The 57,671-nt window shown below is 34.6% G+C and carries 54 protein-coding genes and 1 pseudogene (1 of these 55 running past the window's edge); 15 read left to right on the forward strand and 40 right to left on the reverse strand.

Translation table 11 applies throughout. From position 1 onward, the window contains the following. Window positions 1–250: 250 nt before the first annotated feature. Window positions 251–766 carry a hypothetical protein gene (locus B0A67_RS13420; RefSeq protein WP_072964104.1) on the forward strand — a complete coding sequence of 172 codons (516 nt, stop codon included), beginning with the start codon at window positions 251–253 and terminating at the stop codon, window positions 764–766. 169 nt (window positions 767–935) lie between these two features. Here the strand turns inward: B0A67_RS13420 and B0A67_RS13425 are convergent, their stop codons facing one another. The 4 genes from B0A67_RS13425 to B0A67_RS13440 all read right to left on the reverse strand — a co-directional run bounded on the left by B0A67_RS13425 (window position 936) and on the right by B0A67_RS13440 (window position 3,395). Continuing rightward, complete coding sequence (locus tag B0A67_RS13425) at window positions 936–1,583, reverse strand: DUF5661 family protein (protein ID WP_072964102.1); 648 nt, start codon at window positions 1,581–1,583, stop codon at window positions 936–938. An 88-nt stretch (window positions 1,584–1,671) separates the two neighbouring features. Then, on the reverse strand, window positions 1,672–1,833 hold the full coding sequence (locus tag B0A67_RS13430) for a DUF1328 domain-containing protein (RefSeq protein WP_072964100.1): 162 nt from the start codon (window positions 1,831–1,833) through the stop codon (window positions 1,672–1,674). A gap of 109 nt (window positions 1,834–1,942) precedes the next feature. Then, complete coding sequence (locus B0A67_RS13435) at window positions 1,943–3,028, reverse strand: DNA topoisomerase IB (protein WP_072964098.1); 1,086 nt, start codon at window positions 3,026–3,028, stop codon at window positions 1,943–1,945. A 127-nt stretch (window positions 3,029–3,155) separates the two neighbouring features. Next, on the reverse strand, window positions 3,156–3,395 hold the full coding sequence (locus B0A67_RS13440; RefSeq protein ID WP_072964096.1) for a DUF7218 family protein: 240 nt from the start codon (window positions 3,393–3,395) through the stop codon (window positions 3,156–3,158). A 419-nt stretch (window positions 3,396–3,814) separates the two neighbouring features. Between B0A67_RS13440 and B0A67_RS13445 the strand changes: the two genes are divergently transcribed. Next, a complete protein-coding gene (locus tag B0A67_RS13445) occupies window positions 3,815–4,048 on the forward strand; it encodes a hypothetical protein (RefSeq protein WP_072964094.1) in 234 nt (77 codons plus the stop codon). 352 nt (window positions 4,049–4,400) lie between these two features. On the opposite strand, the gene B0A67_RS13450 is transcribed toward B0A67_RS13445, so the two are convergent. The 3 genes from B0A67_RS13450 to B0A67_RS13460 form a co-directional block, all read right to left on the reverse strand. Beyond that, window positions 4,401–4,718 carry a hypothetical protein gene (locus tag B0A67_RS13450; RefSeq protein WP_072964090.1) on the reverse strand — a complete coding sequence of 106 codons (318 nt, stop codon included), beginning with the start codon at window positions 4,716–4,718 and terminating at the stop codon, window positions 4,401–4,403. Between the two features lie 409 nt (window positions 4,719–5,127). Then, window positions 5,128–5,610 (reverse strand): hypothetical protein, encoded by a 483-nt coding sequence (locus tag B0A67_RS13455; RefSeq protein ID WP_072964088.1) that lies wholly within the window; start codon window positions 5,608–5,610, stop codon window positions 5,128–5,130. A gap of 343 nt (window positions 5,611–5,953) precedes the next feature. Beyond that, window positions 5,954–6,658: a hypothetical protein gene (locus tag B0A67_RS13460; protein ID WP_123887404.1), complete on the reverse strand. Its 705-nt coding sequence runs from the start codon at window positions 6,656–6,658 to the stop codon at window positions 5,954–5,956. 182 nt (window positions 6,659–6,840) lie between these two features. Between B0A67_RS13460 and B0A67_RS13465 the strand changes: the two genes are divergently transcribed. Beyond that, window positions 6,841–7,431, forward strand: a complete 591-nt coding sequence (locus tag B0A67_RS13465) for a DUF4142 domain-containing protein (RefSeq protein WP_072964084.1) — start codon at window positions 6,841–6,843, stop codon at window positions 7,429–7,431. Between the two features lie 268 nt (window positions 7,432–7,699). Here the strand turns inward: B0A67_RS13465 and B0A67_RS13470 are convergent, their stop codons facing one another. The 6 genes from B0A67_RS13470 to B0A67_RS13495 form a co-directional block, all read right to left on the reverse strand. Continuing rightward, on the reverse strand, window positions 7,700–9,058 hold the full coding sequence (locus B0A67_RS13470) for an amidohydrolase (RefSeq protein ID WP_072964083.1): 1,359 nt from the start codon (window positions 9,056–9,058) through the stop codon (window positions 7,700–7,702). Between the two features lie 138 nt (window positions 9,059–9,196). Then, on the reverse strand, window positions 9,197–10,045 hold the full coding sequence (locus B0A67_RS13475; protein WP_072964081.1) for an AraC family transcriptional regulator: 849 nt from the start codon (window positions 10,043–10,045) through the stop codon (window positions 9,197–9,199). A 196-nt stretch (window positions 10,046–10,241) separates the two neighbouring features. After that, the gene (locus B0A67_RS13480; protein ID WP_072964079.1) at window positions 10,242–11,294 is read right to left on the reverse strand and encodes an NAD(P)-dependent alcohol dehydrogenase; all 1,053 of its coding nucleotides are present in this window, start codon (window positions 11,292–11,294) and stop codon (window positions 10,242–10,244) included. A gap of 223 nt (window positions 11,295–11,517) precedes the next feature. Then, entirely contained in the window at window positions 11,518–11,922 is a 405-nt protein-coding gene (locus B0A67_RS13485; RefSeq protein WP_072964077.1) for a cupin domain-containing protein, read from the reverse strand. Between the two features lie 95 nt (window positions 11,923–12,017). Then, window positions 12,018–12,434 carry a (R)-mandelonitrile lyase gene (locus B0A67_RS13490; RefSeq protein ID WP_072964075.1) on the reverse strand — a complete coding sequence of 139 codons (417 nt, stop codon included), beginning with the start codon at window positions 12,432–12,434 and terminating at the stop codon, window positions 12,018–12,020. Between the two features lie 188 nt (window positions 12,435–12,622). After that, on the reverse strand, window positions 12,623–13,492 hold the full coding sequence (locus B0A67_RS13495) for a helix-turn-helix domain-containing protein (protein ID WP_072964073.1): 870 nt from the start codon (window positions 13,490–13,492) through the stop codon (window positions 12,623–12,625). Between the two features lie 373 nt (window positions 13,493–13,865). On the opposite strand from B0A67_RS13495, the gene B0A67_RS13505 reads away from it, so the two are divergent. The 3 genes from B0A67_RS13505 to B0A67_RS13515 all read left to right on the forward strand — a co-directional run bounded on the left by B0A67_RS13505 (window position 13,866) and on the right by B0A67_RS13515 (window position 16,676). Then, on the forward strand, window positions 13,866–14,456 hold the full coding sequence (locus tag B0A67_RS13505) for a TetR/AcrR family transcriptional regulator (protein ID WP_072964069.1): 591 nt from the start codon (window positions 13,866–13,868) through the stop codon (window positions 14,454–14,456). Window positions 14,457–14,528: 72 nt separating this feature from the next. Next, window positions 14,529–14,978: a PaaI family thioesterase gene (locus tag B0A67_RS13510; RefSeq protein WP_072964067.1), complete on the forward strand. Its 450-nt coding sequence runs from the start codon at window positions 14,529–14,531 to the stop codon at window positions 14,976–14,978. A 147-nt stretch (window positions 14,979–15,125) separates the two neighbouring features. Then, window positions 15,126–16,676, forward strand: a complete 1,551-nt coding sequence (locus B0A67_RS13515; protein WP_072964065.1) for a DHA2 family efflux MFS transporter permease subunit — start codon at window positions 15,126–15,128, stop codon at window positions 16,674–16,676. A 160-nt stretch (window positions 16,677–16,836) separates the two neighbouring features. On the opposite strand, the gene galA is transcribed toward B0A67_RS13515, so the two are convergent. After that, entirely contained in the window at window positions 16,837–19,671 is a 2,835-nt protein-coding gene (gene galA / locus B0A67_RS13520) for a beta-galactosidase GalA (protein WP_072964063.1), read from the reverse strand. A 222-nt stretch (window positions 19,672–19,893) separates the two neighbouring features. On the opposite strand from galA, the gene B0A67_RS13525 reads away from it, so the two are divergent. After that, a complete protein-coding gene (locus B0A67_RS13525) occupies window positions 19,894–20,283 on the forward strand; it encodes a hypothetical protein (RefSeq protein ID WP_072964061.1) in 390 nt (129 codons plus the stop codon). A gap of 94 nt (window positions 20,284–20,377) precedes the next feature. Here B0A67_RS13525 and B0A67_RS13530 read toward each other — a convergent pair whose 3' ends face one another. The 3 genes from B0A67_RS13530 to B0A67_RS13540 all read right to left on the reverse strand — a co-directional run bounded on the left by B0A67_RS13530 (window position 20,378) and on the right by B0A67_RS13540 (window position 21,861). After that, entirely contained in the window at window positions 20,378–20,857 is a 480-nt protein-coding gene (locus B0A67_RS13530; RefSeq protein WP_072964059.1) for a hypothetical protein, read from the reverse strand. A 26-nt stretch (window positions 20,858–20,883) separates the two neighbouring features. After that, complete coding sequence (locus tag B0A67_RS13535) at window positions 20,884–21,288, reverse strand: lysozyme inhibitor LprI family protein (RefSeq protein WP_123887406.1); 405 nt, start codon at window positions 21,286–21,288, stop codon at window positions 20,884–20,886. Window positions 21,289–21,366: 78 nt separating this feature from the next. Then, window positions 21,367–21,861: a TlpA family protein disulfide reductase gene (locus B0A67_RS13540; protein WP_072964055.1), complete on the reverse strand. Its 495-nt coding sequence runs from the start codon at window positions 21,859–21,861 to the stop codon at window positions 21,367–21,369. A gap of 169 nt (window positions 21,862–22,030) precedes the next feature. Here B0A67_RS13540 and B0A67_RS13545 point away from each other — a divergent pair, with 169 nt between their 5' ends. Further along, the gene (locus tag B0A67_RS13545; RefSeq protein ID WP_072964053.1) at window positions 22,031–22,333 is read left to right on the forward strand and encodes an ArsR/SmtB family transcription factor; all 303 of its coding nucleotides are present in this window, start codon (window positions 22,031–22,033) and stop codon (window positions 22,331–22,333) included. Window positions 22,334–22,339: 6 nt separating this feature from the next. Beyond that, window positions 22,340–23,446 carry an NADH:flavin oxidoreductase gene (locus B0A67_RS13550; RefSeq protein ID WP_072964051.1) on the forward strand — a complete coding sequence of 369 codons (1,107 nt, stop codon included), beginning with the start codon at window positions 22,340–22,342 and terminating at the stop codon, window positions 23,444–23,446. Window positions 23,447–23,634: 188 nt separating this feature from the next. Here the strand turns inward: B0A67_RS13550 and B0A67_RS13555 are convergent, their stop codons facing one another. From B0A67_RS13555 to B0A67_RS13570, 4 genes are all read right to left on the reverse strand, one after another. Continuing rightward, on the reverse strand, window positions 23,635–24,780 hold the full coding sequence (locus B0A67_RS13555) for an acyltransferase family protein (RefSeq protein ID WP_072964115.1): 1,146 nt from the start codon (window positions 24,778–24,780) through the stop codon (window positions 23,635–23,637). Window positions 24,781–24,943: 163 nt separating this feature from the next. Continuing rightward, complete coding sequence (locus tag B0A67_RS13560; protein ID WP_072964049.1) at window positions 24,944–25,591, reverse strand: DUF1349 domain-containing protein; 648 nt, start codon at window positions 25,589–25,591, stop codon at window positions 24,944–24,946. 251 nt (window positions 25,592–25,842) lie between these two features. Further along, window positions 25,843–28,059 carry a glycoside hydrolase family 3 C-terminal domain-containing protein gene (locus B0A67_RS13565; RefSeq protein ID WP_072964047.1) on the reverse strand — a complete coding sequence of 739 codons (2,217 nt, stop codon included), beginning with the start codon at window positions 28,057–28,059 and terminating at the stop codon, window positions 25,843–25,845. Window positions 28,060–28,268: 209 nt separating this feature from the next. Then, window positions 28,269–29,897, reverse strand: a complete 1,629-nt coding sequence (locus tag B0A67_RS13570) for a DUF6377 domain-containing protein (protein WP_242670962.1) — start codon at window positions 29,895–29,897, stop codon at window positions 28,269–28,271. A 212-nt stretch (window positions 29,898–30,109) separates the two neighbouring features. Between B0A67_RS13570 and B0A67_RS13575 the strand changes: the two genes are divergently transcribed. Continuing rightward, on the forward strand, window positions 30,110–30,454 hold the full coding sequence (locus tag B0A67_RS13575) for a 5-carboxymethyl-2-hydroxymuconate Delta-isomerase (RefSeq protein WP_072964043.1): 345 nt from the start codon (window positions 30,110–30,112) through the stop codon (window positions 30,452–30,454). Between the two features lie 327 nt (window positions 30,455–30,781). Here B0A67_RS13575 and B0A67_RS13580 read toward each other — a convergent pair whose 3' ends face one another. Beyond that, a complete protein-coding gene (locus B0A67_RS13580) occupies window positions 30,782–33,043 on the reverse strand; it encodes an acyl-CoA dehydrogenase family protein (protein WP_072964042.1) in 2,262 nt (753 codons plus the stop codon). Between the two features lie 565 nt (window positions 33,044–33,608). Next, window positions 33,609–34,526, reverse strand: a complete 918-nt coding sequence (locus tag B0A67_RS13585) for an EamA family transporter (protein ID WP_072964040.1) — start codon at window positions 34,524–34,526, stop codon at window positions 33,609–33,611. Window positions 34,527–34,722: 196 nt separating this feature from the next. Between B0A67_RS13585 and B0A67_RS13590 the strand changes: the two genes are divergently transcribed. Continuing rightward, window positions 34,723–36,141 carry an aminotransferase-like domain-containing protein gene (locus B0A67_RS13590; protein ID WP_072964038.1) on the forward strand — a complete coding sequence of 473 codons (1,419 nt, stop codon included), beginning with the start codon at window positions 34,723–34,725 and terminating at the stop codon, window positions 36,139–36,141. A gap of 84 nt (window positions 36,142–36,225) precedes the next feature. Here the strand turns inward: B0A67_RS13590 and B0A67_RS13595 are convergent, their stop codons facing one another. From B0A67_RS13595 to aspA, 8 genes are all read right to left on the reverse strand, one after another. Further along, window positions 36,226–37,173, reverse strand: a complete 948-nt coding sequence (locus B0A67_RS13595; protein ID WP_072964036.1) for a bestrophin family protein — start codon at window positions 37,171–37,173, stop codon at window positions 36,226–36,228. Window positions 37,174–37,223: 50 nt separating this feature from the next. Further along, window positions 37,224–37,946 carry a hypothetical protein gene (locus B0A67_RS13600; RefSeq protein ID WP_072964034.1) on the reverse strand — a complete coding sequence of 241 codons (723 nt, stop codon included), beginning with the start codon at window positions 37,944–37,946 and terminating at the stop codon, window positions 37,224–37,226. Between the two features lie 77 nt (window positions 37,947–38,023). Next, on the reverse strand, window positions 38,024–39,427 hold the full coding sequence (locus tag B0A67_RS13605) for a sensor histidine kinase (protein ID WP_072964032.1): 1,404 nt from the start codon (window positions 39,425–39,427) through the stop codon (window positions 38,024–38,026). A 1-nt stretch (window position 39,428) separates the two neighbouring features. After that, entirely contained in the window at window positions 39,429–40,103 is a 675-nt protein-coding gene (locus B0A67_RS13610; protein ID WP_072964030.1) for a response regulator transcription factor, read from the reverse strand. Between the two features lie 172 nt (window positions 40,104–40,275). Further along, the gene (locus tag B0A67_RS25200) at window positions 40,276–40,593 is read right to left on the reverse strand and encodes a hypothetical protein (protein ID WP_072964028.1); all 318 of its coding nucleotides are present in this window, start codon (window positions 40,591–40,593) and stop codon (window positions 40,276–40,278) included. Window positions 40,594–40,685: 92 nt separating this feature from the next. Continuing rightward, the gene (locus B0A67_RS25205) at window positions 40,686–40,874 is read right to left on the reverse strand and encodes a hypothetical protein (RefSeq protein WP_072964026.1); all 189 of its coding nucleotides are present in this window, start codon (window positions 40,872–40,874) and stop codon (window positions 40,686–40,688) included. Window positions 40,875–41,019: 145 nt separating this feature from the next. After that, window positions 41,020–42,285 carry a BamA/TamA family outer membrane protein gene (locus B0A67_RS13620; RefSeq protein ID WP_072964025.1) on the reverse strand — a complete coding sequence of 422 codons (1,266 nt, stop codon included), beginning with the start codon at window positions 42,283–42,285 and terminating at the stop codon, window positions 41,020–41,022. Between the two features lie 149 nt (window positions 42,286–42,434). Continuing rightward, window positions 42,435–43,844: an aspartate ammonia-lyase gene (gene aspA, locus B0A67_RS13625; RefSeq protein ID WP_072964023.1), complete on the reverse strand. Its 1,410-nt coding sequence runs from the start codon at window positions 43,842–43,844 to the stop codon at window positions 42,435–42,437. Window positions 43,845–44,174: 330 nt separating this feature from the next. On the opposite strand from aspA, the gene B0A67_RS13630 reads away from it, so the two are divergent. Beyond that, window positions 44,175–44,753: a pentapeptide repeat-containing protein gene (locus B0A67_RS13630; protein ID WP_072964021.1), complete on the forward strand. Its 579-nt coding sequence runs from the start codon at window positions 44,175–44,177 to the stop codon at window positions 44,751–44,753. 56 nt (window positions 44,754–44,809) lie between these two features. On the opposite strand, the gene B0A67_RS13635 is transcribed toward B0A67_RS13630, so the two are convergent. The 4 genes from B0A67_RS13635 to glyA form a co-directional block, all read right to left on the reverse strand. After that, window positions 44,810–45,307, reverse strand: coding sequence for a GNAT family N-acetyltransferase (locus B0A67_RS13635; protein WP_084074619.1), 498 nt, complete (start codon window positions 45,305–45,307; stop codon window positions 44,810–44,812). A 22-nt stretch (window positions 45,308–45,329) separates the two neighbouring features. Continuing rightward, on the reverse strand, window positions 45,330–46,370 hold the full coding sequence (locus tag B0A67_RS13640) for a GMP reductase (RefSeq protein WP_072964019.1): 1,041 nt from the start codon (window positions 46,368–46,370) through the stop codon (window positions 45,330–45,332). A 305-nt stretch (window positions 46,371–46,675) separates the two neighbouring features. Next, window positions 46,676–47,269: a tRNA-(ms[2]io[6]A)-hydroxylase gene (miaE, locus tag B0A67_RS13645; RefSeq protein WP_055097892.1), complete on the reverse strand. Its 594-nt coding sequence runs from the start codon at window positions 47,267–47,269 to the stop codon at window positions 46,676–46,678. A gap of 131 nt (window positions 47,270–47,400) precedes the next feature. After that, window positions 47,401–48,675, reverse strand: coding sequence for a serine hydroxymethyltransferase (glyA, locus tag B0A67_RS13650; RefSeq protein ID WP_072964016.1), 1,275 nt, complete (start codon window positions 48,673–48,675; stop codon window positions 47,401–47,403). 108 nt (window positions 48,676–48,783) lie between these two features. On the opposite strand from glyA, the gene fahA reads away from it, so the two are divergent. After that, the gene (gene fahA / locus B0A67_RS13655) at window positions 48,784–50,067 is read left to right on the forward strand and encodes a fumarylacetoacetase (protein WP_072964014.1); all 1,284 of its coding nucleotides are present in this window, start codon (window positions 48,784–48,786) and stop codon (window positions 50,065–50,067) included. Between the two features lie 361 nt (window positions 50,068–50,428). Here the strand turns inward: fahA and B0A67_RS13660 are convergent, their stop codons facing one another. Then, the gene (locus B0A67_RS13660; RefSeq protein WP_072964012.1) at window positions 50,429–51,469 is read right to left on the reverse strand and encodes an agmatine deiminase family protein; all 1,041 of its coding nucleotides are present in this window, start codon (window positions 51,467–51,469) and stop codon (window positions 50,429–50,431) included. 228 nt (window positions 51,470–51,697) lie between these two features. Between B0A67_RS13660 and B0A67_RS25420 the strand changes: the two are divergent. Both B0A67_RS25420 and B0A67_RS13670 read left to right on the forward strand, forming a co-directional pair. After that, a pseudogene (locus B0A67_RS25420) lies at window positions 51,698–53,179 on the forward strand (choice-of-anchor I family protein). Between the two features lie 222 nt (window positions 53,180–53,401). Further along, entirely contained in the window at window positions 53,402–54,670 is a 1,269-nt protein-coding gene (locus tag B0A67_RS13670; RefSeq protein ID WP_072964010.1) for an OmpA family protein, read from the forward strand. A 123-nt stretch (window positions 54,671–54,793) separates the two neighbouring features. On the opposite strand, the gene B0A67_RS13675 is transcribed toward B0A67_RS13670, so the two are convergent. The 4 genes from B0A67_RS13675 to B0A67_RS13690 all read right to left on the reverse strand — a co-directional run. Beyond that, window positions 54,794–55,681 (reverse strand): carbon-nitrogen hydrolase, encoded by an 888-nt coding sequence (locus tag B0A67_RS13675; protein WP_056251458.1) that lies wholly within the window; start codon window positions 55,679–55,681, stop codon window positions 54,794–54,796. A 79-nt stretch (window positions 55,682–55,760) separates the two neighbouring features. Beyond that, window positions 55,761–56,234: a DUF6169 family protein gene (locus B0A67_RS13680; RefSeq protein WP_072964008.1), complete on the reverse strand. Its 474-nt coding sequence runs from the start codon at window positions 56,232–56,234 to the stop codon at window positions 55,761–55,763. A 310-nt stretch (window positions 56,235–56,544) separates the two neighbouring features. Next, complete coding sequence (locus B0A67_RS13685; protein WP_072964006.1) at window positions 56,545–56,961, reverse strand: hypothetical protein; 417 nt, start codon at window positions 56,959–56,961, stop codon at window positions 56,545–56,547. A 337-nt stretch (window positions 56,962–57,298) separates the two neighbouring features. Continuing rightward, a protein-coding gene (locus B0A67_RS13690; protein WP_072964005.1) for a DUF808 domain-containing protein crosses the window boundary here: on the reverse strand, window positions 57,299–57,671 show its final stretch. The gene runs 500 nt beyond the window's last position; the window shows 373 of its 873 coding nt (coding positions 501–873); its start codon lies off the right edge, out of view; it ends in the stop codon at window positions 57,299–57,301.

Genomic DNA, 57,671 nt, shown 5'->3' on the forward strand with positions numbered 1-57,671 from the left:
ACTTAAGAAAGAAAATTGCAGCATAAGGGCAATTTTTTCCTTCCCTTAAAATCAAAACATTAAAAGCCAAAATGGGCAACAAATAAAAAGCCGTCTCAATTTTTGTTTTGAGACGGCTCCTTTTTTTTTGAGCTAACACCCAAACACCTAATTATCTGTTAATTATACAATTACAACTTATAATTCTATAATACAATCCGTTGGTTTCGTTATTAGATTTGTAATACACAAATACTAAAATTTAGAAATCATGAATACTACAGATCAAAAAAACAGCATGATTAGAGGGAATAGAAATCCTGGGAATCAGAATCCAAATACGACCGACAGAAATACGCTTATGAACGAAGAATTGTATGATATCGATGATATGAAAGAAAGCGATGATAACAACAGAGAAATCGCTGAGCGTGGTTATACCGTAAGAAACGGACACAATCCGGACAAGCCAAATCCTGACGAACTTACTGATGATGAAGAGGATCTGAGCGATGACTTTCATGACGACGACGATCTAAAACACGACAGTAACGATTTATACGAAGAAGAATTAGATCAAAATGGCAAAAATGTCGATGACGTAAACGACGAACTCGACAATCCGTCTGATGCATCTCTGGAAAGAGAAGACGAAGATTTTAATGAAACCGAAGACGATCTCGATGATCTCGATGACGAAGAAGAAGAGGAAGAAGAATATATCGAAGACGATGTTCAGGAAGAAGAAGATCTGGAATATCCGGACAATGATCCGAGGAAATTTTAATTTTTGACAAAATTAAAATTAGGGACAAAGGTTCAGAGTGGCAAAGGTTCAAAGTTTAATTACTTTGTCGTTTACTTTCTTTGAACCTTTGTCATTTTATATCTATAAACCTAAAAGAAACCTCTGTACCTTTGAACCTTTGAACCTTTGTCCCTCAAAAAAAAAAAAATCAATCCCCAATAATTTCCAGAACCGGAATATCATCCATTTTTTCCAGACGTTCTGCTAATCCTGCTCTTGCTTCTTTTAGTTCTTCTTCGGCTTTTATGAGTTCTTCCAGTAATTCTTCTTTTCCTGTGGTAACTTTATCAATTTTCCGCATGATTTCGTAAATCTCCCCTTCCGCTTCCATCACTTTCAGTCTTTTGTAATACGTCAGACTTTCTGTCATGTGAGCCAAAGCAATCATTGCCGTTAGAAACGGGTGATTATTGGTCACATTTACATCTTTTATTTTTCCGTGTTCGAGTTCTACCTTCAAAGCAAAAGCAAATTCCTCCATATTAAAAGCTTCGTATTTGCTTTTTGGATTTAAATACGCCTTAATCGACTCAACATTGTTCATGGTAGACAAATCAACGTCAGTTTCTTTTTTGTCGTTTAAATCCTTAAAAACGACGTTTCCTATTGCTCTTGCTTCGGCAATTGTTGGATCGTTATCAGGATTTTCGAAATCACGTGTCGACCAGTCCCAATTTTTCGGATGTACAGGTTTGATATATTTTTCACAGAAATCTGTTACATCGTTTTTTAAGCTCACCATTTCATTATCTCTTTTGATGTAGACATCCTGATAAGCACCGCTTTTAGTTCCCATAATGGTTTATTTTAATTTTAAAAAATGCAAACGACACATTTACCGGGATATATGTGTCGTTCTTAATTGTTATTTTATTTACTGTGTATTAAATTCTTTTTCTTCCGGTAATTAGGGATATAATAAATAACACTAAAAATATGAAGAATAAAACTTTAGCGATACTTGCTGCTCCTGCGGCAATTCCGGTAAAACCAAATATTCCGGCGATGATCGCTAGAATAATAAAAATGACTGTATAACGTAACATAAGCTTGTGATTTTAGTTGATAATGATTTTGTTTGTTACTCAAATTTCATACTTTTTAAAGAGATGTATTAACTCTAAACATTATTTTCTTAGCACGATCAAACCTGATTTACAACAAATTGATCTGATAGTTTTGTATTAATTCTGAAAAGGCAATTTCGCTATGCGAAAAATGCTCCTTATTGCTTCGGCATTTTTTGGCCCTGTCGAAATACTGTTCGATTGATCCGTCTTCGTAAGTCGAAACCAATAAGGGATGAACGTAATAATTCCGGCATACATTCCTGGTATTTCCCAAAGCTTCAGCCGTGGTATCAAAGGCAGACAGAATATTCTTTTTGATTTCTTTTTCGTCCGTTGTCGTTCCTATTTCCATCAGCGTTTCAAAAAACACAATCGATGCCGCCCAGGTCCTAAAATCTTTGGCACTAAAATATTCTCCTGAAATTTCATGCAAATATTCGTTGACCATATGGCTGTCGAGCACTTTTCTTTCGCCGTTTTTATCATAATACTTAAAAACTTCCCAACCCGGAATCTCCTCACAACGGCTCACCAATTTTACCAATTGTTTATTTCTTGTGGTAATCGTATGCTGTTTTCCTTTTTTTCCGATGAATTCAAACCGGAGTGTATTTTTATTGATGTTGATATGGCGTTTTCGCAAAGTCGAAAGTCCATAGGATTTATTGTCTTTGGCATATTTCTCATTCCCGATTCTGATATGCGTTTCTTCCATAAGCCGAATCACCAATGCGACCACTTTTTCTTTCGACCATTCTTTCTTTTCGAGATCTTCATCGACTTGTTTTCTGATCAAAGGCAATTTGGTTCCAAACTCTGCTATTTTATAAAATTTAGTCTGATTTCGAATCAAATTCCATTTAGGATGATATCTGTATTGTTTTCGGTTTTTATCGTCTAAACCCACCGCTTGCAAATGTCCGTTTGGCAAATCCGAAATCTGAACATTTACCCACGCCGGCGGAAGCACCAGACTGCTAAAGCGTTTGAGTTCGCTTTTTTGCTTAATGCAGCGTCCGTTTTTTTTATATACAAAACCATCCTCTCCTTCGCATCTTTCTATAGGCAACTTTTGATTGTTTACATAAACTAAATCTAATTTGTCAATCACCAAATGTGGTGTTTTGATCAATTGATTCATTAGTTTTTCGGTTTTTGCTGCTGCATTCATGGTCGTTTGGTTTGTTATAATGCCACTCCCGATAGTGATCTGGATGAAGATTGAAGAAGATTTTATTTTCCGATATATTCTATTCTTCTTGTTGTCTATGGCATTTAAATATTTATTAAGTTCACTTTTAGTTATTTCTTAGAGAATGAATCAGATTTTTTTTGCTCATATATGAGCGTCCTGCGATTCCAACCTTTCGGGCTTGTTCATACAATTCTGCTTTTGTCCATTCATCGTATGGTTTTGCTCTTCCGCCCTTTTCACCTGAATCAGGCGTATTGGCAATTCGGGCTGCTTTTTCTTTACTGTACCCAATTTCTAAAAGTGCTTGATATTGCTTTTCGTTTTTAATTCTTGCATCTGGCATGACTGAAAAATTTTGAGGTTAATAACATTAGAAATTTGTTATATCAAAATTCCTCAAAAAGCAGAAATGAGTCGTTATACAATTCTGCGATATATTTTCATAATTAACTCTATGTTAGAGCGTTTCTTCAGAATGGTAATGAGTACATTTTCTTGAAGCTGTTTCTTGCTGTCCTTCCAAATCTTTTGTGCCTCCCGATAGCTATCGCGAGGGGCACAAAAGGATTTTCCCTCCCATCAGGGCTAGGTAATTATTCTTACAATAAAATTACTGTAAATTAAAGATTTTTACTACATTTGCGTATTCTTAAACTACGACACGAGAATTAAACAAAATTTGCCTTTGTGGTATGGTAATGGTATTGGAAACAATAACAACACCTTATCCCATGGCTTTACATTCACTAAAATGTCCAGTTTATGAGTACAAAAAATCTTTCGAAAGAAGCCGAAACAAGGCTCTTGAATTTCTTCAACAACACAATTGCCCCAAAAGGTATGGCTAAAGCGCTAAGACAAGTAAATTACGTCATGGCTTTAGGAATTATCAGAGAAGATGAAACTCTTCAGCAGGAAGTCACCAGATTAGAAAACAGTTTTTATTGGCTGAATGAATTAGCTGAAATTTTGAATCCTTATCTCGACGTAGAATAAGTTTCTATAAACGATAAACCCAAAAAAGCCCTGATCTTAAAAAATCAAGGCTTTTTTTATTCATTATTATCTCCTGCTGAGATCTAATATTTAGATGCTCGCCCGTGCGCAAAAAGGCTGAAAACAATCTGAATCGTAAATCTATTTTAGGACAAGACATTATTAAGTTAAGCTCTTTTGGGTTAATTCTTTTTCGCGCAAAGACGCAAAAGCGCAAAGGTTTTACGCCTAAACTTGGCGGCTTGGCGGCTTTTCGTGAGATTTATTCGGTACAGTATTGCGGCTGTTTTTCTTAACTTAATAACATTGCGCTCGCGCCAGCAAAAGATTGAAAACCTAGCAGTAAAAAACATTACATCGATTTTTTAATTTTTGCAATCAATTGCCCTTTAATCAAATCAAATTCAGCATCTCTTTCTGATGTATATAAATATAATATCAATCTGGCATTACTGTCTACAGAACGAGTAATATCCGGAAAACTAGTATTAATAAATTGTGTACTTTGAGAACTATAGCCATTATAGGATCTGTCGATAAATAATTCCTTAGATTTTAATGTCCAGTCATCAATATTTATCAGGTTTATTTCATTTTGATAATCAGCCAAAGCTTTATTTATAATTTCATCAATTTTGCCCTTCTCTTTTTTAAAATCTATATTGATCATTCCTCGTTATTTTGGTTATTGCTTTTAGTTGCGATAAATATATAATTTTGAACAAAACTTTTTATATACCCTTTATAAATATCTTTTTACTGAAAACCGTTAGACAGCTGTTTTGGATTATTTAGATTCCCAACAACTTTATGTTCACTGGAGGCAACAGAAGTGCTAGAAGGCTTAAAAAAACAGCCAAAAGCCTAAAAAGCATTTCGCGTAATGCAATGCATTACGAACTAAATTAAGCGAGGTGATTGGCCTGAAAGGCAAAAACAAAAAATAATATAAATTTTAAGGAAAAATGACTTTGTCAGAAAATATTAATATTATTTAATGAAGGTTTTCTTCGCGATTAGGCCTTTGACCTTACGGGGTTAAAACAATAATCATTTTGCGTTCATAGTGCTTCGCACTATCAACTAAACGAATCAGGATCATTGCCCTGAAAGAGCAAAAGTTTACTTTTGATGACTACCATAATATCATTGTAGTTTTCGAAAATATCAGGTGAAATAACTAAAGTCTTATTATTTTCTAATTCCAGGATACTTATAGTATAACCGTTTGTTATTTGTCCCGCTTTGCCTTGCATTGTGATTTTTTGTTTCTTAAGACTAGTTATACTTGTAAAAGGAATACATTGTTTTCGACCAGAAATTAGTACGACTTTTTCAATTCCCTGATCTGTAACGATTAATTTGAAAATCTTAAAAAAGTCCCACGCTGCACAAAGAAATAATAACAAAAACACAGCCGAGACAATAAATACCGGATTTTTACGAAGTTCTGAATATTGCGAAATACTGTTTAAGCATACATAAAGTGTAACAATGAAAGCCAGACAGCCAATTCCTGCTCTTGCCCAAAATAGTTTTCTGAATTTGGATTTAACCTCCATGATTATAAATTTTAAAAAATTTTGATTAAGTTAAGCTCTTTTGATCTAATTAATGGTTAATTCTTTTTCGCGCAAAAGCGCAAAGGTTTTAGGCGTAAACTTGGCGGCTTGGCGACTTTGCGTGAGATTTATTCGGTACAGTATTTCAGCTGTTTTTTCTTAACTTAATGACATGCGTTCGCGCCAGCAGGAGAAAAAAAACTATTACTACGTATTAGATACCACAAATCTTTATTCGTCGATGCATTTATATAGTTTATCACTGTTTTTAACAAAGTTCCATATGTCATAATGAATAATAACCCTCCAATAAAAATCAAACCTATAATTTTTTTTAGCAAAATCATGAAACCGAAATGTTATCAATTTTATCAATCATCCATTTATCATTTACTTTTTTGATATAAATCCTCACGCCAATTCCGCAATGTCTTCCACAAGAAAAACCACCGTCTAAGACTCCAAATTTTCTCTCTTTGTCAAATTGAATTCCTGTAAAATAAACTGCACCCGAAAAAATAAAATCATACTTTTTTCTCCAAAACTCACGTCGGTCTTTTGGAAATTCGGAAATGTTTTTAAGTTGAAATCTCCCTTTAAGTGGGATATTTTTAAAATCTATAGTATATGCAGAATCTCCTTTTATTTTTGGACAAAAAACTTCCTTAACTTTAAAGTGCTGCTTCAAATATTCTTTTAAATCTTTACTATTTCTCTTTATTTTAGGATTGAATGCTACAATTAATCTTGAAGTATCTTTTTCAATTACTTCTTGATTATGCTTCCACTTAGCCATTCTTTGTTTTTGCTCTTCAATACTCATTGTTGAGTCAACGCTTATACGATTACCCTTTTCATCATATGTAAGTAAACCATAAATAGGAGGCGGATTAAGTACCACTCTGTAATCAATACAAATTGAATCAATTAAATCTGGAAAAATCTCCGTCATTACTTTTTTTTCGAATTCTAAATCGTTAATCTTCTTTTGGCAATTCACAAAGAGAAGTGTTATTAAAAGAAAAGAGAAGAGTAATGGTTTTATCATAATGATTAAGTAGCAACTAGATTAAAAGCAATTTTCCTACGCTAATATAAAACAAATCCTACTACAAAATAATTTATCAAAAACCACAATATCCAAATCCTGTAACATTATTCAAAAATACTGTAAGACATTCTTCACACAATCTGAATAATTTTACATTATAACATTTAAACTATTAAATCATGAAAAAAATACTATTAGCCGGAAAAGTAATTTTAGGAGCAGGATTACTACTTGTATCTCTGAATTCTTGTAAAAACGAAAACAAACAAGAGGATCCAAAAGAAGTTGCTGAAGATAGTAACGAAGCCAAATTTGACTCTATTGCAGATAAAAAAGATGATTCTGAATTTTTAGTGGATATCGCAGAAGTGAATCTTGCTGAAATCGAAATCGGAAAACTGGCTCAAACAAAAAGTACCAATCCTGAAGTAAAGAAATTTGGAAAAATGCTCGTTGATGAGCATACCAAATCGGCTTCTGAAGTAAGTGCTTTGGCTAAAGCTAAAAACTTCACCTTACCAACTTCGCTTACCGAAGAGGGTCAGGAGGAATATAAAAAACTGAATGAAAAATCAGGTCTTGACTTTGATAAAAAGTTCGCTGATATGATGATCGACGGACACGAAAAAGCAATTGATAAGTTGCAAAAAGCAACTAAAGATGCAAAAGATGAAGATGTTAAGCTTTGGGCATCAAATAATATAGCACCGCTTACTGCTCATTTGGAGCATGCGAAATTGCTAAAACAAGACTTAGACAAAAAGAAATAAATTTAATTGGTTATTATTTATTTTCAAAAAACCCCTCAAGAGTTGAATTGCTTGAGGGGTTTTCTTTTTTTTAAGTTGCAAAGGTTCAGAGGTGCAAAGGGACAAAGTTTTTTGTAGGACGCACTTGCTGTGCGTCTTTTTAGGTTTTAATAACCCATAGGATGGATTAAAATCCATCCCTACAATATGTTTCGTTCCTCCGGAACTGCTTGATAAGTTTTAATACGACGCATTCAACCTTTGTACCTTTGAACCTTTGTACCTCTTCTTAACCTATTAGGCCAGCTATCTTTCTTCCTTTATAAAAAACTCCTTCTCTTTTTGGCAAACGTGCTACGGCTTCGGCAGAACAGCTTGCTTTTACTAAGATAAAATTAGCTTCGTTATCGACTGCCGGCCAAACGCGTGTTCCTGAATCATTAAGCGGCAGGATTTCGTCTTTTGTTGCGATGTGCAAAGCTCTGCTTAAATTATACTCGTCTGTCCAGCCGTAAAGCTGAGCGCATAATTTTGCTTTCTCTAGCATATCGCAAGTTCCGAAAGGCTGCCAGTGATCGACAATACTATCGGTTCCTGTCATAAGTTTTACACCGTACTTTTTCAATGTTGGAATTGGCATTATGGTTTTCCCAATCGGAATTCCTGACACTACTCCTATTCCCAGATTCCCCATTTGTTCTGCTATTTTTTCAAGATCTTTTGGATCCATTTTGGCAAGCGCAAAACCATGGCTTATATAGGTCTTTCCTTGTAGTTGTTTGTTTTCTTCGGTTTTTTTAATCATGTATTCAATCGCTGCTTTACCAGATGGTATCGATTCATGCAAGTGTATGTCTACTCCTTTATTGTTATCAAGTGCAATTTGAAACATGACATCCAGGGATTTCTCCATATTGCCATCGACATTTGTTGGGTCAAGTCCACCTATGAAATCAATTCCCATGCTCGCCGCTTCTCTTAATAAAGGTTCAGATTTTGAATATAAAATTCCGTGCTGCGGAAACGCTACAATTTCAGATCCAAAATTCTCTTTGTTTTTTTCTAAAGCCGCTTGTAAATGTTCTAAACTTTTTAGTCCGCTAACAGGGTCGATATTACATTGGCAGCGCGCAAAATAACTTCCCTGACTTTGCATGAGTTTAATCGCTTCTTCGGCTTTATGCTGAGAATCGGGTAATAATTGCGGAATTAACTTTTGCTCGAGCGTAATCATGTCTTTTACCGTATAACCTTTTCTTGGCGCTGCATTCCAGGTTCCGCTGCCGTAGTACGTTTTATCAATATGAATGTGCATATCGCGTAATCCCGGAAGCATCAAAAGTCCTTTAGCATCAACTGTTTTCAATTTCAAAGCCGACTTTCCTGTCGTAATGCTTTTTATTTTACCATTGGCAATATGAATCGTGTAAAGTGCTGTTTTGGTAGCAATTACTTCATTCTTGTCATTATATTCAAAACCATCTTCTAATCGTACATTAATTAAAAGATATTCGTTCAGATTTGTTTTATTCTCTTCCGGTAATACTTGTGCAACAGCATTTGCTCCAATTCCTGAAAACAATGCAGCTCCGGTTGCAGCGGCTCCTAATCCTAAGAATTTTTTTCGGCTTATTTTATGATCTTCCATAAATTATATTTTATCTTCTCTCGGTTTGTTATACAATTTTACAATAACACTCTAATACTCAATAGTATTTATTGCATTGCAAAAATCGTTATAAACTCAAAATGATAACGGTAATATTACGGAGAAAGATGGTAAAAATTATAATTTTTTAAAATCTCCCGGAGTTTTTCCGGCATATTTTTTAAATACTTTGGTAAAATAAGTATTATCATTAAAACCAAGTTGGTAACCAATTTCTTTTATAGACAAATCAGTACTCGTTAGTAAACGTTTGGCTTCAAGAATGGTCCTTTGTTTTATTACATCACTTGCCGGCACTTTTAAATATTTCTGCGAAAGTATATTAAGATAATTAGGTGTAATATTTAATTTATCGGCATAAAAATTCACAGAAGGTTCTTTGCTAAAATGATCGTCAATTAAACCAGTAAACCCTTTTATTATTTTCTCGGGCTTCGTCGATGAATCGTGTTCGGGAAATTGATTCAAATATTGTTTTTGCAATAATTTTAGCAATAAATGCAAACGCAGCAAAACTATTTCTTTAGTAAGTGTATCATTATCAGATAATAGTAATTCTATTTCATGCAAATGAGTTTTAAAATCCTCAAATTCTTTTTTGTTTAAAGAAAGACAAGACGGAACACTTTGCTCAAAAAAAGGAAATTTCCCCAAATTCGAAAAAATGCTAATTACATCGGCCGAAAGCATCAGCTGAAACCCTGAAGTATCTACATCAAGCGACCAATTGTGTACCTGACCCGAACGGATAAAATAAACCTGATAATCATTTACTGTATATTGCGTAAAATCGACATTGTGAACGCCTGAACCTTTCTCTACAAAAAACAGCATGTAAAAATCATGTTTGTGAGGCTGTTCGAATTCATTTCTTCCCTTTACGCTATGGCGAAATAAGGTGATACCCAAAGTTTCTTCTCCAAGTATATTGCCAACAGATAAAATAGGAATCGAATGTTTTTGCAAAAGAAAGAGAGATTTAGTTGTTCAGTTTCAAAATTAAATAATTAAATGATAAGTTTTTAAAAGAATAAAAAAAGGTCTGACTTTATAAAGTCAGACCTTTTTAAAATTTATATAACTTTTTAGTTTGAAAGCACAAAGTTTAAAAACCTCTGAACCTTTGCCACTTTGAACCTTTGTTCCTTTGTTCCTTTGAAAGTTACTTCAAAGAAGCCATATCAATTACAAAACGGTATTTAATATCTCCTTTTAGTAATCTTTCGTATGCATTGTTTACTTCATCGACACCAATTAATTCGATATCTGCGGTAATATTGTGTTCTGCGCAGAAGTCAAGCATTTCCTGAGTTTCGGCAATTCCGCCAATAGCAGAACCCGCAAAACTTCTTCTTCCTAATATAAGACTGAATGACGTTACCGGAAGTGGTTCCATTGGAGCGCCCACCAAAGTCAGGGTTCCGTCTACTTTTAGTAAATTCAGATACGCATCTATGTTGTGCTCCGCTGATACACAGTCTAAGATAAAGTTTAATGATTTAGCATGTTTTGCCATTTGCTCCGGATCTGTAGACAATACTACTTCATCTGCTCCCAAACGTTTTGCATCTTCGGTTTTAGACAATGAAGTGGTAAAAACTACTACATGAGCGCCCATTGCTTTCGCTAACTTGATTCCCATATGTCCTAAACCTCCAATACCAACGATTCCCACTTTTTGTCCCGGACCAACATTCCAGTGTTTTAGCGGAGAATAAGTTGTGATTCCTGCACATAATAAAGGTGCAACTCCGGCAAGATCAAGTTTGTCTGAAATATGCAGTACATAATTTTCATCGACTACAATACTTTGAGAATATCCTCCAAAAGTTTGTCCGCCCAAATGAGCATCAGGAGAATTGAATGTCAGAATGCTTCCCTGATCACAAAATTGCTCTAAATCATTTTTGCAATGCTCACATTCTCTACAAGAATCGACCATACAGCCTACTCCTGCCAAATCTCCTACTTTGAAATGTTTTACGTGATCGCCCACTTTTGTTACGCGTCCCACAATTTCGTGCCCCGGAACTATTGGGTAAATGGTTCCGTGCCATTCGTTTCTCGCCGAGTGTAAATCGGAATGACAGATTCCGCAATATAAAATCTCGATCTCAACGTCATGCGCTAATACCGCTCTACGCTGAATGTCTAGTGTTTGTAAGGGTGCTTCGGCAGCTTCTGTACCAAAGGCTTTTATGTTTTTTGTTTGCATTAAAATATTTTGTTTAAAGTTTCAGGTTTTCTTTGTTTTAAAAATGCCACGAAGGCACTAAGGCACAAAGTTTTTTGCCTTATATTGGTATAGTTTCACGCAGATTTAAATGGATTTAAAATAACATCAGCTTAAATCTGCTTGAAAAAAAATCACATATAAAAAAATAAGTTTTGAAGTTTTCAATTATCTAATTATCTAATTGACAAATTATCTCATTAGCTTACTTTCCAAAACTAAAATACTCTTCATCGGTTACACTTTCTAACCAGATTCCTTTTCCTTTGTCGATTTCTGTGATGATGCTAATGTGCGAAAATTTACTAAAAGGTGTTGCGCCATACCAATGTTCTACACCCGGTAAAACGGTAACTACCTCATCTTTATGAAGTAAACGAATGGCAGTGCCTTTTTCCTGAAAGTAGCCAATTCCGTCTGTGGCGATGAATAATTGTAAGCTTGCATTAATATGCCATTTGCATCTCGAACCGGGTTCAAAAGAGATTTCTTTAATTATTGTGTTGTCCGGATGAATATTGCTGGTTTGTTTTTTATAAGAAACATTACCAGTCATGAAAGTATTCGGGACTTTTCCCTCTTCAATAGCGGAAGTATAAAGTGTTGACATAAAATAGATTTTTTGAGATTGATTTTATTTAAATAAGATCTAACAAAAACCGTTAATTAATCGTTAGATCCCGCCAAACAACACTTTTACTTAAATTATTTAAAGCTATTGTATTGTTCGTCGGTTACTGGTTCAAGCCAGTCTACAATACCTTTTTCGGTATTGGTACTAATTGCGATGTGGGTAAATTCGCTATCCGGAGAAGCTCCGTGCCAATGTTTTAATTCGGGTTGAATGTTTACAACATCGCCTGCCTGAAGTAACTGAATTGGTTTTCCTTCTTCCTGATAATATCCTGTTCCTTGTGTTACAATTAGAATTTGTCCGCCGGGATGTGTATGCCAATTGTTTCTCGCACCTGCTTCGAAAACTACATTACCAACGGCAGTATTTAATACCGGATCATTTGGAACCAGCATTTTCACCCATGCTTTTCCTGTAAAATAATCCGCTGAAGCCAGATCTCCTTTTGGAAAAATAGTTTCATTTAATTGATTTTCTGGTTCTTTCATAATTATTTTGTTTTTGTATATCAGTGCTGGAAACTAAATTAGAAAGCTAGAATGCGCTTTATAGGAGTTATATTTAGTCAGCGAAAAACCGATAGAGGTTAATACTAATTATTTCAGGGCAAAAGTACTTTAGCAACGACAATCAGAAATAACAATATTCAAACAAAAAATTAAGAATATGAAACAATTTACGATCGCAGCGATTTTGGGATCGTTCCCGTAAGTCTTTTAAAGTAATTATTAAAATAACTCGGATATTCAAATCCCAGTGAATATCCAATGTCTGAAATACTCCAATCTGTGTGTTGCAGCAATGCTTTGGCTTCACCAATGATTCTTTCGGTAATATGCGCTGTAGTTGGTTTTCCCGTAACTTCTTTAACAGAACGATTCAAATGATTGACATGTACGGCTAAACTTTGTGCATAATCCTGAGGTGTTTTTAATGCCAGCGGTTCATTTTTTGTTTCTATAGGAAATTGTCTTTCTAGTAATTCTAAAAATAATGAGGTAATTCTCGATGATGCATTTTTATGTTTAAAGAAATTTTCTGTAGGCTGCATTTTCATCGATTCATGAATAATCAGGTTGACATAGCTGCGCATCAAATCGTCCTTAAAAACATAATCGGTTTCATATTCTTTAATCATTTTCTCAAACAATGAATCTATAAACAACTTTTGTTCAGCATTTAAAGAAAAAATGGGCGTTCCTCCTATTTTAAACAAAGGAGATTCGTGAAGCGTTTCTGAACGGTCCTTTACCTTTAAAAATTCTTCTGTAAAAACGCAGGCATATCCTTCGTATCCTTCAGAAATAGTTTCCCAGGAATATGGAATAATCGGATTACCGAAAAACAGAATTGTTCCGTCGGTTTCTATTCCGCGGTCAGCATATTGTATAATACTTTTGCTGGTATTAATACAAATTTTATAAAAATCCCTGCGGCTGTAAACTGGTATTTTACTTTGATCTCCATTTATCTGATAAACTTTAAAACCTTTCAGCTTTAATTCTGAAGTGAAATCGCAATTCTGAGTTTCTGTCTGATTATTCATTTTGCAAAGTTATGAAAATCAAACAAAAAAATAGTTTCAGATTTTATTTTGTTTCAGGTTTCAGGTTTGAAATGAGAATAAAAAAAAATAACCACAGAGTTGCACAAAGTTTTTTCACAAAGTTTCGCAAAGTTTTTTTTAGCCACAGATTAAATAGATTAGCACAGATTTTCGAAATCTTTTTTAATCTGTGGCTATTCTTTCTATTTTATTCTCTGTGAATCTCTGCGAAAAAACTTTGTGCAACTCTGTGGTAAAAATAATCTGCTTTAATTTTCAATGCATTAGAGATAAAACCTGAAACAAAATAAACAACTAAAAAATTGCTTAATTATACCAATCGGTATATATTTGCATTTAAATTTACCATATTATGAGTAAAGCTGAAAAAACAAAGCAATTTATTATCGAGAAAACTGCTCCTCTTTTTAATATGAAAGGATACAGCGGGACTTCTATGAGCGATATTACTACAGCTACGGGACTTACCAAAGGCAGTATTTACGGTAATTTCGAAAATAAAGATGAAGTTGCCATTGCCGCTTTTAAGTTTAATGTAAAAAAACTTCAGGATACTTTTGCAAGAGAAATTGAGAAACAGACCACTTTTAAAGATAAACTTCTGGTTTATCCCCGACTCTACTCTGATTACTATCATTTGAGGATAACGCAAGGAGGCTGTCCTATTATTAATACCGCCACAGAAGCTGATGATACGCATCCTGTTTTAAGAAAAAAAGTTGAAAACACCATTCTGGGCTGGAAAGATAAATTAGTCTGCTTTATTGAACAGGGAATTAGTGCAGGAGAATTTAAAGCGAAAGATATTGACCCTGAAAAAACAGCATTGACTATCATTGCCATTATAGAAGGCGCTATTATGATTTCTAAAATAACAGGCAATTTATCTCATTTATCTACGATCATGCTTTCGCTAAACAAAATTATAGAAGACTTAGAATAAAGTAATTCCTAAAATTACTTTTTTTTTGAATAAAAATATACCGATCAGTATTAAAACATAAAAACAAAACCTATGGAAAAATTAACGCGATTACAAGTACTACAAAATCATATTGACAGAGAATTTACAGCGTCGCCATCTCCTTTTATGCTCTGGATGAAACCAATAGTTGTTGCTGCCGAGCAAGGCTCAGTTACCTTTAAATACACGATTCGTGAAGAAATGTCGAATCCGGTGAAGAGTTTACACGGAGGCGTAACCGCTGCCATTGCCGATGATTGCATTGGTGCAACGATGTTTTCTCTTGATGAAGAAACTTTTTATACGACGATAAATCTTGTTGTAGACTACTTTGCTCCTGCTTTTGTTGGAGATACAATTCTGGCAAAAACAGCCATTATTAGAAAAGGAAAACAAATTGTAAACGCACAATGCGAAATATGGAACAGGGATCAAACGAGATTGATTGCGAGAGCCACTTCTAATCTCCTTAAAACGAATATTGTTAAAAAAGAATTGTAAATGTTTTTTAAAACAGATTCTGTTGATACCCAAATTAAATCTCTGCGTGAATATTTTTTCACGCAGATTAAGCAGATTTTGGATGAGATTATAGAGATCAAACGTTTTTTTTAATTATAAATATACCAATCGGTATAAAAATATATTATGACACCATTACACCGAAAACTGCTCATATTTACAGTCATTCTGGCTGCAATTATGGAACTGATTGACATATCGATCGTAAACGTAGCGCTTTCTCATATGAGCGGCAATCTTGGTGCAACACTAGAAGATACTTCATGGGTTATTACTGCCTACGCCATTGCCAATGTGATTATTATACCTATTACAAGCTTTTTGAGCGCAAACTTAGGCCGACGCAATTATTATATTGGTTCTGTTATTTTATTTACGTTTTGTTCGTTTATGTGCGGACATTCTTCTAACATTTGGATGCTGGTCTTTTTCAGGTTCTTTCAGGGAATTGGCGGGGGTGCATTATTATCTATTTCGCAAGTAGTGGTTTTTGAACTTTTCCCCAAAGACAAACAATCTACTGCGGGAGCTTTGTTTGGGGCAGGAATTTTTATTGGACCAACTATTGGACCAACGCTTGGTGGTTATATTACCGAAAACTACGATTGGCCATGGATTTTTTTAATTAATGTTCCAATCGGGATTTTGGTTATGATTTCTTGTTATTTCCTTTTACGAGAACCTTCTGTTAAACCCGAAATCACAAAAGTCGACTGGACAGGAATTGCTTTATTAGCCATTGGCGTTGGCGCTTTGCAAACCGTTCTGGAAAGAGGCGAAGTCGAAGATTGGTTCGAAACCCGATACATCATTATTCTTACTTTTATAGCCGTCAGTACTCTATTGTTTTTTATCTATTGGGAATTAGCTATAGACAAACCCGTGGTAAATCTTCGCGTACTTAAAAGCAAATCTTTGAGTATTGCCGCCATCCTGACTTTTGTTACGGGATTCGGAATGTTTATTTCTATTTATATTACGCCGGTTGTGGCGCAACGTCTTTTGAGTTTTTCTCCTTATCAAACCGGATTACTTCTGCTTCCCGGAGCATTATTTGCTTTACTTGCTCTAAAAACCTGCGGAACATTATTGCAAAAAGGAGTTTCTCCCGTAATAATTATTGCGGCGGGTTTTTTATTGTTTATTTATTTTAATTGGAGAATGTCCGAAATGACTCTTAACACAAGCGCTGCCGAAGTTGCAACTTCTCTTATTTTCCGCGCCTTAGGAATGGCTTTACTCACCGTTCCGCTTACAATGCTGGCTGTTTCTTCTCTGGATGATAAAGATGTTGGTCAGGGAGCTGCGCTCAATAATATGATGCGGCAATTAGGCGGTTCTTTTGGTGTTTCGATCATCAATACCTATGTTGCACACCGATTTTCAGCACATCGAAATGAATTGGTATCAAATGTCAATCAATACAATATTCAGGCGATGGATCGATTAAATGCTTACACAAAATATTTTCAGAGCAAAGGTTTTGCTTATAATGAAGCAAAATTGAAAGCCCTTAAACTGATGGAAAATATTGTATTGAAACAATCTTCTCTATTAAGTTATCGGGATGCTTTTTTTCTTGTTGGATTGTTTTTTGTGGTGACATTACCACTCCTTTTATTTGTAATGAACAAATCCAAGAAACCAAAAACGAATATGATTATTTCTGATCATTGAAATTTTTATTTAAACACATAGCAACATAGATTTTATAGTTTAAAAAAAGAGACTGAAAAAGAAACTCGTTTCTTTCACATAGCTATGTGAATTAAGACAAAGTGAAACGCCTATTTTAAGTTTACAAAAGCTATGTTGCTATGTGTTTAAAATTATAAATTTATTTTTTCTTCTGATTAACATTCAAAACACCCGCCTTTAGTCCTTTAGCGGTAGCCGATAAAACAACTTCATTTCCACTTTCGTCTTTCTGAATAATAATTTGCGCATAACCATTAAACAATTTTCGTTTCCACGGTTCTGATGGCGTTATGACCTGAATAATTCCTGGGTCTGTATTCATAACATCCCAGTCTTTTATTTTCTGAAGCGGTTTTGCCATTATATAAATAGTATTTTTCCCTTCCTTCAATATGGAAGAAGTGAAACTGTATTTTTGAGAATCCTCAGCGCTTGGCACAACTTTATTGCCATTAACAAAAATTACAGACTCTGCTCCTATTTTCTTGTAAAAGAAACTTACCATATTCGTTTTTGAAATATTTTTCAAATCAAATTGGCCACGGTAAACATAAGATTTTGCCTGATTTTTATAATCCCGGTCTTTAAAAGCTGCTGTCCAGTCACTTTCTGAAAAAGTTGGAAGTTCCTGAAGCAACTCAGCTGAAGTGAGTTTTTGTTCTTCTAAATTTGTAATCGGAACCAAAGTAATATCATCAATAAATTGATCTTTTTCTAACGAAGTTGGATCGCCATTTCCTACGCCTAATATTTTTCCGCCTTTGACAGCAAATGTAATTTCATCATTTGCGGTTGCAATATGCAACCCTTTTTTATCTGTAACTTCAACCGTTATTACCGAAACATTTGCATTTAAAGCGTTTTCAGCATCTACAGAAAGTTTAATGTTTTCAGCATTTCCGGTTGTTTTTTGAATATCGGTCACAATTTTTTTGCCGTTTTTATATCCAATGGCTTCCAGCGTTCCGGGTGTATAGTTTACTTTCCATTCTAAATGCCCGTATTGTTCCATTTTCTTTTTACCTAAACTCTTTTTGTTCAGTAAAAGTTCGACTTCATCACAATTAGAATGTACCCAGACGTCGATTTCTCTGCCTTCCAGTCCAGTCCAGTTCCAATGTGGCATAAGGTGTAAAACTGGCGCACTTCCCCACCAAGATTTTAGATAAAATACATTGTCTTTCGGGAAACCGCAAACATCCATCATCCCAAAATAAGAAGTAACCGATGGCCAGCCGTAAGGTGTTGGTTCTCCGCGATAATCAAAACCTGTCCAGATAAACATTCCTGCCAGATAAGACCTTGAGGCATAAAACTTCCAGCCTTCTTCGATGCTGAAAAAGGTCGGTCGCGGCTTTTTGTCGTAAGCACTTTTATAATGTTTGGTATCATCGGTAAAATAAATCCCTCGGGTTGCAAAAGTCGATCCTTCCTCTGTTCCCATTCCGGGCTGGTTTTTAAAATCATTTCTATGGGCATCGATATCGCCGTTGCCCATATAATTATAGCCCATAATTTCGACTACAGAGGAAATTCCGCTTCTAAAACCACTGCTTATTCCAACGGTAACAGGTCTTGTAGCGTCTAAACTTTTTGCAAATTCCTGCATCACATTTGTAATACGTTCGCCCACGATTCCGCCTTCAATATTCCATTCTTCATTACCAACAGACCAACAGATTATACTGGGATGATTGCGATCGCGTTCGATCAGACGTTTCAAATCGTTCAAATGATAATCGTTAATTCCCATTAAACGGGTTTCATCAATCACCAGCATTCCTAGCTTATCACACGCATCAAGCAGTTCCGGGGTTGGCGGATTGTGGGAACATCGATATGCATTTGATCCCATTTCTTTGAGTTTCTTTATTCTGTAGTATTGTAATTCGTCTGGCAAAGCGGTTCCAATTCCGGCATGATCCTGATGATTATTTGTTCCTTTCAGTTTTACCGGTTTTCCGTTAAGAAAAAAACCTTTTTCAGGATCAAACTTGATCGTTCTGATTCCAAAATTAGTTTCATAGTCATCGACAATTTTGCCTTCTTGCTTAATTTGAGTTATTATACGGTATAAACTTGGCGCATCAAGATCCCACAATAACGGACTTTGTATTTTTATTTTTGAAGTAAAATTGGCAGTTTTATAAAACTCAGGCGCCAATCTGTTTTCAGCAGTACTGGTAACTTCTTTTCCCGAAGCATTAATAATTGTTTGTATGACCTCAATTGCTCCTTTATAATTTCCTTTGTTTTCAATCGTAACCTCGGCAGTAACCTCGGCCGTATCATTCTGAATTGCTGAAGTAACATAAGTTCCATTCGTGATGACATGTAACGGATTCGTTTTTTGCAGGTACACATGTCTGTAAATCCCTGCGCCTTCGTAAAACCAGCCTTCTTCCATCGACGCATCTGCCCGAACAACAATGGTATTTTCGTTACCATAATTTACATAAGCCGTGATATCATATTCAAATCCGTTGTAACCGCTTTCTTCTGTTCCGAGGAAATGACCATTGAAAAATACTTTCGAATTTCTAAAAACGCCATCGAATTTCAGCGTTATAATTTTTCCCTCGTCGCTTTGCGGAATCATGATTTTCTTTCTGTACCAGCCAATACTTTTTTCAGGAAAACCTTTTCCGGACGATTTAAATCCGTGGCTATAACTCGCTTTTTCACTAAAATCCTGTTCTACGGCCCAATCGTGCGGAAGATCTAGTTTTCTCCAGGCACGATCATCAAATCCCGGTGCGGCAGGACCATCTGCAAAACCGGTTTTTGCTAAATACGAAAAGTAACCTTCGGCATGCCCAAAATCCTTTTGAGCATCATACAAATGACCCAACGAAAAACGCCAGTCTTTATCTATTAAAATTAATTCCCGATCTGATTTGTTTTGAGCGAATGATGTAACAGATACCCAAAAGATAAAATACAACAGTATTTCTTTGTGAACAATAATTTTCATAATGCGGTTAATGTAAGCGGTTAGCAAGTATGCATAAAAATATTGCTTTCAGGTTGATTAAAATAATAGTATTTTATCAAAACCTGATGGTATATCCTTTCGTAAGTACAACTGAAAATTAGACTATAAAAAATTTAGAATCATTCTACGGGCTATACTGTGTTAAATTATTCTCTTTTTAATGTAATTTTATCTTGAATTTCAACTACAAAAAGTATTATTATGAGTGTTATTAAAGACGAAAATACGCTTCTTAACACTATTAAGCGCATTGATCAAAAAATTGACAAACTAAACGATCAAAAAATTATTGCTTTTTTTGACTCACTTGGTTTAGATGGAAGAGAAGATATTCCGCCAGCAGCAGATTTCCTGAAATGGGAAACGATCCTTGTTGTTGTACCGAATAGACATATATCGCACGAATTAAAATATTATAAATATTCAATTGCCAGGCTTTCGTTTGTGACCAACCCAAATGCCAAAGAAATTCATATTTTTGATTTTAAAGAATGGGATAATATTACCCGAAACAAGACACAGTTTCAGGTCAGAGAATTATTAAAGAATAGTTTTGGCGGTGTGAGAAATCATGAAGACAGATTGAACTGATTTTATTAATTTGTTTCAGGTTTTCTTTGTTTCAGATATCATGTTGATGAATCTTTGTCAAAGTTTTAAACTTTGACAAAGATGATCACTATAATTAGTAACCTATTTTGATTTCAAAAATCCTGATGAATTTCTGTTCTAATTTCTTCCACTTTCTTTCCTCTTTCCATCTCGAATAGAAAATCAGAATCAGCAGAAACAAACTTACAATTGTAGATGCTTTCCTGAGTCCTCTTCCAAAAAAAAGAAAAAACACATTAATTGCGATTAAACATACTATCGGAAAAAATCTTACCCACAGCAACTGAAACTTACTGTTGGGTTCGATAATGTAGCTTATTTTAACCACATTATCAACATTCTTATATTTTCCTCTTAATACAAAATAGGTTGGTGATGTTGGCGAATTCAAAGTCAAACGAAAGCTTTTATCATCAAAAAGTCCATAGAAAGGCTTTATTCCTCCAAATCGGGGAAATATTCTAAAGAGATTTAATTGTGCGTTCAAAGAACCAATTTCTGTGTTATTTGTTAATCTCGCTCTAAATTCAGATAAACTGAGTTTTGATTCCATTGATCAATTTTGTTTTGAAAGCAATGTTACAGTTTTTTAATGAGTTCTTTTACTCTTGCAAAAATATAATTTGCTTTTTCGTCAAAAACGACCAGATCAAAATCGCTGCTTCCCTCAACAAAATGTCCTTCTTTTTTAGTATCAGAATACACCTTTTCGAAATACAGATCACGTTTTTTTATCCAGTCTAATTGTTCTTTTTTCAATTTTGATTGCTCTTTAGAACTTAATTTTAGTTTCAAATTCCTGTAGGCAACATTCATTAAACTATCAGATTCATTGTAATACTCGATGGCGCAATTTTTCATTCCGCTTCCGCTGTCAACACATTTTTGGTAAGAAGTTTTCAATTTACTGACTGTTTCCATCGTTTGTGCATTACAATTGAATGCAAACAGAATAAAGAATAATAGTATTGATTTTTGGATCATGGTTTCCTTTAAAATTTTATTATTGGTTTGCTTATTTCGAAACAGCAATATACTTAAAGTTTTGATTAGTGTCAATATTTATTGTACAGTCAGTAAACTTTTAATTTTTTCATTCAATGCATTTCCATGAATGTTTTTGGCCAGGATAATTCCGTTTTTGTCAATCAGAAAGTTTAGTGGTACTGATTGAAGTTTATAATCGCCAACAACGGGAGAATTCCAATATTTTAAATCACTTACTTGTGTCCACGGTAATTTTTGCTTTGCAATTGCGGCCAGCCATAGTGTTTTTTTAGTATCCATTGAAACACTGTAAATAGAGAACTTACCTGTGTAAGTATTATTCAGTTTTATTAATTCCGGTTGTTCTTTTATACAAGGTCCGCACCATGATGCCCAGAAATCAATTAATACCAACTCTCCTCTCAAAGAAGAAAGGGCAATATTATTTCCTTTTGTATCCGGCAGATCAATTTCCGGAGCAATGTCTCCAACATCAGTTCCTACGACCTGGGCATTTGAGCTCGTTATAAAACAAAATAAGAATCCTAAAATGAGTACAGTTTTTTTCATAGTTTGATTGTGTTTATTTAGCTGGGGCTTTTTCAATTTACGAGCAAATATAAATTTCTTTATTAAATCTTTCTCTATTTTGTAGAAGTTCCCTCTTCTTCCTCTTAATTTTTTGCTAAATAATCATCTTCTAAATTGGCATATCGGGAAAAGTCGATATATTTGCACTATGGAAAATATAGAAATCTTTAAGGCACTTTCTAACAAGTCCAGATTGCAAATGCTGGAATGGCTCAAGGAACCTGAAATAAACTTTCCGGATCAATTGCAACACGCCGGATTTGAACACGGAGTTTGTGTGGGACAGATACAAGCCAAAGCCGGCTTAACGCAATCTACAGTTTCTGAATACTTATCTATTCTACAACGTGCCGGATTTATTGAATCTAAACGCGTTGGACAATGGACTTACTATAAACGCAACGAAGGTGCCTTTGAAGCACTTAGTAAATTAATTAAATCTAATTTGTAAATTACTATGAGTACAAACAACCTGTTTTCGCCATTTAACTTAAAAACGTTAAATCTTAAAAATAGAATCGTAATGGCGCCTATGACGCGCTCCTTTTCTCCAAATGGAGTTCCAACTGAAGATGTAGCTTCTTACTACCAAAAAAGAGCTGAAGGTGAAGTTGGTTTAATATTATCTGAAGGAACTGTTATTGACAGGGCTTCATCATCCAACGATGCTAATGTGCCGCATTTTTATGGCGATGCTGCCTTAAACGGATGGAAAAAAGTGATTGATGAAGTTCACGCTGCCGGAGGTCAAATGGGACCACAAATCTGGCATATGGGAATCATGGACAATCACCACTCAGGATGGGTTCCGCCGGTTCCTTTTGAAGGGCCGTCAGGATTAAACCGACCTGATTTCAGAAATGGAGTTGCCATGTCTGAAAAAGATATCGAAGACACGATTATTGCTTTCGGAAAAGCGGCTGCTGATGCTAAAAGACTGGGATTTGATACGATCGAAATTCACGGTGCTCACGGATATCTGATTGACCAGTTCTTTAGAGCTGAAACCAATTTGCGTGATGATATTTACGGTGGAAAAACGTTACCTGAACGTAACCGTTTTGCTATTGAAGTAGTTAAAGAAATCAGAAAGCAGGTAGGTAATGATTTTGCTGTTATCATGCGTTTCTCTCAATTTAAACCTTCTGATTATAATTATAAACTGGCTCATAATCCGCAGGAATTAGAAGCGTGGCTTACGCCTCTTGTTGATGCCGGAGTAGATATTTTGCACTGTTCGCAACGCAGATTCTGGGAACCTGAATTCGAAGAGTCTGATTTGAACTTCGCCGGATGGGCCAAAAAAGTAACAGGAGCGCCAACAATTACCGTAGGTTCTGTTGGACTTTCAGGTGATTTCTTTGGTGCATTTGCAGGAGAAAGTTCTCAACCAACCTCTTTAGAAGAATTAAACAGACGTTTCGACAGGGGTGATTTTGATTTAGTCGCTGTTGGAAGACCTCTTCTTTCTGATCCTAATTGGGTGGCTAAAATTAAAGCAGGTAAAACAGACGAACTAAAAGGTTTCAGTAAAGAAGCTTTAGGAGCATTAATTTTAGAATAAGTTTTTATAAAAAGGGACAAAGGTTCAGAGTTACAAAGAGACAAAGTTTTCTTAATTGGACTCAATACAAAAGGGATGAAACTTTATGGTTTCATCCCTTTTTTTCAATATCAAAAATTAACAAAATTTAGAAATTCATTTTTTCAGGTTCAAAGCTGCAAAAGGGCAAAGTTTGTCTGCAATTTTTTTTACCTCTGTGCCTCTGTGCCTCTGTTCCTTTGAACCTTTTTCTGAAGCCAGTTGCGTACTGGTTCATCATAGAATTTCAAACATAAATATGCTATTGTAATACTGGCTAATAAAACTCCGATTCCTAAGACGTAACCGTCTTTTAATGGAACTTTATTATCAATTACCCACGCCATATACCAATAAATCAAAGGATAGTGTATGATATAAATTGGGTACGAAATATCTCCTAATGCTTTACATATCTTAAGAGAAACCGGATTTTTTATTTCTCCTCCTGCTCCAATAGCAACGATTAATGGAAATAAGAAAATAATCACAATAGATTCATACAAACCATTCATCCATAATGTGTTCTCGTCGCCAATTCTTGGAATCGAAAACAGAACAATAATCATAATACTGCAAACCCAGAAAGCTCCTTTTATATGGATTAATTTCCCTAAACGGGAAAGTAAGATTCCTGCAAAAAACGGAAATAACAAACGGGTAAAACCAACATTCATTTGTTCTAAGTTTAAAGACCAGCCACCAATAACGTCTCCTTTAGGTCCAAAAACAGTATAATTAATCAGCATTCCGGCAAATATTAAAACAAAGAATCCTAAAACTTTATTTGAAAATTTACGAAATAATACTGCGTATAAAATATTGGCAATGTATTCGAAAAAAAGTGACCATGCAGGTCCGTTAAGCGGATGCATTTCGCCCCATCCCCTGATTTCCATTGATGGCGGAATTGGAAGCAATGTAAATCCAATTACCATCGTTAAAATCACTTTCCAGACTTCCATTCCTGCTATTTGCGGAAAAACATTCGATGCCTGAAAATAATAAAAGATGGCTCCAATAATCATTCCCATAATAACCATGGGCTGCAAACGGATCAAACGTCGTTTGTAAAATTCCCATTGGCTTAATTTTTCCCAGCGATCATCATAGGCATACGCGACAACAAATCCTGATAAAAGAAAAAAGAAATCGACAGCCAGATAACCGTGATTCATAATTTGCTTGAATCGGCTTCCTTCGTTAAAAGCTTCAAAAATGTGAAAAATAACAACTAAAAGAGCTGCTACTCCACGCAGGCCGTCTAGAATTTCGTAATGCTTTTTTGGTTTAATGTCAATAGAAATTGAACTCATAATTTTTTTGGTGGTTAAAAGGTTAGTTGTTTTTTGTGAAAGTTGTGTTGCAAAATGCAAAATTTAATTACTTAAACAAGGGACAATATACATCTTTCATTTCATTTTTTACATTTCACTTTTTGCATTTTACATTTTACATTTTACATTTTACATTTTACATTTATTGGTGATTCTTAAGCCACTCTAATCTGCGTTGATCCGGCAAATGTGTTACTTTGAAATTTTCGAATTTTACCTCAAAACCTTTTCCGTCCGGTGATGCCGCCATCAAACCTACCATAACCGGAGTATTGTCCTGCAACGGTGCATTTCTGGTCATGATGTAGTTTTTATCGTCATACGAAAAGAAGACCTCAACAGCATCTAATCTTCTCACTACTTTGATCCATACAAATGGCGGTGCTTTTTCTAAAGTAGTCACACTCCAGTCGCTTTTATCGTGCGTAACAACAGTGCTTATATTAAATTTTCCGTCAACAAATTCGACTCCTGTTTTAATGTAGTTTTTCTCGTCGATACGGAGCATTAATCCCATTTGGTCAAAACGGGCAATGTAGTTACCGGTTAATTTTACTTTGGCTTCAAATTCTCCTCCATAAGTGGTATAATAAAACGGTGCATCATCAACCGTAAACCCGTAATGTGAAATACGCCAATAGTCACTATTTGCGGTAACATTCATAATTAAGGCATTGTTTTTAATTTCCCATTTTTCAGGTTCGTTAAACCATTGCATTTTATTGAGGCTTTGCGCCGAAAGGTTCTGCGTTAAAAATAAAACCATCGCACTCAGTACAATTTCTTTCATTTAAATTAATTTAAAAATTAATATTTTATTTTGAACCATTAAGAGATTGAGCTTTTGGCATAAATATTTTTAATTCAACACAACGCTTAATGAAACTTAATATCTTAATGGTAAAATCCTTTTTTTAGGCTTAGCAAACACAAGACTTCTTTTTTTACCATCTCTTAATGGCAAAAAGTATGTTATAAAAGTAAAGCTGCAACTTTTTACACTTGCAGCTTTACAAACCAACCAATTTAGAAATAATGAAATTATTTAAGTGAGAATCCCACTTTAGATTTTATATCTGTCGAAGACGCTCCAACGATCGCTTCAAAAGCTCCCGGTTCAGCAACCCAGTCGTGTTTTTTATCATCAAAAAAGCTCAATGCTGCTTTATCTACTGTAAAAGTTACTGTTTTTTCTTCTCCGGCTTTTAGCGCTATTTTCTCAAATCCTTTTAGTTCTTTTATCGGACGTGGTAATGAGGATTTCAAATCGCTGATATAAAGCTGTACTACCTCTGAACCTTCTCTTGATCCTGTATTTTTAACTTTTACAGAGAATGTAATCTGATCTCCAACAGCCATTTGTTTTTTGTCAGCGGTTACTTTTCCGTATGCAAAAGTGGTATAGCTTAAACCGTGTCCAAAAGAGAATAATGGTTTTGCTTTTTGTTTGTCAGCCCAACGGTATCCAACAAAAATACTTTCGTTGTATTTTACTTCGTCTCCACCAGGAAATTCTCCTAATGCATGAGCTCCGTTATCTGCTAATTTTACAGGGAAAGTAAAAGATAATTTTCCGGAAGGATTTACATCTCCAACCAAAACATTCGCTAAAGCGTTTCCTGCTTCTGTACCTAAAAACCAACCTTGTACAATTCCCGGAACTTCTTTTACCCATGGCATAGCCACAGCATTTCCTGAGATATTTACGAAAACTACATTTTTATTTACTTTAACTAAATCACTAATTAATTTATCCTGACCGTATGGCAAACCTAGTTCTTTACGATCGTGTCCTTCAGCATCCTGATTATCACTTTTATTCAAACCTCCAATAAAAAGAACAATATCAGCGTCTTTCGCTATTTTTAAGGCCTCAGCGGTTAATTCTGCAGGAGAACGTTTGTCTTCTAAACTTACTTTTGCCACTACTCCATTATAGTTACTTGTTGGGTCTCCAACATAACCACGAGCGTAAACGATTTCAGCCTGATTTCCTATTCTTTTCTTTAACCCTTCAAGCGGTGTAATTTCGTATCTTGCTTTAAGCGAAGAACTTCCTCCTCCAACAGTCATCATTTTGATGGCATTTTCTCCAATAACAGCGATTTTCTTTGTTTTAGAAAGATTGATCGGTAAAATATTATTGTTGTTCTGAAGCAGTACAATTCCTTCTTCGGCTATTTTACGGCCAGCATCTGCATGCTCTTGTGTTCCAAAAGAACCAAAAGGTCTGTTTCTGTCCATTGTAGTCAAGAAAGACAAACGTAAAATACGACGTACTTTTTCGTCCAGTTCTTTAGTTCCAACCTGACCTCTGGCGATCATATTCGAATATGGTTTTGCTAAATAATAACTGTCATAAGCGTTGCTTGCACCTTCTGTAAGTCCGTTTGTCCAGGAACCAAACTCCATGTCTAAACCGTTATGAATGGCTTGTTTTGTATCATTAACTCCACCCCAATCTGACACTACAACACCTTTGAACCCCCATTCTCCGCGAAGAATATCATTCAATAAAAATTCGTTGTGGCAACATTGCTGTCCTTTGTATTTGTTGTATGAACCCATAATTGCCCATGCATCACCTTCCTGAACGGCAGCCTTAAAAGCCGGCAAATATATTTCGTACAAGGCACGATCATCAACGATTACGTTTACAGAATTACGTTTTGTTTCCTGATTGTTTAAAGCGAAATGTTTTACGCAGGCGGCCACTCCATTTGCTTGTACACCTTTAATATAAGGAACAACCATTTTTGAAGCCAAGAAAGGATCTTCTCCCATATATTCGAAGTTACGACCGTTTAATGGTGTTCTGTAGATATTAACTCCAGGTCCTAACAATACATTTTTGTTGCGGTAACGAGCTTCTTCTCCAATAGATTTACCATATAATGAAGACAACTCTTTGTTCCAGGTGGCAGAAAGTGCAGTTAATGCCGGAAATGCGATACAAGAGTCATTTGTCCAGCCTGCCTGATCCCACTCGTCCCATAAAACTTCAGTACGAATTCCGTGTGGTCCGTCAGTCATCCAGTTTTCAGGAATTCCCAAACGTGGTACACCAGGTGAACTGAATTTAGACTGCGCATGAATCATGGCAATTTTTTCATCGATTGTCATTCTTTTCAGCGCATCTTCCACACGCTCACTAATTGGCTTTTTATCATCCAGATAAACAGGAACTTTATTCTGTGCACTCACACCGATCGAGCTCAGCAAAAGTAAAACAACAATTGTTTTAACGTTTTTAAACATAACTATTAATTTATTAAGGCATTTTATACAATATAAAAGGTATCGTAAAATCATACAACCCTTTTAATAATACTGTAAAGCTAAAACGTTATAGTTCGTTTTGAATTTTTAAACGAAAAAAAGTAGTGAAATAAAAAACCAAACGATTGATTTTCAGTTAAATAATCAAAAAATACAGATAAAAAAAGTAGTGATTTTAAAATAAAAATTTAGATTTTCAAAGAAATTAAACCAATTTTCATGACCATTTCTTCAAAATCATTTCGCGAAACTGCCGCTTTATTTCTTGCTCTGGTACGATAATTATAAATTGTACTTAAAGAGTAACGAAGGAAGGCAGCAATTTTTACACTGTCATTAATTCCTAACCTGATCAAGGCAAAAATGCGAAGTTCTGTGTTGAGTAATTCTCCCTGTTTTAAAACGATTTGCTCTTCCTTTATTAAAAGTGCATTGAAGTCTTTTACAAATGTTGGATATAAATTCAGAAAGATAATATCAAAGTTCTTATACAATTCTTCGAGTTCATTATCTACCAAAGTAGTTGATTTTAGCATTTTATAGATTTCATCAAACTGCTTTGCATTTGCCTTTTTATTTAAAATAATGCGATAATTTTCTAACTTATTGATGTAGGTGGAACAAAGGCTGAAAAAATGTGCTATATATTCTTCCTTGATATGATTGGATTCTGATAATTGTGCATTACGTTCGTGCAGCTGATTGTTGGTTTCTGTAATGTCTTTGTTTAGTTCTGCTAATTTTTGACTGGTTTCATAAAGTTCTCCTCGTATTCTGGATACTTTTTTCATTTGTTTGTACACATAAATAATGGCAACAATCAAAAATACCGAAAGCAGACTGATACACAAAAGATACAATTGCAATTCGGTTTTTCGCTGCGCTTCTCTCTCCAGATACACCGTATTAATGATCGAATATACCTGCGACATTAAAAGCGTACGAAACTGAACGTTACAATAAAGCGCATCTTCAACAGCTGATTGTGTTAGTTTATACGCCATATCGACATCGCCAATTTCGTAAAAAACCTGTGCTAATTCCTGAAGTGATGCATTGTCTTTGTTGGCGTTTTTTAAATCTGAAGTAGCCGAAAGCGCATAAAATTTCTTTCTGGATTCTAATTGATGTGTTGCCTCATAAATACTGCCTAAAAGATAGGTAATCATAGCGTATTGCGGATTATCTTCTTTGATATGATCAAATAATTGCAATAATTGCTTTTCAGCAACAGCAAGTTTTTTTTGAGATATAACTTGCTGAATCTTCGTAATTTGATAATTGAGTGTATTGGGTTCTAAAACAGTCAATAAGGAATCGCGATATTTTCTTATCTGCTGAATGTATTTTACATCATAGCTATTGGCGGCATAATGCTCAAAAAACTCGCGATACGCTACATAATAATTTTGCAGTAAAGATTTTGATAACATCTTTGTATCAATGCTTTTTAAAAGAGCTTCAGATTCACGGTATTTCCCCGAAGAAGAATAAAGTGTCGCCAATTGCAGATTTGCCAGATTTAACAGCGCTATGTTCTGAAGTTCGGTCGCAATCTTCAAATTCTTTTTTACATAAAAAATGGCCGAATCTGAATTGAATTTTTGATATTCTGTATATAAAGTCTTGTTGTAATTGTACTCTTGTTCTTTGGTTAAATCATCAGACTTGATTTTTTTGAAATTTAAAATACGTTCTTCCTTAAGCCGAACATAATGTTCTTTATTTCTTAGAGCGTCATTTAGCTTAGATAAAATAGTATCCGTATTGTCCGCTGAATATGCGGGACCAACTAAAAGAACGAGAATAAAAAACAAAAGATAATTTTTCAAAACAATTACAGCTATAATGAGACCTACAAATATAAGAAAGTGTGAATACAAAAATGAATTATTTACTAAGTCGCAAATTTTGAATTTCGTAACAAAAATTAAGAAAAAAAGACTTTATTAAAAAAATAAACACATTTACACGAATAGGATTTTGTAAATTTGATTGTGCTCAGTTTCTCTAATCTAAACTATATACCATGCCTCATTTTATTATTGATTGCTCAGAAAATGTAATTCGGTTAAAATCTGCAGATGACATTATGCAGGATGTTTTTAATGCAGCATTATCAACCGGTCTTTTTGATGAATCTGAGATTAAGGTTCGTATTAATCCGTTTTCGTATTATAACAACGGAAATTCCCTAAAAGATTTCATTCATGTTTTCGGATATATTATGGAAGGCCGAAGTACAGATCAAAAAGCACATCTTTCGAAAGTAATTGTTTCTAAACTGAATAGAGTACTTCCTGAAGTTCCGGTAATTTCGATTAATATAAAAGACTTTGAGAAGGCAAGTTATTTTAATAAAACAATGATTTAAAAAATAACAACTGCTGTTTTCCATAAGCAGTAACTAATTTATTGCCACAGATTAAAAGAATTAGAAAGGTTTTTTTTTGTTTGGAAATTACCCCAATCATTGTCATCCAACTTTCCTCGGGATGACAAAAATGTGGAAAATGCTTGGGGTAAAAGCTTTGTCAAAGTTTAAAACTTTGACAAAGCCCAAAAGATCTATACTCTTCACTTTCCACTTTTCACTTTCCACTTTTCACTTTTCACTTTTCACTTTTCACTTTTCACTTTTCACTCTTCACTTTTCACTCTTCACTTTTCACTCTTCACTCTTCACTCTTCACTTTTCACTCTATTTAACCGCAATCGGTGCTGCCAGACAACTTTCCGGAATATCAAAAGCATTGACTAGCGAAACGGCGTCCGGACGTATGTCCCAACAAAGCTGGTTGACCATTTTACGGATTGCTTTTGTTTTTACGGCTTCCATATAACCGTCTTCAAGATACCAGGCTTTATTTTTTTCTATCTGCGAAAGTGCATACAAATGATTCAGTTTTGTTAATATCTCTTTTGATTTTATGTCTTCGACTTCCTTAATTGCCAACTGAAATTGCTCCAGAACAACTCTCTCCAGATAAGCCTGAGCGACATCGATCATTTGATGCTGCACAACATTAAAGGCATCGTAAGGTTCTAAACCGCCATCGACCAGTTTTTTGATACGTCGTGCCGCTGATGCGAGAATTGTTTTTTCTCTATGAATAAAAGCCTGCAAATGAAACTCTTCATCTAATAAATGCTCATCGTCTGTTTTGCGGGTTGCAATTGGATTTTTTTCTGTAATGGCTGTTTTGGCGTTTTCGTACACATAACTAATAATGCCTGCAGCTCCCATTTCGCCAAACGCTTTTCTGAATTCAGACAGACGATTTTTGGCAACCAACTGCATCAAAACAGTATTATCACCTTCAAAAGTGGTGTATATTTCAGTATCATTTTTTAAAGCATCAATTCTGTTTTCAGACAGATATCCTTTTCCGCCAATAGCTTCACGGCATTCCTGCAGAATATCTCTTGTACTCCAGGTCGAATAGGATTTCATTCCAGCCGCCAAAGCTTCAATTTCCTGCATTTCTGCTTCGGTTTTATTTAGAAAACGATTCGTCAGGTATTGCAAAGCAAAATGAACGGCGTAGGTTTTTGCCAATGGTGGAATTAATCTTCTTTGGTGCATTCTGTAATTTAAAATCGGAACTTCAGATCCGCCTTCCGGGCCAAATTGTCTGCGTTGATCGCTATAGCGGATCGCTATTGTTAATCCGGATTTGGCTGCAGCCAAAGCAGAACGCGGAATCCCGATTCGCCCTCCAACCAAAGTGCCTAACATGGTAAAGAAACGTCTGTTATCACTCGGAATCGGACTTTCGAATTCACCTTTATCATTTACAGAAGCAAAACGGTCCAGCATATTTTCTTTCGGAATCACTACATTATCAAAACTAATCGTTCCGTTATCCACTCCGTTTAATCCCATTTTATGTCCGCAATCCCCAATCTTAATTCCGTTTAACGTATTTCCATTTGTATCCCTTAGCGGAACGATAAAAGCATTTACGCCATAATCGTGGCCTTCTATAATAAGTTTAGCAAAAACAGTCGCCATTTGTCCGTGAACAGCGGCATTACCAATATATTCCTTTTGCGCATTTTTGTTTGGAGTATGAATCGTAAAGGTCTGATCGTTGTGATTGTAAGTTGCTGTAGTTTCAAGCCCTTTTACATTTGAACCATGATGTGTTTCTGTCATCGCAAAACATCCCGGAATTTTTAGCGAACCAATATCTTTCAGGTATTTGGCATAATGTTTTTCAGTTCCTAACGACTGAACGCTCATTCCCCAAAGTCCAAACTGAACACCAAATTTTATTACCAGACTTAAATCGTGATAACTCAAGGTTTCCATAATCGCAAAATAATCGGCTATGTTTTCTCCTCCGCCATGTTGTTTTGGATACGCCATATTACCCAGATTTTCATCGGCTAATATTTTGCACCAATGATACACAGTTTGGCGATATACATTGATATCAGTCGAAGTTTCATAAGCAAATTCAGGTCTCGAAATAACTGATTTTACTTTGTTGATTATAGCCGCTTCTTTACCATTTAGAATGGCTGTTATTTTTTGAATATCAAAATCAGTATTGGTTTGGGAGTTTGCCGTAAAAGAACCGGCTTTTGTTTTAAAATTCTGAAGCGCTTCTTCGCCTAAAATTCCGAGATCATTCTCTAATTTTATAAAACTGGATTGCAAGGTCGAAATGTCGATGTCTTTTTCTGATAGTGCTACCGCAATATCAAAAATTGATTTTATGTCTTCTTTATTCTGAATGCTTTTTTCGATATCTAGTTTCCATTGCGTGAGTTCACTTCGCGAAGGCGGATTCGAGATATCTAATCTTGAAAGAAGCAGTTGTTTTTCTTCGGGCGAAAGCCAGCTTAAGTCACTGATAAATTTCTGAATGGTGGCAAACTCTTTCTGAGTCAGTAAATCATCAGACCACACTAAATAAAATAACGGTATAAAGGCTTGAAGTTTGGTATTTTTCATATAAATAGTTGTTCAGTTTGTTTTTGTTTTTTGCCAATCCCGATAGTTCCCGGGGTCACAGATTAAAAGTTTTTTTTTAGTCACGAATTCACTAATTTTTTCAATTCATTTACACAATCATTCGTGACTTCGCGGCTATTTTTTTTAAGACACAGAAACTAATCTTTAATCTATACAATCTGTGGCATTTTTTTTCATTCTTTTTATTGCATAAAAAAGCAATAAATGAAAATAGTCATTCTTAATTAAATATCCTGTTAAGATTGTGGTAATTTTAATTCTAAGTAGTGAAAGAGAAAAAAAGTCTGCAATGAATTGTACTAATTTTCAGGAATTAATGATTACAATGTATTTCTATAGCATCTGTAAATTAATTTCTATGCTTTAATAATAGCCACGAATAATAGTGGCAAATGGATTAAAAAAATCGGAAAAATGAGTGCAGTTCGCAGCAAACATATTTATAACAAAAAACAGGAACGAAGCTAATCATTCCTGTTTTACAATATCCTAAAGATTCCGGTAATTTATATTTTAAAAACCACTAAAAAATATAAAAAACATATTATTTAGAATCTTTGGATAGTATGGCGAACTTTTGCTTCATTGCAAAAATATGATGTGAATTAAAAACCAAAACTGCCAGAAAAACAATTCCGTAGGCTATGATCTGGATCAGTCCAAATTGCTCTTTGTATAAAAACATAGCCAAAAGAAAAGCGATCATCGGGTTAATATTCAAAAGCATTCCAACAGTCGAAGAATTGATTCCTGAAAGTGCGTATAAATTAAGGAATAAAGGAAAGATAGTAAACAGAATGGCAATGGTTTCGATACAGAAATAAAATTTAAACTCTGTTGGAACCGGCCCGCTGTACGATGGAAAAAAAGGCAATAAGAACAAAGCGATCAAAGTAATATGAAACGTCAGGACTAAAAATTTATCGAACCCTTTATTGACTCTCTGGCTTACTAAATAACAAGCATAAGAAAGACCTATAATGATACTGAAAAACATATCTGTAATATTTGCATAAGACAAAAGCATGCATCCGGAAATACTTAATCCAACCGCGATCCATTGTGTTTTACTTAATTTTTCGTGCAAAATAAAATAAGCCAGTAATGTGGTTAAAATCGGGCAAACCAAATACGCCAAAGAAGTGGCTTTTACGCTTACATGGTTCATCACATAGATAAACGTAAACCAGTTTGTCATGATAAAAAGACTGCCTCCAATATTCAATAAAACAGTTTTGCGTTTTTCAGCTGTTGTCAATCCTTTAAAGGTTGCAATCGCTTCTTTTATTCTTTTTCTTTTAAAAGTAAAAGCAATAAGCAACATTAGCGCACTACAGCTAAACACACGATAAAATAAAATATCTAAAGAAGCATACTCATGTATTGGTTTTAAAACCAAACTGAAAAATCCCCAGATTACAAAACAGGTGATGGCAGCTATGTAGTATTTTGTTGTTTTCACGACTATTGTTTTTGATTTTCTTATTCAAAGCAAATTTCTAAAAAATAAAATAGCAATACAGATACAGTTTTAGTAAATTGCACCATAACAGTTTTTTTTTCTAAGTTGTCAGGATTCTAAATGACCAATTGAATTACAACTGACAATATCTCCCGATAATTATCAGGATTTATTAAAAACCAAATATTATCTTTCTATGAAAAACTCGAATTACTTGTATCTGCAGTTTGCTGACCGAATCGAAAAGCAAATAAAATCAGGGGTTTTGAATGTTGGCGATAAACTTCCTTCGATCCGTGAAGTCTGCGCTGAAACAGGTTATAGCATGAGTACGGTAAGTAAAGCGTATTACGAAATTGAAAGCCGGTCTCTGATTGAATCCCGACCACAATCTGGTTATTATGTGAGTAATATTTCGGCTAGAACAATTCCTGAACCTTCACCAAGTAGTCCTGTTTTAAAATGTATCAATATTGACAGAGAGGACTTGATCGATCAGGTTTATGGCAATATGACTGATCCTAATATTACGATGCTTTCTTTGGGTTTTCCTTCAAATGAACTTCTTCCTATTGCCAAATTAAACAAAGGAATGGTTCAGGCTATGCGAGAACTCCCTAATAGCGGAACGAGTTATGAGCAGGTAAAAGGCAATCCGAATTTGAGACGCGAAATTGCCAGATGGTCCTTTACCTGGGGAGGATCACTAACAGAAGAAGATATTATAACAATGCCGGGCTGCACAAGTGCAATATCACATTGCTTAATGACATTGACTAAGCCCGGCGATACAATTATTACAGAAAGCCCTGCTTATTTTGGGATTTTGCAATTGGCCAAATCATTAGGATTGTATATCATGGAACTGCCTACTAATATGACTACGGGAATAGAGTTAGAGGCGCTAAAAAAAGCACTTTCGTCTAAAAAGGTGAAACTTTGTTTACTGATGAGCAATTTTAGTAATCCATCCGGAAGTATGATGCCTGCTGAACATAAAATAGAAGTTGTGAGACTAATGGAGTTTTATAATATTCCGTTGATTGAAGATGATATTCATGGTGATTTGTACTTTGGCTCTAGCCGACCAACAAATTGCAAGACGTATGATGAAAGCGGAATCGTACTTTGCTGCAGTTCTGTTTCTAAAACACTGGCTCCGGGATATCGCGTGGGCTGGGTTTCGCCGGGAAAATTCAAAAAACAAATATTGCGAAATAAAATTTACCATTCGCTCTCCTCACCCACTATCACGCATCAGGTTGTGGGGGATTTTCTTAAAAACGGGCGATATGAAAATCATCTTAGAAAAATACGCCAGATCTTAAATCATAATTGCAATAATTATATCAATACTGTCCTGGAATCTTTCCCAAAAGGAACAAAAGTGAGTCAGCCTCAGGGTGGTTTTTTCCTTTGGATCGAACTTGATAAAAGTATTGATACAGCGGCGTTCTATCATCTGGCAATGCAGCACCATATTAGTATTGCGCCGGGAAGAATCTTTTCTTTTCAGGATCAGTTTTCTAATTGTATGCGCCTGAGTTTTGGTTTACCGTGGACTAATGAATTAAGGGAATCCATACAAATTTTAGGACGATTGCTTCACAGATGATCTAAAACTCATTCAGTGAAAAAGCCAGACAATGCTTTTAAAGGCACTGTCCGGCTAACAAATTGAAACCAAAATCAATTTAAATTATAAAACAAAGTAAGCGTTGTTTTCCGCTTTTTTAAATTCGGGTTTAAGATCGAATTCTTTGATAATGTCAAATTCGCTTTGATACTCGTTCAACATCTGCATTAAATTCTTTTCGATTGTATTCGAAATAGTCGTTACAGGAGTATCTGTTGGTCTGTTTTCGAATGGATCCTGTAAATGGATTGCCATTTTTTCGATCAGAAAAAACATTCCTGCAATTACTGTAATCAACGGAATGGCAAACCAGCTCAACAAACTAATCAAACCAAAAGGCAATAGCAAAATAAACAAACACAATGTCATTCTGATATACATACTATAGGTTGTTGGAAAAATAGTGTTTTTAATACGCTCACATTTTCCCATTGCATCACACAATCTGGTTAACGTTTTATCAATTTCTACTTGCTGATAAGCATTTAGCCGTTTGTCTTTTCTGGCAATTCTAAGATCTCTGGCGTGCAGCAATAATATTGCGTTTGGAATATTCTGATGATTTTTTACAAAATTCACTTCTTCTTCACTAATCAAATCTTTGATTGGTTTTATAGCATCTTTGTTACGCAAAGCCTGACCTAAACTGTAACACCATGCGATTTGTCTTTTAGTAAAATTTTCTTTGAACTCATTTGCTTCTACAGAAAATTCAGGATCTTTATAAAAAGTCAGCATTTGTCTCACTAACGTTCTCGATTCATTGACAATCGATCCCCAAATAATTCTCGCTTCCCACCATCTGTCGTATGCCTGATTAGATTTGAAAGCTAATAATAAGGATATAATTGTACCTACCATTGTAGGTATTGCAATTGGAATATCAACGGAAACATTGATAAAATAATGATGAAAAATTTCAAATAATATAGTGTATGCCATTACCAAGCCTAATTCTACTTTAATTTTTCCGAGAACGTACTTCATTGGAATTCTTTTCTTTAATAACATATTTTTCGGTTTAAAAATTAAACTTGTCTTTTTTTAGCAGGAATTAGTTTTTAAACCAATTCTTCATACAGCGATAAGACCGGAAGTCCCAGCTTGTCGTTTACATTTTCTTTCTTCGTTTTTTTGAATTTGATTTTTTCTCCTTTACGGGTTTCTACCAATAAATCGATGTCGTATTTTGAAATTGCCTCTGTTAAGTAAGGAGCAAATTTTTCGTAGTTGTCATCGAAATTAGACGTTTGGCTTACAATTTCGAATGAAAAGTTGTCATTCAAAAATTGCTGAACATCTTTGACATGCATATTCGCATGCGCGTTTTCGATATAAAGTGCTTTATTGAAATCTTCTTTGAATCGCTCTGAACCTAAATGTAGAATTGGACATTTTTGATTTCCCGCCAATTGCACAAGGTATTGGTGAATTCTTTTTGTTTCTTGTTTATAAGAATGGGTAAGAATTACTAATTTTACCGAGAAAACATCAATAATGTGTTTGAAAATCGGAGAAGAAAGTCCGTATTGATTGTGTATTTTTATTTTACAATTTGGAGTATGTTCGATAATATATCGACATGTTTCAAGTACTATTTCCTGACTGGCGGTTAGTCCGGTGCGCATTTCGCGTAAATAGCTTGATGATGAAAAAGTATCTGGAGCATCTGAAACCATCATTAAAATGATTTCACAACCTGATGATTTTGATTGTTTTACTGCAGATTTTACAGCACTAATAGTATCATCTTTTAAAGTCGTAGGTATTAGGAAATTTTTCATATGTATAATCGTTTAGTTTATACATACAAAATAACTTCACCAAAATTAGAGGGGTCTTAATATAAAATTAGATCTTTCTAAGAATCAACATTAGAATTTTTAATATTGATCTTCTTTATTTTCGACTTTTTAAAAATAATAGTTACAATTGTTCCTTTATTCTGCTCTGACTGCACTTGTATTTCACCATCGTGCATGCGGATAATTTTTGAGGCCAAAGGAAGCCCTAGACCATAACCTATATATTTAGTCGCAATTTTGCCTCTAAAAAATGGTTCGTATAAATGCGGAATATCTTCTGGCGGAATACCGATACCGATATCATTAATGGCAATTTTAATCATTTCCTGATTGGCTGAAAGCGTTACGAACACTTCATTATTATCAGAATATTTGACACCGTTTGTAATAATATTATTGATTGCAAGCTCTAAAAGGGGTTTATTACAAGGAATTAAAAGTAAATTAGAATCGTTTGGAGCGAAGTTAAGTTTTATACTCACCCGATTGTCCGGATAAATTTTGTCCAGATCCGATTTTACGTCCATTAACAATTCATCGATTCTGGCAATGTCCAGTACCTGTTTCTTGCCATCGTAACCTGTTTGGGTTAACTTTAATAAACTTTCTGTCAGATTTCCTAATTTGGATGCCTGCCCGTAAATATTCTCTAATGACTGAATGTATTCCGGAACTTCTCTTTCTTTAAGAAGCATAATTTCAGACTCGGCAATAATCGTTGTTATTGGCGTTTTTAGTTCGTGAGAAGCATTGTTGATGAAATTAGCCTGAATTTCGAAAGAAGTTTCCAAACGATCCAGCATATCATTAAAAGTTTCTGTCAGATCTGAAATTTCATCTGAGTTTTTTACTTCCGGCAATCTGTTATGAAGATTAGAAGCACTGATTCTGTTTACTTCTTTGGTAATTCGGGCAACCGGATTAATTACACGTTTCGCCAGGAAACGTCCCAAAAAGAAAGCAAGAAACACAAAACCTATACCTCCAAAAAGCATGATTTTTACGATATAAATTGTTGTTGTTGGACCTTTTTGATCGCGGGCACCAACAATTACAATATATCTCTGCCCATTCTCTGTAAAAACCTGACCTAAATAATACTTGTTATTTATCTCAAAAAAGTCTTCACCCGTTTTTAGAACATTGGTATAAAACTCATTTGGTAAATTTAAATTTGTATTATAATCAAAACTGTTGGCGCTGTTTATTTTAAGGACAAACTCTTCTTCTTCGATAAGTTCTTCAAGACCGTTTTTTTTCAGGTTTTTATAATACTTGATTTTTTCAGGATCTTTTTGAAAATGAATTGAAGCCACAATTTTAGCCCTGTCTTCTAATCGTTTAAGAAAATGGTACCGGTTGTTTTCCTGAAATAAGACAAAAACGACAATACACAATAACAGTGTACTAAACGTAGAAAGTGCTACATATGTAAAAGTAATTTTTTTTCTTATATCCATTTTATGGCTTTATGACATAACCTAAACCTTTCATGGTATGAATAAGTTTGGTTTCAAAAGGTTTATCTATTTTTTTTCTTAAATACGTAATATAAACATCCACAACATTGGTATTCATATCAAAATTAATATCCCAGACATTATCCAGAATCTGATCACGGGAAACGATTCGTCCGCTATTTTTAGCCAGGTAATATAGTAATTTAAATTCTTTTGCCGTTAAAACTATAGATTCGCCATCTCTTTTTACTGTTTTAGCGCGTGCATTAATCTCTAAATCGCCTACTGTTATGCTATCAATTCTTTCTGTATCCTGATGCGCTCTTCGATGCAAAGCATTGACTCTCGCATCCAGTTCTCCAAATTTAAAAGGCTTAACCAAATAATCGTCCGCACCTGCATTAAGTCCGGTTACAATATTTTCTGAAGTTCCCAGTGCTGTCAAAAGCAAGACCGGAACAAAATTCTTGCCGGCACGTAATCTTCTGCAGATTTCAATTCCGTTAATATCAGGTAACATTACGTCTAGGATGACAACGTCAAAATTATAATTATGGAGCATTTCAAGAGCAGTTTTGCCATCCATTGCTACACTAACTTCATTATTGTTTTCAGCAAATCCTTTTCGTAAAATCGATAAAAGATTTGGTTCATCTTCAACTATAAGTAATTTCATATTATTAATTGGATTAATAACAAAAATAGGGATTGAGTTTAAAAATAGAAATTAGAATCTTATAAATTATGATTTAATTAAGAACAATAGACTTTTACTGGTCAAAAAAAAAAAGCATCCACGAATGTGAATGCCTTTGTATTTTTTAAGAATGATTATTTGGGGAGAAAAACTATTTTTTAAAGTTAAAACTTAACACAGCACCAAGTCCAAATTGAAAAGTAGAAACATAATCGTCAACCGCAACTGGTCCGTACCAATATGTCCAATAATAACTCTCACCAACTGCTGCCGACATCGATTGCAAATAGGCATTAATATTTACAGAAACTGATGAAGCAGTTTTAATCTTTACCCCGCCCTTTACATCCCAGGCAAAATAAGTACCACTTCCTCCCTGAGGTGTTTCTACAATCCCAACTCCAGCTCCTGCCCCTAAATAAGGCAATAAATTTGATTCTGTATCAAAATAATGGGTATAACCTGCCAAAATAAAATTAAAGGCACCTTTATCATTTCCAGCATTAATTTTAATACCTGCCGGATTATAAAAAGGAATTTTAGTATCCGTTCTTAAATATTTTAATTCGACTGAATTATTTGTAGAGAAAAGTATTCAAAACCTGCTCCATATTGAAAACCGTCTTCAATCGTAGCAGAATAACCATCATAATCGATCTTATCCGAAAAATTGTAACCACCATACAAATTAAGAGAAAAAGACCTTGCATCTTGTGCGTTCGCCCCTATCGCCGACAGGAAAAGAACCAATAAAAAACTGTACCGTTTTATAATGTTTGTTTTTGAAGTTAATTGAATTCCAAATTTAAGTTTTTTCTTTATAAAACTAAATATTTTTTAAAGATAAAATTCGTACACAAAAACCATAAAAACCTAACAAACAATTAATTAAAAATTAAAATGTTTCGCCGGCATTCAAATAAAACCCTTTAGAATTATTCCCCCATGCGTAATCTACAATTAAGTTTGTCCGCGTTTTTTTATCGATTAAAATGCGCAAACCAACTCCAACAGCAGGTTGAACTGAGTTGAAAAGTGAAATTTTATTGTCAATATTGCTCGCCGTTACAAAATTGGTAAAAACGGTTCCGCTGAACATCTGATCGCAGGTAATTGGAAACCTGAATTCTGTTGAAAGATATACTAAACCATCTCCTCTGAATAATCCTTGTGTATATCCTTCCCCGCTGCGGCTTCGTTGATCCCAGCCAATGGCGGGTAAGTTTAAATACGGCACTTTTCCTCTGGTCACAAATTGTCCGTATGCCCAAATCGCCAAAATATATCTTTCGTTCTTGCTTGAAACCGGAATAAAATGCCGGTATTCTGCATACAAAACATTACTATATTGCTGGTTATTGAACAAAACAGGATTAAAACGATAATTGATATTTGCAAACCATCCGCGGGTCGAATTTACCTGATTGTCTCTGGAATCATAAACCAAATTAAGACTCATGCCGCTTAAAAAATATTCTAAATTATCAAACCCATGTTCCTGACTGTACGTATAATGATAGGTATATTTTGCATTTTCGACATCTAAATCCTTATCATTAATACTCGAATACCAATCTAAATTTACTCCTCCTCCCACATAAAAATTTTTAGCAACCTCAAAAGATACGGTCTGGTGAAATTTGAAATAATCATAATCCATAGGCTGTGCAATAGAATCAATACTAAAATGATTTTGTTTGCTGTGATGCGGGATTATATCCGTCCCAAGTCCGTAATTGGGCTGAGAGAAAATATACAGCCGGTAATCTCCGCTCAGGAAAATTCTGTTGTTATTGAGCAGGATATTATTTTTGACGTTTACAAGCCACTGCTTTTTCGTAGTATAAGTAATCCCCAAATTGGCGATAGAATATTTGTCTGATGCTTGTTTGCCTTTGAATGTATATTGGGCAACTCCGCCAAAAAAGAATCCGGTCGCAGGCTGGGAACCTATTGCGGGAATAACCAAAAAGAAATTGTTTTTCGTGGGTTTAACAGCAGATACAGTATCTTTCTTTTTAAAAATTTCAAGAATGGTTTTAGGAGGACATATTTCTGAGTTATTATTTTCAGTTTGTCCTGCTGAATTGAATGAAATAAAAAAGAGTAACCATAGGATTTTATATTGATTGAAGTAATTATTTTGTAAAAATCCTACCATTTGAAAGTTTTAATTTTTCGAAAAACTCTTTAATCACTATGTAAATATATGTCTTATTTTCAATAGTTTAAATAAATTAAATCAGATTTTACCCCAATAAAAAAGCCGCCAGTAAAACTGACGGCTTTTAGAATATATTTCAAAAAAAATTATTTCGTGATAAACTTAGGATTTATTAAGTTGTCTAAAGAATAAATTTCATCCCATTTTTCCTGAGTGATTAATTTTCTTTCCACCACAACAATTTCGTGAACGCTTTTATTCATTTTTAAGGCTTCACCGGCAATACTGGCACTTATTTCGTAACCTAAAATAGGGTTTAATTGCGTTACAATACCAATACTGTTCATCACCATATTATAGCAATGATCTACATTAGCTGTGATTCCGATGATACATTTATCAATTAAAGTCTGAATTGCATTAGAAAGATAATCTAATGAGGTAAACATGGCAAAAGCAATTACAGGCTCCATTACATTCAATTGCAATTGTCCCGCTTCAGCAGCCATAGTAACTGTTAAATCCTGACCAATAACATAAAAACAAGTCTGGTTTACGACTTCCGGAATTACAGGATTTACTTTTCCCGGCATAATAGAAGATCCTGGCTGACGTGCCGGCAAATTGATTTCGTTGAAACCAGTTCTTGGTCCTGAACTCAATAACCTTAAATCGTTACAGATTTTAGAAATTTTTACAGCAGTTCTTTTCAATGTCCCCATAATCTGAACGTAAGCTCCGGTATCAACAGTAGCTTCAATTAAATCCGGCGAAAGCGTTAAAGGAATCCCAACTTCTTTTGCTAAATAGTTCACACAAATTTCAGGATATCCTTCCGGTGCGTTTACTCTTGTCCCAATTGCTGTTGCTCCCATGTTGATTTCTAACACCAGGCTTTGCGCTTCTTTTAACCTTCTTACATCCTCGCCTATAGTTGTTGCGTAAGATCTGAATTCTTGCCCTAAAGTCATAGGAACCGCATCTTGCAATTGCGTTCTTCCCATTTTCAAAACACTTTTAAATTCTTCTCCTTTAGCAGCAAATGCAACTTCTAAACCTTCCAGTGTTTTAATAAAACTTTCCATTTTAAGGTAAAGTGCAATTCTAAAAGCTGATGGATAAGCATCGTTTGTAGATTGAGAACAGTTAACATGATTATTCGGGTGCAAGAAGTTATAATCTCCTTTTTTATGTCCCAGATATTCTAAACCAATATTAGCAATCACTTCATTGGCGTTCATATTAACGGATGTTCCTGCTCCTCCCTGAATCAAATCGCTTACAAATTCCTGATCAAATTTACCGGCAATAACCTGATCACTTCCGTAACAGATTGCTTCGGCAATTTTAGGGTCAAGTGCTCCGCAATCTTTGTTTGCTAAAGCCGCTGCTTTTTTTACATATCCCAAAGCTTTTATAAATAAAGGCTCTTTTGAAATTGGAATTCCTGTAATATTGAAATTCTCTACAGCTCTGAAAGTTTGGATACCATAATATAAATGATTAGGAATATCTAATTCCCCTAAAAAATCATGTTCTTTTCTTGTTGATCCCATATAATATAAGTGTTACGTTTTAACTTAAAAATCAGTGTAAAGCTACAGCAAAATACTATTATAATAAAACATTTTAAATTAAATATTAATAAGTTTTTCTAAAAATAAAGCCTTAAAATTAAACACTTGACATTTTAAGGCCTTAAAAATATCATATTCATAAAAAACAGGCCTTAAAAAAACGTCTTAATTTATAGGATGACACAAGAAATATGTTCGTTTTGGCACGGAAAACAAAATTTTCACAATGCAAAATTAATGCGATTTCGTACAGTATTAATCCAAGGTAATTATTATCTTTTCAGCCTCAAATAATCATCAAAAATTACCTTGAAAAAAGAGTCTGAATATTTCCTTGATAAAGAATACAATGCCATTATTTATGACAGAGATAGTGCGAATTTCAAGGATTTTGAATGTTGCGTCTTCAATAATTGTAATTTCTCTGCCTGTACTTTCTTAGCAGTTACTTTTATCGATTGCGTTTTTAATGATTGTATCTTTAACGAAGCCAAGATAAACTACGTAGCTTTTAGAACGGCTACTTTTAATCGCTGTGAAATCAAGGAAGTGAATTTTGCCATGTGTGACAAACTCATTTTTGAAGTTCATTTTTATGATTGTATTCTGGATTTTTCTAAGTTTTATACCTTAAAGATTAAAGGTACAACGTTTAACAATTGTAGTTTAATTGCCGTTGATTTTATGGCTACAGACCTTACAAGTGTTCTTTTTGATAATTGTGACTTATACCGCTCAGAATTTGACAAAGCAATCGCTAACAAAGCGGATTTTAAAACAAGTTACAATTATACGATTGATCCATCTAAAACTAAACTGAAGAAGGCTGTTTTTGCTTTGAAAGAAGTAAAAGGTTTACTGTTTAAGCATGATGTGATTGTGAGTTAAGAGAATAAAAAAACCAGTATAAAACTGGCTCTTTATTACTATCTTTTTTTTCAATATTACAATTGTTTCTCCATCACATAATCTTCCATCAGATAACCATTTCCGATTTCAATATCAACTTCTTCTTTTATTTCGAAACCTATTTTTTTATAGAAACCTAAAGCAGTATTGAATCGGTTTACGTTTAATAATAATGATTTTGAGTTATTTTCTAAAGCTAATTTTCCAATTTCATCAATCACTTTTTTACCAATTCCTTTTCCCTGGGTTTCCGGCAAAAGATAAATTTTATGAATTTTAGTTATGGCTTCTCCATTATAATGATGTTCAATTCCGATAAACCCAATATTAGTTTCATCTTCATCAATCATATAAAACAATTGTACTTTTTTATCGTATTGATCAGCCAGGGCTTCAGTAGAATAAAAAAGCCCCAACATATAATCCAGCTGTTCTTTTGACAGAATTTCACCATAAGTAATGGGCCATGTAATATTTACTATATTCTGAATTTGCTTAATATCGTTTGTAGCTGCTGCTGTAATCGTAATCATATATATCTTAAAATACTTTTTATTATTTAGTAAAAATTTGGTTTTCCTGTTCGCTTACGCGGATGAAAGTCGTTCGTTTAGTCAATTCTTTTAATCGCGAAGCACCTACATAAGTACAAGTGCTGCGTAAACCGCCCAGAATATCCAATACAGTATCGATAACATTTCCTCTAAAAGGAACCTGAACCGTTTTGCCTTCGCTCGCTCTGTATTCTGCAACGCCGCCAACGTGTTTTTCCATTGCAGTTGTGGAACTCATTCCGTAGAATTGTTTGAACTTTTCTCCGTTAATTTCGATCAATTCACCTCCGCTTTCAGCATGTCCTGCGAGCATTCCGCCGAGCATTACAAAATCTGATCCTGCTCCAAAAGCTTTAGCAACATCACCCGGAGTTTTACAACCGCCATCGCTTATAATATGTCCGCCTAATCCATGCGCAGCATCTGCACATTCGATGATTGCCGAGAGCTGCGGATAACCAACGCCTGTTTTTACACGTGTGGTACAAACAGAGCCCGGACCAATTCCGACTTTTACGATATCGGCTCCAGCCAATAATAGTTCTTCGACCATTTCGCCGGTAACCACATTTCCGGCAATAATAACCTTGTCCGGATATTGCTCTCTGGTTTGTTTTAAAAACTGCACAAAATGTTCTGAATATCCGTTGGCAACATCAATACAAATAAATTTAAGTAAAGGATTGGCGGTAATAATTTGACCAATTTTCGCAAAATCTTCTTTTCCTGTTCCGGTACTAATGGCAATATAATCATAAAAATCCGGCGTAACATTTTTGAGGAAGTCATTCCATTCCTCTATTGAATAATGTTTATGAATTGCTGTAAAAAGCTTTTCTTTCGCCAAAACCTCAGCCATTTCAAAAGTCCCAACCGTATCCATATTGGCTGCCATAATCGGAACTCCTGTCCAGTTTGTGGTAGAATGCAAAAATTTAAAATTTTGCTCTAATGAGACTTCTGACCTGCTTTTTAATGTAGATCTCTTAGGTCTTATCATCACGTCTTTAAACCCTAATTTCAGATCCGTTTCTATTCTCATGGCTTTAGATTTTCGTTACTCTCAAATATACAATTTTAGATTGTTGATTGCATATTTTAGATTATTAAAACTTTGCGCCTGATTGGCCCACGGATGACACGGATTCGCTAAAACGAAAACGCTGATTCAAACGGATTTTTTTATTTCCTTTACTTTTTTTATTTCACAGAGATTCACAGAAAATGCGCGGAGATCCGCAAAGCTTCTAATTGGAACGCGTTTCTCCCGATAACTATCGAGATGGCTCAACGTGACAAACGGTAACCTGAAACTTGAAACTTTTTTAAACTTGAAACAAAATTTCCCTATCCATGAATCGTTTCTCCTTTTCCGTAGTTGGTAATAATTGATTCTTCGTAGGCCAGCCATTCTCTCCAACGTTTTTCGACGTCGATTCCTACTCCATATTTTCTGGCGTATGTAATGAAGGTGGTGTAATGTCCGGCTTCGCTTTCCATTAATTCTCTGTAGAAAACGGCTAATTCTTCGTCCTGAATATTTTCAGACAAAACTTTAAAACGCTCGCAGCTTCTGGCTTCAATCATTGCTGAGAATAGCAATCGTTCTACCAGACCTGAAACTCTGCTTCCGTCGCCGCTTTTCTTCATATATAAATACAATTCGTTTACATAATCGTCTTTGCGTTCACGCCCTAATTTTAATCCTCTTTTGATGATAATATTATGAACCTGCTCAAAATGATCGATTTCTTCTTTGGCCAGAGCCAATAAATCTTTGACCAAATCCTGATGCTCTGAGTTATTGGTAATAATAGTTATCGCATTTGTTGCTGCTTTTTGCTCGCACCAAGCGTGATCTGTCAGGATTTCTTCGATATTCTTTTCGACGATATTTACCCATCTGGGATCTGTTGGCAATTGTAATCTTAGTACACCCATTTTATAAGTCTTAAAGTTAGAAAGTCATAAAGTTGTAAAGTCAAAAAAAGTCGAAGATCAAAACTAAAATAGAAATTCACATTCCATTTCAAGACTTTCGACCTTCGACTTTAAGACTTTATGACTAATTTTTAATATACGAAAATCGGTCTTTCGCTCATCATTTCGTTTACTTCGTTAGCTACTTCTTCGATAACTGCTTCATTTGTGTGATCAGCTAATACTTTATCGATTAAAGCTACGATAGTTTCCATATCTTCTTCAACTAAACCACGAGTTGTGATTGCAGCTGTTCCAACACGTATTCCTGAAGTTACAAATGGTGATTTATCATCAAATGGAACCATATTTTTGTTTACAGTGATTTCTGCTTTTACTAATGCATTTTCAGCTTCTTTACCAGAAATATTTTTATTTCTTAAGTCAATAAGCATCATGTGATTATCTGTTCCGCCAGAAATAATTTTGTATCCTCTTTTTACGAAAGCATCTGCCATAGCATTTGCATTTTTTTGCAATTGCATAGCATAAGTAAAGAACTCATCTTTAAGGGCTTCACCAAAAGCAACCGCTTTAGCAGCGATAATATGCATTAAAGGTCCACCTTGATTTCCAGGGAAAACAGCAAGATCTAATAGAGATGACATCATTCTGATTTCTCCTTTTGGAGTTTTTAATCCTTGTGGGTTTTCAAAATCTTTACCCATTAAGATCAAACCTCCACGTGGTCCACGTAACGTTTTGTGAGTTGTTGTAGAAACAATATGACAATGAGGAATTGGATCGTTCATTAATCCTTTTGCAATAAGACCAGCAGGGTGAGAAATATCAGCAAACAAGATTGCTCCTACACTGTCAGCAATTACTCTGAAACGCTCAAAATCCATATCACGAGAATAAGCAGATGCTCCGGCGATAATTAATTTTGGCTGTTCTTTAGTTGCAATTTCCTGAATTTTATCATAATCTAAACGACCAGTTTCAGCATCTACACCGTAAAAAACCGGACGGTATAAACGACCTGAAAAGTTTACAGGAGAACCGTGAGTCAAGTGACCACCATGAGATAAGTCGAAACCTAAAATAGTATCACCAGGATTTAAACATGCGTGGTAAACTGCAGTATTTGCCTGAGACCCTGAGTGTGGCTGTACGTTTGCATATTCAGCTCCAAATAATTCTTTGGCTCTGTCTATTGCAATTTGTTCAATAACATCAACCACTTCGCAACCGCCGTAGTATCTTTTGCCAGGATATCCCTCAGCATATTTGTTAGTTAAAACAGAACCAGCTGCTTCCATTACCTCATCACTTACAAAATTCTCTGAAGCGATAAGTTCTAATCCGTGAATTTGTCTGTCTTGTTCCTCTAGTATAAGGTCAAAAATTTGTTCGTCGCGTTGCATTTTTTCGTTTTTCGTTAATTTCCTGCAAAAATACAAAAAAACGTTTGTCAAACTGCTAGATTATGATATATTTGACATAGAATTTTTCAACAAATAATTAACATTCACATGCCAATAACCGCTAACGATACCAAAAGAAAATCATGGTTAGAAGTGCCAGAAAATAGCGACTTCCCTATTCAAAATATTCCTTTCGGTGTATTTCTTACCAAAGAAAATGTCGTTACAGTAGGAACACGAATTGGCGATTACGCTATAGATTTAGGGGCTTTACAACAATTAAACTATTTCTCAGGAATAGATTTAACAGATGATATGTTCATGCAGGATACGCTTAATGATTTTATTTCTGATGGAAAAAAGACATGGCGTTTAGTTCGAAATCGCATTGCAGACATTTTCGACGAAACCAATCCACAACTAAGAGACTCAACAAAAGATCGAGATATTGTTATTTTTAAAATTGACGATGTCGAGATGCAATTGCCTGTGTTAATAGGCGATTATACTGACTTTTACTCAAGTAAAGAGCACGCTACGAACGTAGGAAAAATGTTCCGCGATCCTGAAAATGCTTTATTGCCAAACTGGTTACACATTCCGGTTGGGTACCACGGAAGAAGTTCTACTATTGTTCCGTCCGGAATTCCCGTTCACAGACCAATGGGACAAACTTTACCCGCTGGCGAGAAATATCCGGTTTTTGGACCTTCCCGTTTGGTAGATTTTGAATTAGAAACAGCTTTTATTACGACGGATGTCAATATAATGGGAGAAAATATCCCAACATACGAAGCCGAAGATTATATTTTCGGAATGGTTTTATTGAATGACTGGAGTGCCCGTGATATCCAGAAATGGGAATACGTGCCTCTTGGACCATTCTTAGCCAAAAACTTCGCTACATCAATTTCTCCGTGGATTGTAACTATGGATGCTCTTGAACCTTTTAGAACGAAAGGTCCAAAACAAGATCCGTCGCCGCTTCCTTACTTACAAACAAAAGGAAAAAAAGCTTTCGACATTCATTTAGAAGTTTCAATACAACCTGAAAATCAAGAAGAAACAATAGTTTCTCAATCAAATTTCAAATATTTATACTGGTCAATGGCACAGCAATTAGCACATCATACTTCTAACGGATGTCGTGTAAATTCTGGCGATATGATGGGTTCAGGAACTATTTCAGGACCAACTCCTGATAGTTTTGGTTCTATGTTAGAATTGACTTGGGGTGGACAAAATCCTTTGAAATTAAAAGATGGCAGCGAACGTAAATTTATCGAAGATAATGATACCGTAATCATAAGAGGTTTCTGCGAAAATGCCGAAGTACGTCTTGGTTTTGGAGAAGTGGCAAGCCAGTTATTACCTCCTTTTATCAGACCATGAAGAGCAGATACATTATCTGAAGAGATATAAAAATACAAAACCTTGGTTCTCGCCAAGGTTTTTTTTATGCCGTTTTTTACAATGTATTTTTTAATCGCGCAAAGTCGCAGAGGCGCAAAGTCTTATTAGATTAACTTTTTTTTAGCTGGGAATAATTTAAGAGTAGAAAAAAAGGCTTTAGCCAAATTTATATTTGGCTAAAGCCTTGTAGATTGACTTTATTTTCCTCTTGTTAAAACTGGAGGCTATTAAATAAATTTTAAAAATTTGCGCCTCTGCTCCTAATAGCTATCGGGATTGCGCGATTAAATTATACGCAAAACAAAAAAAGTTAGTGTCTTTGTGCCTTCGTGGCAATTAATTAAGCCGGAATCTGCTGGCTTAAACAATGTAATGTTCCAAATCCCCAGATAAAATCGATACAACTTATTCCGATTACTTCACGATCAGGGAAACATTCTGACAAAATATTCAAAGCTACACGATCATTACTATCATTAAAAGTAGGAACCAAAACACAATTATTCAGGATTAAGAAATTAGCATAACTTGCCGGTAATCTCAGATCTTCGAAATCGACACGTTTTGGCATTGGCAATACGACAATAGTTGGCGATTTTCCGTCTTCCAGTTTTGCATTTTGCAAACGTTTCAGATTATCCTGCAACGGTTTGTAATTGGCATCATTTTTATCTGTTTCAACAATCGTTACAATCGTATCTTCATTTACGAATCGGCATAAATCGTCGATGTGTCCGTGAGTATCATCACCTTCTATTCCGTCTCCAAGCCAGATTACATTGGTAACTCCAAGATATTCTTTAAAGACAGCTTCGTAATCTTCTTTGGTGAAATTTTTATTACGAACCTGAATGGATGGATGCATTAAACATTCTTCAGAAGTCAATAAAGTTCCTCTTCCGTTTACATCGATCGCACCGCCTTCTACAATTACCGGTTTTCCTTTATACACTACTTGTGTTAAGGGAACATCAATAAAATCAGCAATTTTAGACGGAACAAATTTGTCCAGCTGATAGTTTTTATATTTTGCCCAACCGTTAAAATTAAAATTCAAAGCTTCTCTCTTTGAACCGTTTTTTACAATAATGGGCCCGGAATCACGCATCCAGCTTCTGTTTGTTTTATGAATGATAAAAGATACATTCGCAATATTTACACGAGCTCTTTCTAACATTTCGGCTACTTTTTCTTTTAATTTTTCATCAGCTACAACTAAAAAAACTGTTTCAAAAGTGGCTACTTTTTTAATAAATTCTACAAACGCCCATTGAACAGCCTCGTATTTTCCGGGCCAGTCGTTACCATTATGCGGAAAACACAATACTATTCCTTGTTGTTTTTCCCATTCTGCTGGAAATCTTCTATTATTTGTTGACATAAAGAGGTTCTAAATTTGAAAGTGCACAAAGATAATCATTCAGAAGGATTATAAAATAGTTCCATCAAAATCATATGCGATTTATATAAATAATCTGATAAAATTTAAGTTAAAGATTAAATAATGAAGCCTTAATATACGCTTGCGATCTGCTAATTACATTTGGCAAAACTAAAATCACAAAAAATGAAAAAACTAAGTATTTCACTATTAGCCGCTTTATCTATTATGGTAAGTTGTAATAATGATGAAAATTCAAACAACGGAGAACCTGAAGTTGTTATCAATGAAAACCCGGGAACTTTTAAAGAAATAGGTTCTATTACTATTGGTGGCGAAGGCGCTGCGGAAATCACAGCTTACGACGAAAAAACAAAAAAGCTTTTTGCAGTAAATAATAGCGGAACAAACCAAATTGATGTAATTGATTTAACTGATCCGACAAAACCGGTAAAAATTGGTAAAATCGACTTGACTCCTTATGAAGGCGCATCGAATAGTGTTGCTGTATTTGACGGAAAACTGGCGGTTGCCTTAGAATCGACAGTAAATAAACAAGGAAACGGAAAAGTAGTTGTTTTTAATACTACCGATTATAGTGTCATCAAACAAATCACTGTAGGTGCATTGCCGGATATGGTTACTTTTTCGTCTGACGGAAAATATATTATGACTGCTAATGAAGGTGAACCTAATACTGATTATTCTCAAGATCCAAACGGCACAATCTCTATTATAGAGGTTACTAATAATTATGCGGTTACAACTTTAGATTTTGCTTCTTTTGCCAGCCAGTCAGCTGCTTTACAAAAAGAGGGATTCAGGATATCAAAGTTCGCTAAAAGTTTTGCTCAGGATATTGAGCCGGAATATGTAACGATTTCTGATGATTCTAAAACGGCCTGGGTTACACTACAGGAAAATAATGGTGTTGCCAAAGTAGATTTGACGTCTAAAACCATTACTGCCATTTATCCTCTAGGATTTAAAAATTTCAATACTGCTGAAAATGCTATTGATGTTAGTGATAAAGATGATAAAATAGCTTTTAATCCGTGAAAAGTAAAAGGTATGTATATGCCTGACGGTATTAGCCACTTCTCTGCCAATAATGTTCCTTATTTTGTTACAGCAAATGAAGGTGATGCGAGAGAATATAACGCTTATTCAGATATAAAAAGAATGAAAGACATGAAACTTGATCCAACTGTTTTTCCTGATGCCGCCACTTTAAAACTGGAAACCAATCTGGGAAGATTAAATCTTATTACTGATATGGGCGATACTGATGGCGACGGAGACCTTGATGAATTGGTCGCTTTTGGAGCACGTTCTTTCTCTATCTGGAACGGAAACACAGGAAAAATTGTTTACGACAGTAAAAATGATGTGGATAAAAAGACGAATGATCTTGGTACTTATGATGACAAACGCAGCGATGACAAAGGCTCAGAACCTGAAGCTGTGGTCGCAATTAAGATGGGAAGTCAGAATATTCTGTTTGTTGGCCTAGAAAGATCGGATGCTTTTATGACTTATGATGTAACAAATCCAAATTCGCCACAATATTTGCAAACTGTAAAAACCGGCGATGCCCCGGAAGGGATTTTATTCATCCCGGCTGCTAAAGCTCCGACTAAAAGAAGTTTGTTAGTCGTTAGTAGTGAAGGAGATGGCACTATAAAAATATACCAACCAGATTTAAAATAACTTTCACATTTACAAATTCCAAAAGGGGCTAAATATATATTTAGCCCCTTTTTTTGGTCAAATATTTTGATTGTTTTAACGTATTTACATAAATAAAACCCAAAAGGTGGGAATTATGTAAGACCAAATAGAACACAAATTAAAACTCGTACTATAATTTTGTCAATGAGTTTAAAACGAAAAACTCTTAAATAATAACAATTAAATAAAAAATTGGATATCATGAAAAAGAAATTAGCTTCAGTCTCGCTTTTACTACTAACATTCGCCGCAGGTGCGCAAAATATGGCAACGACCTCGACTCAGCCATCAATTGACAAACCTGAATATAATAAATGGTCTGTTGAATTGAATGGTGGAGTAAACAAACCTCTTAGAGCAATAACTTCTGGTTACTCTACAGAATCTCTTAACCTGTTTCACGCAGATTTAGGTGTAAGATATATGTTTAATCCTAAATTTGGTTTGAAATTAGATGTTGGATACGATCAATTTCAGGAACGTGATGACACTCCTCAATTTGACAGTAAGTACTACAGAGCGAGTTTACAAGGGGTTGTTAACCTTGGTAGAGCTTTAAACTTTGAAACCTGGACGAATACTTTCGGTTTATTAGCGCATGGTGGTTTTGGTGTTTCTCAATTAAGCTCTGATAAAGGCTTTGACGGAAAAGACTACATGGCTCATGGAATTGCAGGTTTAACAGGACAAATCAGAGTAAGCAACAGAATTGCTATTACTGGGGATCTTACCGGTATTGTTAACGGTAGACAAAACCATAACTTTGACGGACAAGGTACTACAACTACAGGTTCATTAGATGGTGTATTATTAAATGCTTCTGTTGGTTTGACTTTTTACCTAGGTAAAAATACTAAACATGCTGACTGGTATTCAGAAGAAAATGAAAGATTAAACCAATTAGAAAACAGAGTTACTACAATTGAAACTAATCTTATTGATACAGATAAAGACGGGGTTGCTGACTTATACGACTTAGAGCCTAATACTGTTTCAGGAGTTGCTGTAAATACAAAAGGACAATCTATTGACAACAATCAAAATGGTGTTCCGGATGAATTAGAAAGCTACTTAGACAAAACTTATGTTAAAAAAGGAAGCGAAAGTACAACAACAAACAATACTGTTGAAGAATTAATCAATGGTGGTTATGTAAATGTATATTTCGACTTTAACTCTTCTAAACCAACAAATGCTTCGTTATCAGGTGTTGATTTCTTAGTGAAATACCTTAAAAACAATCCAGGTAAATCTGCAGACATCATAGGATATGCTGACGAAATTGGAAATTCTAATTACAACACTGAATTATCAAGAAAAAGAGCTGAAGCTGTGAAAAAAGTAGCTGAAAATGCTGGTATTGATTCTTCAAGACTGAATGTAATTGCTAACGGTGAAGACACTTCTGTGAACAAAAAATCTAAAGAAGCGCGTCAAATCGTAAGAAGAGTTACTTTTCAGGTGAAATAATCTCTTTAATAAATAATAAAAGATCCGCTTCAAACTATTTTGAAGCGGATTTTTTTTTACTTCACTCCATAAAAAAGGACGAAATTATATTTCGTCCTTTTTTGCATTTATAAATTAACTGAATTAGTCAATTGCTCTTTTGGTAATATCTCCGAAAGCATCGATTCTTCTGTCTCTGAAAAACGGCCAGTTCTGACGTACATTTTCCTGAAGATCCAAATCAACCTCAGCAATTAGAATTTCTTCCTGATCGTGAGATGCCTGCGCTAAAATTTCGCCCTGAGGTCCTGCAATAAAGGAAGCTCCCCAAAACTGAATTCCTTCAGTTCCTTCAATATATTTTTCTAAACCAATTCTGTTCGCAGCGGCAACAAAAACGCCATTTGCCACAGCATGGCCTTTCATTACGTTCATCCAGGCACCGTATTGGTTTTCTCCGTATTGTTCTTTCTCTTTTGGATGCCATCCTATAGCTGTTGGATAAAACAACACCTCAGCACCTTTTAAAGCTGTAATACGGGCTGCTTCCGGATACCATTGGTCCCAACAAATAAGCGTTCCAATTTTTCCTTTTTTAGTTTCAATTGCCTGAAATCCTAAATCTCCAGGGGTAAAATAGAATTTTTCGTAGAAATGAGGATCGTCCGGAATATGCATTTTACGGTATAATCCAGCTTCTGTACCATCAGTATCAATGATGTAGGCACTATTATGGTAAATTCCAGCCATTCTTTTCTCGAAGAAAGGAACAATTATTACCACTCCTAATTCTTTTGCCAATTCGCTAAAAGCAATAAATGAAGTGCTGTAAAGTGGCTCTGCTAAAGCAAAATTATCTACATCCTCACTTTGGCAAAAATAATGACTGCTATATAATTCCGGCAGTAAAATAACTTCAGCACCTTTATTGGCAGCGTCTTTTACCCAGCTGATACATTTTTTAAGATTATTTTCGGCAACGTCGTTAAGATTTAATTGTATAACGGCGATTTTATATTTTCTTTTCGGCATGACATAAAATTTAGAGTGCAAAAATAGTAATTTTTAGAGGGATTTCAGAAAATCTGATTTATAAAATTTTAAATGAAAATTATTTCAGATTCGTAAATTCTTCTAAATGTAAATTTACTTTCTCTACTACCTCTTGAAATTCATAATACTCATTTTTAAAAATAAATCCCAAATGATAATTCACACTTTCTCCTGGAATTACATATTGAAAATTAACTTTCGAAAATACGTCTTTTTGAGTTTTCCTATACCATTTATCAAATAGCTCCTTTCTGAAATCTTGTTTGAAGTCGACATTATCACAAACATAATGCAATATCAGATGAGGATTTTTAAGCAAATAGTCATTTATAATAGCAGTAATTGTAAGCTCTACATTCGGATCCCTGAAAAATTTTTGATTATTAGTTTCTCCAAAATCAACAGAATAAAGATTTTCAAAAAAATCACCGTCAAAATTCATTCTTCTAAAACTGACAAAATACTTTAAACCGTATTTTGTTTTAAAATAAAAAAGAGGGTCACGACCCTCTTCTAAAATATATTGATACATTAAGAATAAACTTTATTTTTTCTTTAATCTTAATACCACCTCTTTACGATGCTCTTCTTTTAAATCGACCAACTTTCGTAAAACAGCAAGTGTTTTAGAATTTGGCTTTATGATTATTGTCTTTTCCATGGCTGTTTTTGAATTATGAAACAAATGTAAGAAAAAATAATTACATCTACTTGTTTTCAATCAAATTACAAAACATTACAAATCAATATTCTTACATTTTTACATCAAAAAAGAAAACCATTCTACAAATATTAAAATTTGCAAAATGGCTTCTACCCTAATTTATTAACCTAAAACCTAATTATTCAATAACCACTTTTGTAGTTATGAATTCTTTATCAGACTTTTTGAATTTGATTTCAAAAGTTCCTTTTACAGCTGATTTAAATTTGTAAACTGTTTTCTTAGGATCCGGAACTTGTTGTGTACAAACTCCTGTTGTTGGATATTTTGCTTCTACCTGTAATCCTTTTGCATCACCAATTGTTACTTCACTGATTTTACTGAATTCTCCACAAGCGTTATCTACAATAAATGTTACATCATAACTTAGTTCTTCGTTTATTTTTCCTGTTTCGGGTCCTTTAACTTCTGTTACCAGCGCCACTTTTGTTGTAGTATCAGGAACACTTGGTTTATCATCGTCATTGCTGCAAGAAATTAATGCAGTTGATAAAAATAATACTACTAAAGCTGTTTTAAATCTAAAATTTTTCATATAAAATAATAATTAATTGTTAATTACTATGAAGATGCAGATGGGTTGCTTTGGTTGCTTGATAAAAATGTTAAATAATTCAACAAAAACATTAAACAACTGTAGATCAAAAGATTATTCTGAAAATAAATTTCACACAACAACAGTTATTTCCTATAAAAATTATAATTTTCGGCATAGCCCCGATAGAAACGGCATCCTTTTTATCTGCTTTTTGCTAATAAAAAGGTACAATGAAAGCAGGACAAAAGGTCTTTTGAAAACGACTAATATGCTCCAAAAAAAAACTCCGGCCTTTCGACCAGAGTTTTCAAATATGTATAGTAATTTTTCTATTTTATTTCTTTGCAAATATCTTTTTAAAAAGATTTACAATTCCTAAAACTATAAATCCTAAAATAAGTCCGATTGTAAATTCTTTTATAATTGAAGGTAAATTAGGCACTAAATGGTGGAAAAAATCGATATTATGAACAAATATTCCTCCTGCTACTAATATTAAAGCAATCGTACCAATTACTGTTAATCCTTTGATAACTTTTGGAAGTGCCTGTACTAATATATTTCCGATAATTTTTAAAATACTATTTTCTTTTTTACTAATCTGAATTAATTTAAGTCCCGCTTCATCCATTCTGACAATAAGGGCTACAATACCATAAACACCAACGGTCGCGATCACTGCGATTATTGACACCACAATAATTTGC

The organism is Flavobacterium aquidurense, from assembly GCF_002217195.1.
In the GTDB taxonomy this organism is placed as follows: Bacteria; Bacteroidota; Bacteroidia; order Flavobacteriales; family Flavobacteriaceae; genus Flavobacterium; species Flavobacterium frigidimaris.

Bases quoted from the DNA above. Each gene is read 5' to 3' on its own strand.
- B0A67_RS13420 (WP_072964104.1), top strand. From the start codon at position 251: ATGAATACTACAGATCAAAAAAACAGCATGATTAGAGGGAATAGAAAT.
- B0A67_RS13455 (WP_072964088.1), bottom strand. From the start codon at position 5,610: ATGGAGGTTAAATCCAAATTCAGAAAACTATTTTGGGCAAGAGCAGGA.
- B0A67_RS13680 (WP_072964008.1), bottom strand. From the start codon at position 56,234: ATGTATCAATATATTTTAGAAGAGGGTCGTGACCCTCTTTTTTATTTT.
- B0A67_RS13635 (WP_084074619.1), bottom strand. From the start codon at position 45,307: ATGATTACGATTACAGCAGCAGCTACAAACGATATTAAGCAAATTCAG.
- B0A67_RS13595 (WP_072964036.1), bottom strand. From the start codon at position 37,173: ATGTTATTAAAGAAAAGAATTCCAATGAAGTACGTTCTCGGAAAAATT.
- B0A67_RS13550 (WP_072964051.1), top strand. From the start codon at position 22,340: ATGAGTACAAACAACCTGTTTTCGCCATTTAACTTAAAAACGTTAAAT.
- B0A67_RS13670 (WP_072964010.1), top strand. From the start codon at position 53,402: ATGAAAAAGAAATTAGCTTCAGTCTCGCTTTTACTACTAACATTCGCC.
- B0A67_RS13555 (WP_072964115.1), bottom strand. From the start codon at position 24,780: ATGAGTTCAATTTCTATTGACATTAAACCAAAAAAGCATTACGAAATT.
- B0A67_RS13480 (WP_072964079.1), bottom strand. From the start codon at position 11,294: ATGCAAACAAAAAACATAAAAGCCTTTGGTACAGAAGCTGCCGAAGCA.
- B0A67_RS13660 (WP_072964012.1), bottom strand. From the start codon at position 51,469: ATGTCAACAAATAATAGAAGATTTCCAGCAGAATGGGAAAAACAACAA.
- B0A67_RS13430 (WP_072964100.1), bottom strand. From the start codon at position 1,833: ATGTTACGTTATACAGTCATTTTTATTATTCTAGCGATCATCGCCGGA.
- B0A67_RS13470 (WP_072964083.1), bottom strand. From the start codon at position 9,058: ATGGAAGATCATAAAATAAGCCGAAAAAAATTCTTAGGATTAGGAGCC.
- B0A67_RS13485 (WP_072964077.1), bottom strand. From the start codon at position 11,922: ATGTCAACACTTTATACTTCCGCTATTGAAGAGGGAAAAGTCCCGAAT.
- B0A67_RS13610 (WP_072964030.1), bottom strand. From the start codon at position 40,103: ATGAAATTACTTATAGTTGAAGATGAACCAAATCTTTTATCGATTTTA.
- B0A67_RS13445 (WP_072964094.1), top strand. From the start codon at position 3,815: ATGAGTACAAAAAATCTTTCGAAAGAAGCCGAAACAAGGCTCTTGAAT.
- B0A67_RS13505 (WP_072964069.1), top strand. From the start codon at position 13,866: ATGAGTAAAGCTGAAAAAACAAAGCAATTTATTATCGAGAAAACTGCT.
- B0A67_RS13605 (WP_072964032.1), bottom strand. From the start codon at position 39,427: ATGGATATAAGAAAAAAAATTACTTTTACATATGTAGCACTTTCTACG.
- B0A67_RS13435 (WP_072964098.1), bottom strand. From the start codon at position 3,028: ATGAATGCAGCAGCAAAAACCGAAAAACTAATGAATCAATTGATCAAA.
- B0A67_RS13495 (WP_072964073.1), bottom strand. From the start codon at position 13,492: ATGAATAATCAGACAGAAACTCAGAATTGCGATTTCACTTCAGAATTA.
- B0A67_RS13510 (WP_072964067.1), top strand. From the start codon at position 14,529: ATGGAAAAATTAACGCGATTACAAGTACTACAAAATCATATTGACAGA.
- aspA (WP_072964023.1), bottom strand. From the start codon at position 43,844: ATGGGATCAACAAGAAAAGAACATGATTTTTTAGGGGAATTAGATATT.
- fahA (WP_072964014.1), top strand. From the start codon at position 48,784: ATGCCAATAACCGCTAACGATACCAAAAGAAAATCATGGTTAGAAGTG.
- B0A67_RS13565 (WP_072964047.1), bottom strand. From the start codon at position 28,059: ATGTTTAAAAACGTTAAAACAATTGTTGTTTTACTTTTGCTGAGCTCG.
- B0A67_RS13490 (WP_072964075.1), bottom strand. From the start codon at position 12,434: ATGAAAGAACCAGAAAATCAATTAAATGAAACTATTTTTCCAAAAGGA.
- B0A67_RS13540 (WP_072964055.1), bottom strand. From the start codon at position 21,861: ATGAAAAAAACTGTACTCATTTTAGGATTCTTATTTTGTTTTATAACG.
- B0A67_RS13515 (WP_072964065.1), top strand. From the start codon at position 15,126: ATGACACCATTACACCGAAAACTGCTCATATTTACAGTCATTCTGGCT.
- B0A67_RS13460 (WP_123887404.1), bottom strand. From the start codon at position 6,658: ATGATAAAACCATTACTCTTCTCTTTTCTTTTAATAACACTTCTCTTT.
- B0A67_RS13600 (WP_072964034.1), bottom strand. From the start codon at position 37,946: ATGAAAAATTTCCTAATACCTACGACTTTAAAAGATGATACTATTAGT.
- B0A67_RS13440 (WP_072964096.1), bottom strand. From the start codon at position 3,395: ATGCCAGATGCAAGAATTAAAAACGAAAAGCAATATCAAGCACTTTTA.
- B0A67_RS13580 (WP_072964042.1), bottom strand. From the start codon at position 33,043: ATGAAAAATACCAAACTTCAAGCCTTTATACCGTTATTTTATTTAGTG.
- B0A67_RS13575 (WP_072964043.1), top strand. From the start codon at position 30,110: ATGCCTCATTTTATTATTGATTGCTCAGAAAATGTAATTCGGTTAAAA.
- B0A67_RS13560 (WP_072964049.1), bottom strand. From the start codon at position 25,591: ATGAAAGAAATTGTACTGAGTGCGATGGTTTTATTTTTAACGCAGAAC.
- B0A67_RS13675 (WP_056251458.1), bottom strand. From the start codon at position 55,681: ATGCCGAAAAGAAAATATAAAATCGCCGTTATACAATTAAATCTTAAC.
- B0A67_RS13620 (WP_072964025.1), bottom strand. From the start codon at position 42,285: ATGGTAGGATTTTTACAAAATAATTACTTCAATCAATATAAAATCCTA.
- B0A67_RS13465 (WP_072964084.1), top strand. From the start codon at position 6,841: ATGAAAAAAATACTATTAGCCGGAAAAGTAATTTTAGGAGCAGGATTA.
- B0A67_RS13590 (WP_072964038.1), top strand. From the start codon at position 34,723: ATGAAAAACTCGAATTACTTGTATCTGCAGTTTGCTGACCGAATCGAA.
- B0A67_RS13685 (WP_072964006.1), bottom strand. From the start codon at position 56,961: ATGAAAAATTTTAGATTTAAAACAGCTTTAGTAGTATTATTTTTATCA.
- miaE (WP_055097892.1), bottom strand. From the start codon at position 47,269: ATGGGTGTACTAAGATTACAATTGCCAACAGATCCCAGATGGGTAAAT.
- B0A67_RS13545 (WP_072964053.1), top strand. From the start codon at position 22,031: ATGGAAAATATAGAAATCTTTAAGGCACTTTCTAACAAGTCCAGATTG.
- B0A67_RS13640 (WP_072964019.1), bottom strand. From the start codon at position 46,370: ATGAGAATAGAAACGGATCTGAAATTAGGGTTTAAAGACGTGATGATA.
- B0A67_RS13530 (WP_072964059.1), bottom strand. From the start codon at position 20,857: ATGGAATCAAAACTCAGTTTATCTGAATTTAGAGCGAGATTAACAAAT.
- B0A67_RS13525 (WP_072964061.1), top strand. From the start codon at position 19,894: ATGAGTGTTATTAAAGACGAAAATACGCTTCTTAACACTATTAAGCGC.
- glyA (WP_072964016.1), bottom strand. From the start codon at position 48,675: ATGCAACGCGACGAACAAATTTTTGACCTTATACTAGAGGAACAAGAC.
- B0A67_RS13535 (WP_123887406.1), bottom strand. From the start codon at position 21,288: ATGATCCAAAAATCAATACTATTATTCTTTATTCTGTTTGCATTCAAT.
- B0A67_RS13450 (WP_072964090.1), bottom strand. From the start codon at position 4,718: ATGATCAATATAGATTTTAAAAAAGAGAAGGGCAAAATTGATGAAATT.
- galA (WP_072964063.1), bottom strand. From the start codon at position 19,671: ATGAAAATTATTGTTCACAAAGAAATACTGTTGTATTTTATCTTTTGG.
- B0A67_RS13425 (WP_072964102.1), bottom strand. From the start codon at position 1,583: ATGGGAACTAAAAGCGGTGCTTATCAGGATGTCTACATCAAAAGAGAT.